This is a genomic window from Rhodococcus wratislaviensis, assembly GCF_041228765.1.
Lineage (GTDB): Bacteria > Actinomycetota > Actinomycetes > Mycobacteriales > Mycobacteriaceae > Rhodococcus_F > Rhodococcus_F wratislaviensis.
In genome coordinates this window covers 57672-115342 of the sequence record NZ_CP150489.1, presented here as the reverse complement: position 1 = coordinate 115342, position 57671 = coordinate 57672, and the positions used below count along the sequence as shown (strand labels likewise).

The following is a 57671-nucleotide window of genomic DNA, read 5'->3' as shown; positions in this document are numbered from 1 at the left end:
CGAGGCGCACGTCCTCGGCGAGATCGGCGGCGGCCTCCGGATCGCGCTGCAAACACTGGTGTACGGCCGCATCGGGATCGGCGCCGCGGGAGTCGGCATGGCGCAGGCCGCGTTCGACCAGCTGGCGAAACACCTGTCCGAACGCCACACCTTCGGCAAGCCGCTCGGCGCGCACCAGCACTGGCAGTTCGTCATCGCCGAGTACGCGACGCAGCTCGAGGTCGCGCGCAGCACCTACCTCAAGGCGGCCCTGCGACTCGACGCCGGGCACTCCTTCCCCGAGCCGGAGGCCGCCATGGCGAAGCTGCTGGGTACCCGACTGTCCGTGGACATCGCCCGGGACGCCGCCCAGGCGTTCGGCGCGATGGGATTCGTGGAGGAACGCGGCGCAGATGCGGTTACCTCCGTCGTCGCCACCATCTACCGCGACAGCAAGATCGGCGAGATCTACGAGGGCGCCAACGAGATCCAGAAATGGGTCATCGCCCGCACCGTCCTGGGCCGCGACATCGCCGGCTGACACCACTCGACCTGACAAGGAATACAACAATGTACGACGCAGACGTGATCGTCGTGGGCGCCGGCCTCGCCGGACTCAGTGCGGCCCGGAAGCTGCGCGCGGCCGGCCGGTCCGTGATCCTTCTGGAGGCGCGCGACCGCGTCGCGGGGCGCACCTACGGCGGCAGCCTCAGCAACGGCGTCTCCGTGGAACTCGGCGGCCAGTGGGTGGGGCCTACCCAGGACGCGGTGCTCGAACTCATCGACGAGCTCGGGCTGAAGACGTTCCGCTGCTACGCCGACGGCGACAACATCAACGTCATCGACGGTCGGGTGGTCCGGTGGACGGACGACCAGATGTTCGGCCTCTCCGGGGAGGCCGAGGCCGAGGCCGTCCGACTCTGGGAGGCCCTGCAGACGCTGTCGCAGACCGTCGACCTCGATGCCCCGTGGAACACCGACGGTGCCGCTGACCTCGACCGGCAGTCACTCGACAGCTGGCTGGTCGCCAACACCGCGAACGCGACCACCCGTGCCCTGTTCCGGCTCCTCGTCCCGGGCATCTTCTCCGCGGAGTCCCCCGAGCTGTCGCTGCTGCACTTTCTGTTCTACATCAAGTCCGGCACGAGCCTGGACACCCTCGTCTCGCAGACCGGGGGCGCACAGGAGTCCCGCGTGGTGGGTGGCACCCATCGGATCTCCGAGGCGATGGCCGCCGAACTGGGCGATGTCGTGCGCCTGAACACCGCGGTGCACACCGTTCGCCAGGACCACGCGTCGGTCACGGTCGAGTTCGACGGGGGCAGTCTCACCGCCCGCCACGCCATCGTCGCCATCCCCACCACCCTGGCCGGCCGCCTCCGGTACGTCCCGCCCATGCCGAACCAGCGCGATCAGCTCACACAGCAGATGCCGGCCGGATCGGTGATCAAGTTCCACGTCGCCTACGACACCCCGTTCTGGCGCGCGGAGGGCCTCAGCGGCTTCGCGGTCAGCCTCGAACACGAGTTCAACGTCGTGATGGACAACAGCCCCGACGACGCCTCATGCGGTGTCCTCGTCGGGTTCTTGGAGGGTGCCCACGCGCGTACCGCCTGCGAGCTGAGCCCCGAGGAACGCCGCGACATCGTGCTTTCGGCCCTCACCACCTACTTCGGCCCGAAGGCGGCGGAGCCCTTCGACGTGGTCGAGCAGGACTGGGCCGCTGAGGAGTTCACCCGCGGCTGCTACGGCGGACGACTCGGCGCCGGCGCCTGGACCCAGTTCGGCAAAGCGCTGGCCGCGCCGGTCGGGCGCATCCATTGGGCCGGCGCGGAGACCGCCACGATCTGGAACGGGTACATGGACGGCGCCATCCGCTCAGGACGCCGCGCCGCCGACGAGACGCTCGCCGAGACGCCCTGACCGGGCGCCGCGTCCCCACCTCGACAAAGGAATCAGCATGGACCACATCACCGGACCGTCGTACGACACCGTCTTTATCGGCGGGCGCTTCGTCCCCGCCCACGGAACCGACACCCTCACCATCGTCGACTCCACCACGGAACAGCCCGCCGGCAGCGTTCCCGCCGCGGACGCGGCCGACATCGATGCCGCTGTCGCCGCGGCCCGCGCCGCGTTCGACTCCCCCGACGGCTGGCGCGCCCTCACCGGTGCACAGCGCGCTGCGGCGATGAATCGCTTCGCCGACGAACTCGATGCCCGCAAGGAGGCGATCGCCGCGATCGTGTCCAGCCAGAACGGCATGCCCCTGGCGTTCTCCAGCCAGTACGAGGCCGGGTACCCCGGCGCCGTTCTGCGCTACTACGCGAGCCTCGCGACCTGCGTCGACGATCTGGAGCACCGCCCCGGGCTCATGGGGATGGGCGACACCCTGGTCCAGCGGAGCCCGATCGGCGTCGTCGCGGCGATCGTGCCCTGGAACTTCCCGCAGGCGATCGCCGCGTGGAAGCTCGGCCCCGCGCTAGCGGCCGGCTGCACCGTGGTGCTCAAGCCCTCCCCCCAGACCGCGCTGGACGCGTACCTTGTCGCCGAGGCCGCCCAGGCGGCGGACCTCCCGCCGGGAACGGTCAACATCGTGCCCGCGCTCGGGGACGCCACCGCCCGCCTCGTCGCGCACCCGGGCGTCGACAAGGTGACTTTCACCGGTTCGACGGAGGTCGGGCGGACCATCGGCGAGGTCTGCGGCCGCCTCCTACGACCCGTCACGCTCGAACTGGGAGGGAAATCGGCGGCGCTGTTCCTGGACGACGTGGACCTCGACCTCAGCGTGATCGGCGAGGCGCTCACGGGTGCGACGATGTTCAACAACGGCCAGACCTGCTGGCTCAACAGCCGCATCCTCGCGCCCCGGTCCCGCTACGACGAGGTGGTCGACACCATCGCCGCGCTGGCCGGCTCGTTGCCCGTCGGCGATCCGCTCGATCCCGGGACCGTCGTCGGCCCCATGGCCACGTCAGCGCATCGGGACCACGTCGAGCGGTACATCGCGCGGGGCAGGGCCGACGGTGCGCGGATCGTCGTCGGCGGTGGGCGTCCGGCCGGGCTCGACACCGGCTGGTTCGTCGAGCCGACCGTGCTCGCCGACGTCGACAACGGCTCGGCGATCGCCCAGGAGGAGATCTTCGGCCCGGTGCTGTCCGTCATCGCCTACGACGACGAGGACGACGCCGTGCGGATCGCCAACGACTCCCAGTACGGCCTGGGCGGCACCGTGTGGACCTCGAACCCCGAACGCGGGCAGGCGATCGCACAGCGCGTCCGCACCGGCACCGTCGGGATCAACCGGTACCTCCCCGACCTAGCCGCCCCGTTCGGCGGGGTCAAGGCCAGCGGCCTGGGCCGCGAACTCGGCCCCGAGGCCCTCGCCGGCCACCTCGAAGTGAAGTCCATCTACATCTAACTCCGTCTCTCCGAAAGGAACCGACCATGACGAACGTCGCCACCGGACTCCCGCACCTCCCGACCACCGAATCCCTCGCCGAGATCATGCAGGCGATCGACAGCACCGGAGGCGTCATCATCGACGGACTGCTGTCCGCCGACCAGGTCGCCCGGTTCAACCGCGAGATCGACCCCCACATCAACGAGGTGCACAGCGGGTCGAGCTCCAGCAACGCCGATGTTCAGGCCTTCCACGGCGCGCAGACCAAGCGGCTGACCAATCTCGTCACTCTCAGCGAGACCTTCCGAACCGAGATCATCGACAACGACGTCGTGCACGCCATCGCACGAGAAGCCCTGCGCGGCACCTACGACGACTACTGGATGGGAACAGCCCAGGTCATCGACATCGGCCCCGGCAACCGCGCACAGCCCCATCACCGCGACATGGAGAACTACCCGGCGTTCCTGGAACTGGGCCCGGACGGCCCCGAGGTGATCTGCAACTTCCTCATCGCGCTCACGGACTTCACCGAGGAGAACGGCGCCACCCGTGTCATCCCGGGCAGCCACAAGTGGTCCGACTTCGAGAATCGCGGCACCCCGGAGCAAACTGTGCCGGCGACCATGAAGACCGGCGATGCCCTCTTCTTCAGCGGCAAGCTCGCGCACGGCGGCGGCGCCAATACCACTGCCGCGGAACGGCGCCGAGGTGTGGCGTTCACGTTCAACGCCGGCTACCTCGTGCCGGAGGAGGCGTTCCCCTTCACTGTGGACCTCGCGCTCGCCCGGACGCTGACGCCCCGGGTCCAACAGCTGCTCGGCTTCCGGTCCTTCACGGACAACGCCCGCGGCAACCCTGGGCTCTGGCAGAACAACTACGACAACATCGCCGCATTCCTCGGACTGTGAAGTCCCCCAATAGAACTGGGCTGAACTCGCCGGTCGCCTCTTCTGCGCTGGCACAACGAAAGGAATTGCTATGAGCAACAACCAGTATGACGCCATCGTCATCGGTGCAGGATTCGCAGGAGTCAGCGCCGCGCGTGACCTCGCAGACAAGGGCGCCCGCGTGCTTCTCCTGGAAGCCCGCGACCGCCTCGGCGGACGCACCGAGAGCGAGACCATCACGCTCGGCGATCACACCTTCATCGCCGAGCGCGGCGGACAGTGGATCGATCTGGAGTACTCCCCAGCGATCGAACCCGATCTGGAGCGGTACTCCGTGGAACTCGCCAGCAGCCCGCACCCCGAGAACTACCACTCGTCGTACGCAGGTATCCGCCATTCGGGCCCGGAGCTGTGCTCCGCCGAGACGATCGGCGACGTCAAGCGGGCCTGCCGCCACGTGGTGGACACTGCTGGCGAGCGGCTCGCGTTCGGCGTGCCCCTCGACGCCCAGGACGTTTCCGACCTCGACGTCTCGTGGACCGACTACCTGCAGACCCTCGACACCTCCGATCATGCCCGTGCGTTCCTGAGCACCTACAGCAGCTGGTTCAGCGGCTCATTCCCGGACCAGGTGAGCGCACTGCACTGCCTCTACCTGTTGAACGGCGCCGACGTCGACACGATCAGCCAGGGCATGGAGTACGAGACGAAATTCGCCAAGGGCACCGGCCATTTTCTCGAGTCCATGGCCGCCGACATCAAGAAGTCCGGCACGGTGAAGCTGTCCACCCCGGTTGCCTCCGTTTCGCAGGACGACTCCGAGGTCCGCGTCACCACGGACGCCGGGGAACTGTTCACCGCTCCGACCGTGATCATGGCAGTCCCCATGGCCTCCTGGAACGACATCGAATTCGAGCCGCCGCTCAGTGCGGCCAAGCGCGAGGGCTCGGCCCTCAAGCAGGGATCACGGGGGGTGAAGTCCCACATCCTGGTGCGCAATGTCGCTCCCAACACGTGCGCCATCGGCGACGTCCGCACCAACGACGGTGTCTTCGCCGTCCTCAGCGAGGAGCATCTGGCCAACGGAGAACAGATCATGATTCTGTTCAGCTTGCACCACGACGACGATCCCGACCGGCCCCAGGCCACCTTCACCGACATCGAGGCAGCGCTGCACACCCTGCTTCCGGACGCGGAGCTGGTGGACTACGTCACCCGCGACTGGAGCACGGAGAAGTACAGCAGCTACGTCGACTTCGTTGCCTACGCACCTGGCTTTCCCAGCCGCGCGCACTCGCTCATCGGCGCGTCCGAGGGGCGTCTGCAGTTCTGTGGCGCCGATCTGTCACAGACCTTCTTCGCCCACATCGAGGGCGCCGTGGAGACCGGCAAGACCGCGGCCGTCAACGCACTGCAATTCATCCACCAGGACGCACTCGTTCCCGAGGGGGCCTGACGGTCCGACTCACACGCCGACCGCTGGGGTGATGCCCGAGCGGTCGGCGTGCGAGTCGGACTCGAGCGCGACGTACAGGAGTTCCCATGACCAGCTCGTCCGATCCAGCGGCGTCCCTCGCCCTGCCCCTGGCCCTGGCCCCCGACATAGCATCATCGCTCGACGAATCCGTTCTGCCCGAACTCACCGCCGTCGATGTCCTCATCGCCGTACTGAGTCGGGCGAGCGGCGAGGCCGACGACCGGGCGCCCTGGGCAGGGCGGTTCGGCGCAGTGATCCTCGACCTTGAGGAGCACCTCCGCCGAGAGGGCCGGAACGTTTCGTCCGCCGGGAACGGCACGTCATTGCTTCGATCCTCGGCGCACGAGGCCGTGCGCCGCGGCGATGACGCCGTCGCTCTCGCTCATCTGCTCCTCGCCGGCGCGCTCGACCGAGCTTCCTACACGACGGTTCTGCACGTCCATGAGATATCCCGCACGACCGTCAGCGCTCACCTCGACGCCGCGACAACGCCCCGCATCGCACGGAACCTACCGTGGGACCCGGTCGCTCTCGCCCCTGAGCTCGCCGAGTTCGGGCGCGACATGACGGCAGCCGCAGCCGCAAACGAGCTCGATCCCATCGCCTGCCGCGACGGTCACATCGTCCGATTGGTCCACATCCTGTCCCGCCGCACCAAGAACAACCCTGTTCTCGTCGGCGACCCCGGTGTCGGCAAGACGGCGATCGTTGAGGGGCTCGCCCAACGCATCGTCGCGGGCGACGTCCCGCGACTTCTGCGCCACCGTCGGATCATCGAGCTCGATATGGGACGCCTCATCGCCGGCGCGAAGTATCGAGGACAGTTCGAGGAGCGGCTACAGTCCGTTCTCTCCGCGGTTCGGAACTCAGGTTCCTCGATCATCCTGTTCATCGACGAGTTGCACACCATTGTCGGCGCCGGGGCTGCGGAGGGCTCGCTCGATGCCGGGAACATGCTCAAGCCCGCCCTCGCCCGCGGTCTGCTCCGCACCATCGGTGCAACGACCTCGCACGAGTACCGGGCGCACATCGCGAAGGACGGCGCATTGGAACGTCGATTCCAACCCGTCCACGTCGAGGCGCCGGATCGCGGGTCGGCACGGATCATGCTCGCGACCCTCCGTCCCCGCTACGAGGAGCACCACGATCTCACCATCCTCCCATCGACGCTCGACGCCGCAGTGGACCTCAGCGACCGCTACATCCCCGAAAGGCTCCTGCCCGACAAGGCCATCGACCTGCTCGACGAGGCTTGTGCGTCCCGACGCATCCGGATGGACAGAGCCGGGGTCGCGCACGATGCAGTCACCCCCGAAGACGTCGCAGTCGTCGTGGCCCAGTGGAGCGGGATTCCGGCGGCGAGACTCCGCACCGGCTGCGGCGATCCCCTCCGCGCGATCCACGCCCTGACGCGGCGTTGCGCGACGGCAATCCCGCTGATCAACCTCGCATCGCACACCCTACGAATCCGTTAGGACATCATGAGACTCTTCGCCCCCACCGTCGTCGCCCTCGGCGCGTGTGCCGCACTCGCCCTACCCGGCATCGCCGCGGCGGAACCGGCATCGCCACCACAACCGACACCGGCCAAGCCCGCCGCACGGCCTGCGACCGCACCCACCGCCACGCAGCAGGACCCGCTCACCGCCCTCGTCTGCACGCTCGTATCCGCCTATCCCGGTGGCCTTTCCGCCGTGGAGGCCGACCTGACCGCGTTCGGTGCGGTAGAGCACCGTGTGGTCTCGACGGTCGCGCTGCACGTACCCGGAGTCGAGCAGGCGTACACCGCGATCATGACGCCAATCAACGCGCACGTCACCGCGATCCTGGGCGGGTGTCGGCCGTGAGAATCACGGTCGTGGGTACAGGCCTCATGGGAAGCGCCGTAGCGCGGCACCTCCTCAAGCAGGGACACAAGGTGACGGTCTGGAACCGCACGTACGAACGGGCCCGTCACCTGGAACAGCACGGCGCGGTCGCGCACGAGAACCTGGGCGGCGCCCTCGACGATGCCGACGCCATCCTGACAGTACTGCTCGATTACGAGCAGACCACCGACCTGCTCGCACCGCATGCCGCCGCCATGAAGGGCCGGGCGCTCGTCAACATGTCCACCGGCCGGCCCAGTGAGGCCGAGAGCTTCGCGGGCCGCGCCGCGAACTGGGGCGCGAACTACCTCGACGTCGCGGTCGAGGCCTATCCGGAGGACATCGGCACCGCACACGCACTGCTCAACTGCAGCGGATCGGGCACCGCCTGGCACACGGTCGAACCCGTGATGCTCGCGCTGGGCGGCGGCGCCGTGTACGTCGGGGAAAAGCCGGGGACCGCCAACGCCCTCGACGCCGCGATGGCCGGGGCGTTCCACAACATCGCGCTCGGCGGATTCCTCGAGGCCATCGCGTTCGTCGCCCACACGGGAGCGGATCCGTCGGTCCTGCGCAGTTCTCTCGACTACTACGTGACCCTGCTAGGCGAAGTGCTGCGGGAGGCACTCGATGCCGTCGAGGCAGAGGACTTCACCACCGATCAAGTGACGCTGGACGTCTACCTGGCGGCGGTGAAGTCGTGGCGGGACAGCATGCTGGAGGGCGGCGCCCGCGCCGCGCTGATGACCGCCAACATGCACAACCTGGAGCTCGCTCAGGCGAACGGGCACGGTGCCGACTCGATCTACTCGCAGGTCACCGTGCTTTGAGCAGAGCACTATGCCGGTCACCGTCAAGCACTGCGGGTACCCAAAACAGGCCAGGCGGGCGTAGCGGCCACTAATCAGTAGTCGGAACTCGCGTGGCAACAACGGGTTCGGCCGGATCGACCGCACTACTTCCGCGCCGTGACCGCCTCCATCGCTGCCGCGCACTCGGGCGGTGAGCCCGACTCCTTTTTTGCAACTTATTGCATAATCGGCACGATCACAATACCCTCCTGCTAGCTACCCCGCGCGGCGCGATCAGCCGCAGGACACAGACTCTCGAAGGAGCCCCCAATGGCTTTGCCCGCTGCCCTTTCTGGCCGCTTCTCGTTACCCGTGCTCGGCTCGCCGCTGTTCATCGCGTCGGGCCCCGAGCTGGTAATCGCTCAATGCCAGGCCGGAGTGGTCGGTTCGTTCCCAGCTCTGAACGCTCGCCCCGCCTCGATGTTGACCGACTGGCTGGACCGAATCGCCGAAGAGAATGCGGCGTATGCGGCAGCGAACGCGGATGCCGTTGTGGCGCCCTTCGCTGTCAACCAGATCGTCCACCGCTCTAACGACCGTCTTGAGCGCGACATGGATGTCATCGTGCAGCACAAAGTTCCTATCGTGATCACCTCGCTTGGTGCGCGCCCGGAGATCAACGAGGCTGTCCACTCCTACGGCGGAATCGTTCTCCACGACGTCATCAACAATGAGTTCGCCCGCAAAGCGATTGAAAAAGGTGCCGATGGCATCATCGCCGTAGCCGCCGGGGCGGGGGGACATGCTGGCACCCAATCGCCCTTTGCGCTTGTGCAGGAGATTCGCGAGTGGTTTGAGGGACCGCTTATGCTGTCGGGCGCAATTGCCCATGGACGCTCCATTCTCGCCGCGCAAGCCGCCGGTGCGGACCTCGCATATATCGGCTCAGCCTTCCTTTCAACCAAAGAGTCCAACACCCTCTCTGACTACAAGCAGATGATCGTGGACTCCACAGCCAAAGACATCGTGTACAGCAACCTGTTCACTGGTGTGCATGGCAACTATCTGCGCGACAGTATTGTCGCCGCCGGGCTGGACCCGAACAACCTTCCCGAGTCCGACCCGTCGGCAATGAACTTCGGTTCCGGCGGAAACACGAGTGCAAAGGCATGGAAGGACATCTGGGGATCAGGACAAGGAATCGGCGCAATCAAGGAAACCCTCACAGTGGCCGATCTTGTTGCGCTCTTGAGGCGGCAGTACGACGATGCCGTCCAGGCGCTGGCAAACACAACTCCAGCCCCCGATCTGGTTGCCCAGCCCTCCTGATCTGGGCGACATCGCGATGGCGCCGGCGAAGTCGCGGACCTCGACCTAGAGGTAACCAACGGACACGACCTGGATTCTCACCTTCAAGGGGTCCGCATCACAGATAAGGAACTGGATGACTAGCAACCTCGTGATCGAGACCCTCTCCGCGGGTGGCATCACGACGATCCGACTGAATCGGCCCGACCAGCTGAACAGCCTGGACGTGGAGACCAAGACGCATCTGCTAACAGACCTACAGGCGGCTGGGGCGGACCCGGAGGTGCGCGCGGTGGTGATCACCGGAACCGGAGCAGGGTTCTGCGCCGGACAGGACCTGGGCGAGACTCACGCCGCACCGGGCGGAGTGCATCTGGGGGATCTAGTGCGCCAGCAATACAACCCGATCATGCGAACAGTCGCGACCATGCCGAAGCCGGTTCTGGCGGCAATCAATGGCACTACGGCAGGGGCCGGGTTGTCCCTGGCCTTGGCCTGCGATATCCGCATCGCCACTGAGTCCGCAAAATTCACCACGGCCTTCGCAGGGATCGGACTGTCCTGTGATACCGGAATCTCGTGGACTCTACCTCGCATCATCGGGCGAGCGGCGTCGCTCGATCTGCTCCTGCGCCCTAGGGTTATCGATTCGGCTGAGGCGTTGCGGCTCGGCCTTGTTCACACGGTGGTCAACGATGAATCGTTCACCGAGGCCGTGGGTAAGGCGGCGGCGGAACTGGCTGTCGGGCCGACGCTGGCGTTGGCCTCGATCAAGGCCGCGGTCAATCTATCTTCTACCGCGCCACTCGACGGAGCCCTCGAGTTCGAGGCCTCGCTGATGACCCTGACGGGGGAGTCCCGCGATCACAGAACGGCGGTCGAAGCCTTCCTCGACAAACGCAAACCGGTTTTCGAGGGCTTCTAGTGCCCAACCGCGGGGTCGGATTCGACGATGGGTGGCGGCCTCGCCGAGCATGGGGGACGTCGCCGGCGCTCTAGTGCGTCGGCATCCACTACCGGTTGAGGCGCCGTCGGCGCCGCTGTTCCTGCATTTGTCAGCCGCCGTCGTGGTTCGAACTGGATACAGCCGCCGCGGCCGAGTTAAGGGGCAACATCCCGCACCGTGTCCAACGCCACGGTGAGCCATTCGATCCAGAACGTTTCGAGACCCACCCCGGCACGAAGGACGAGATGCTGGAGTCTCGTCTCAGCAGTTGTGTAGTCGACGAAATCGCGTCGCTCGATCTCGAGGTATTCCTCTAGTTGTCGTTTATGCTGCGCAAGATGATGTTCGAGCTCGCCGGTGAGCCCGTCTACGCCCACAACCGCCGCGGCCCGTACACGCAGCAACATGGGATCGCGTGTCGGCTTCAGATCCTGTGCGGCCGAGACCCATCGTTTGAGTTCCTCGCGCCCTGGTCCCAGTACCTCGTAGGTCTTCCGTTGCCCTTGCGCGACTACTTCTTCGTCACGCGCACGGATCAGACCCGCCTGTTCGAGCTGCTTGAGTTCCCGATAGATCTGCTGGTGAGTGGCAGACCAGAAGTACCGGATCGATCGATCGAATCGCCGCGCCAGCTCGAGCCCGGACGACGGTTTCTCAATCAATGCAGTGAGGATGGCATGGGGCAGCGACATCGCACACCTTCCTCTCACAAGTTAATCTCGCAGCTAACGCAACGACGCCGCTCTGACGCACCACCTTATACATAAGGTTGCATAAGGTGGCGCAGGCGGCCAAAGGCACGTGATTGGGCCCAGCGAGCGGGATTCCATTTCAATCGACAGGCCCGCGATGAAGTGACGGCCGTTGTTGACAAACACTTTTCGTCGGCGAATGCGGATTCCCAGTCATCCTCCCGGCTTGACCTGGCGATTTGCTAGGGCGCAGCGCAGCAGAATGACTGTGATGCACGTCTATGCCGCGGCGGTCCGGGGCCTGGCTCACAGTCCCGCTTGGGTATGCACACTGCCGAGCGGATTCTTGGTCTTCCCATGGGCGGGCAGCAGACTGTCCTGATCACCGCGCAGGCCGCCGGTGCGTAGGCCTGTTGCGTAGCGGTTGATCGCTATCGTCGGACGTTCAGGGCATGCGGCGTGGGTGACCCTCTCAGAGCTCACGCCGCAGGAGCTGTGGGAGCGGGGACGCGGAGTGTGAAATTCCGTGCCGATCACGTTGCCGCCTCGACGATCGTTCTCATCGTGTCCGACAAGACGATCGTCCTGGTCGGATCGATCACCGGAATGACCTTGCACAGCGGCGGTCTGGCACTCCTCGGAGAGCAGCTGACCGACCACCCCTGACCGGCAGACCCGACCCACTGCACACACCGAATCCCCTTGCCCATGGCGTCATCGAGGAGGCAGTTGACCGGCTTGGATTTCGGACGGCGTAGGAGTGTGTCGACACGGCCCTGGGCCCGACGTCGGGAGCAACCGGACGACTGCCCCAAGTGAGTCGAAAGACCGTGTCCTACGCGAGGAGCCGTGGTGTCGGTCGGTCGGCGGGGTCGACACCACGGCACCAGCGGTTCGCCGGGACGTGATTCCTCACGGGGCGTGTGGTTCGCCGGGTTTCATCGGAGGTTCTTGCGGAGAATCTTGCCGGAAGCGGACTTGGGGATCTGCTCGATGAACTCGACAGCGCGGACTTTCTTGTGCGGGGCGACCTGGTCGGCGACGAACTCGATCACCTCATCGGCGGTGAGGGCAGTGGCGGGCTGGCGCACGACGAAGGCCTTCGGGATCTCCTCGCCGGTCTCCTGCTCGACGATGCCGATGACTGCGGTGTCGGCGATCTTCGGGTGGGTCAGCAGGAGCGCTTCGAGCTCGGCGGGCGGCACCTGGTAGCCCTTGTACTTGATGAGCTCCTTGATTCGGTCGACGATGTAGACCACACCCTCGGAGTCGACTTGGGCCATATCTCCGGTGTGCAGGAAGCCGTCGTCGTCGATGGTGTCGCGGGTGGCTCGCTCGTTGTCGAGGTACCCGAGCATCACGTTGGGGCCTTTGATCCACAGCTCGCCCGGGTCCGAGAGGCCCTCGCTGGGGAACGGCACCTCCGCTCCGGTTGCCGGGTCGACGATCTTGTTCTCGGTATTCGGGATCGCCCATCCGGTTGACGACAGCGGCGGGTCTTCACGTCCCAGTGCGGTGCGGGTATCGAACGGGATGAGGTGGCTGACCGGCGAGAGTTCGCTCATGCCGTAGCCCTGCAGCATGTGCAGGTTCAGCCGCTCGGCGACGGCCTTGCCGAGCTCGTCGTCGAGCGGTGCAGCGCCCGACAACATCGTGTGTAGCGAGGATAGGTCGTAGTGGTCGACGATCGGGTGCTTGGCCAACGCCACCGCGACCGGCGGCGCGATGTAGGCGTAAGTGACCTTGTAGTTCTGGATGTTTTCCAGGAACTCGACGAGGTCGAACCTGGGCATGATCACCAGCCGCGCACGGTTGTACAGCGCCGCGTTGAGCAGCACGGTCATGCCGTAGATGTGGAAGAACGGCAGCACCGCGATCACCACGTCGTCGGGGGTCATGCCCTGGATCGGTGTGATCTGGGCGACGTTGGCGACCAGGTTGCGATGGCTCAGGGCCACGCCCTTGGGATTGCCGGTGGTGCCCGAGCTGTAGGGCAGCGCGGCCACATGGGTTGCCGGGTCGATGCCGATCTGCGGCGCCGGCAGCTGCGCGCCGAGCAGGTCGACCGCGTTCGGGTGGCCCGAGTTCTCCTGCCCCTCGCCGTCGAGGACGATCAGGTTCTCGTCGGGGATACCGGCCTGCCTGGCCGCGGCGGCGGCCTGCTCGGCCATCAGCGAGATGGTCACGAGCATCGTCGCCTTCGAGTCGGTCAGCTGCTTGGCGATCTCCGGCGCGGTGAACAAGGCGTTGATGGTCGTCGCGGTGCCACCGGCGCGCAGGATGCCGTGGAAGACCGTGGCGAACGCCGGGATGTTCGGTGCGAGGACGCCGACCACGTCGCCTACCTCGATGCCGCGCGCGGCGAACGCACCGGCCGCGGCGTCGATCTGCCCGATTAGTTGCCGATAAGTGGTCTGCGCACCCGACCTCGGGTCGACGAGCGCGATCCGATCGAGATCCGCCTCGGCGATCGAGCCGAACAGGAAGTCGTAGACGCTCAGTTCCGGGATCTCGACGTCGGGAAAGGGACTTGTGAAGCTCATGACACCTCCAGGTGCAGGTTCGGGTCAGTTATCCGGTGATGTCTCGACCGAGAATAAGTCGGGCGCGGACCCATGTTGAATTTCGTTGGCGTCTTTGGCGCCTTCGTAGATTTAGCCGGTCCATCTGACGTGTGACCGCGGGTGTGGGGAGCCCTGTTACGGGGCTGTTCGTTGACATAGTGGGCGTTCCTTGGTGCAGGTGGGAGCAGCGAGGTGACCGCGCGGCATACCGAGGCCGGGGTGCCACGCGGTGCGGAATCAGGTGAGAAGTGGGGTGCGGGTCTCAGCGTTGCCGGCGAGTGTTCAGGGTGCGCTGCAGGCGGTACTTGGCCAGGGTGACGACTACCTTCGGGGCGACGGTGAGCAGCCGCAGTGTCGCGACTGGCGATGAGCTGGCGCGGACATCGAGATAGGAATGCATCTGGTGGTGCACGATCAGTCCGTCGCGATAGGTCCAAATCTCTGTTCCGACTTGACGATCGGCATCGGCGAATCCGCCTGTCCAGGTGATCACGACGGTGTCCGAACCGGCGCACACCACGGTCTTGCGGACCCGGAGCCGAAGCGCGGTGCACACCGTGAACAGTTCCGTGGCTGCGTCCCGGATGGCCGCGATGCCCTCGTGTCTGTCGTGGGCGCCGTCCATGATCCAGTCGGCGACGGCATCGGGGGCGTACAACGCGAGCAATTCCTCGAGAAGGCCCTCGTTGGTGATCCGCTCTACCTGAGCGGCGAAGTCGGTGGGGTCGCCGGTGATGTGCTGCGGGGAAGATGCGGTGGGGGTGTTCACGAGCGTATCCGTCCTGGTTCGGCAGGGTGCGCGCCACCGGTGTGCAGGTGGACGTCGGGTGCGGGTGGAGGTGACGGCAGGTGGTCAGCTACCGGGGTGCTGTGGCGGCAGGGTGCCGATGACTTGACGGGCTGCTCGCTCACCGGATTCGATGGCACCTTCGATGTATCCGGCGTGCTCACTTGCGGTTTCGGTGCCGGCCCAGTACAGGGTGCTGTCGGTCGGGTCCGAGGGCAGCGGGAAGAACCCGCCGGTGTGGGCGACGGTGGGCAGGGCGGAGTATCCGCCGCCGACGTGTTCGTCGAGCTGCCAGGACTTCTCGTGCCAACTCCTCGGCTCGAGGATCGAGGGTGAGCCGACGGCGGTGGCGAGTGCGCCGATGACCGCCTGTCGACGAGCGGATTCGTCGAGGAGATCGAGCGTGCGGGCTTCTCGGCCGCCGATGAGCACGCACAGGTGGCCGGGACCGTCCGGTGGGGAGGTGTCGAAGACTGCGCCGCCGGGGCTGTCCAGCAGTACGAACTCGGCATCGACCGTCGCACGCCAGAACGGCTGGTCGTAGACGGCGATGGCCTTGTACACCGACCCCATGCACGTCTCGTCGACCAGACGGGCGCGGGCGGGCGGAAGAGGTGGATCGAAGGTGATGGTGGCCAGCATGGGGGGTGGTAGGCAGATGATCACCTTGGACGCCCGGACGACGGTGGATGGTGACTGCACCACCACACCCCGATCGCCGCGATGGATCGCCGTCACCGGGCTGTTGGTCAGCACCCGTGAACCCAGTCCTGCGGCCAGCTTGTCGGTGAGCGTGCCCGCACCCTCGACGATCAACCTGTCCTGAGCGCCGCCTTTCGTCGACAGCATCGTCGACAGGCCTCCTTGGTAGCGCACCATGGCCGCGAACGCGCTCATCGTGAAACGGTCGAGGTCGGCGGTGGTCGAGACCTCGACGAACACCTCGAGCAGGCGGCGCGCCGTGGCCGAGGGCACCTTGTGCAGCCAGTCCGCCACTGTCGTCGACTTCCACCGCTCCGGGACCCGGAGCTTCGCGCGGAGCTCCACGGCGAGCAGTGCGGCACCGGCCGCGGCGGTCGCCGCGCTGAGCACCGGAACCGGGTGGCCGTCGTGGACGATCCCGGGTCGTTTGGGGGTGTGCATCGCGAACACCGTGGCTCCCAGCTCAGCGGCGAGCGCCGAGAACCGGTGATGGCTGTGGCCGACCCACTGACCGCCCAGATCGAGCCGCGAACCCAACGCGGATGTCTCGGCCATCATCCGGCCGCCGACTCGATCTGCGGACTCGAGCACGCGCACGTCGATGCCCTGCCGATGCAGGGCTCGTGCGGCAATCAGACCCGCCATACCGGCGCCGACGATCGCGACGGTCGTGTTGTGTTCGGTGGTGCGCTGCGGGGTGTGTTGCGCCATGGGACTACTCCGAGGTTTGCCGATCGAGCGACGCGAACGAGGGCAGCCGGTCGGAACAGATCCGGACTACTTCGCTGCGGCCGATCGAAGTCGTGCGCTCGACGCCGTCGAGCGCTTTGTCAGTCTGTCCGAGACTCGCGCCGATCGTGACCGGGATTCCCCTCGATCACAAACCAAGTCGGACAGCTGTACGAGTTACGTTAGAGAGTGATTCGCGCGACCGCAAGGAATTCGGCATATTCGGGTGGCGGCGGCGATCAGGCGGGCTCCGATCGAAGCGCTTTCGTGCGCGCGACCGGCTGAGGGTCGGCGTAGAGCACCAGCATGTTGAGGACATGATCGAGATCGCGGCGTGCACGGTCGGTGTCGGGCTTGGCGATGTACTGCAGAATCAGTCCGTCGAGTTGGGCCAGCGCGATGCGGCCGAGGGTGTCGAAGCCGACGGCGCAGCGTTCGCCCGCCGCCTGCGCGGCCTGCTCGCAAAAGTCCGTGACCAGGGCGCTGTACCGCTCGTACTGCATCTGCACGAGGTCGCCGTCGGTGTCGCTGCGCAGCGAGTAGGTCAGCAGCTCGTATTGCATGATCTGCAGCCCGATTCTGTTCGAGACCAGTTTGTTCCAGAAGTTGCCCACGCCGTGGCGCAGCGCGTGTTCGACGCCCTTGTCGACCGTGAGTTCGGCGCGCAGCGCCTCGGCGATCTCGTCGATGACCGTGGTGATGACCGCACGAAGCAGTCGGTCCTTGCTGGGGAAGATGTAGTGCAGCGTGCCCAGGGGAATGCCGGCCCGCGTGGCGACGGCCCGAAGCGTGGTTCCGGGGACGCCGTTGTCGCTGAACTCGGCGATCGCCGCCGCGACGATCTGTTCCTCGCGTTCTGCCGCCTTGACGTACGCCATCGCTTCCTCCTGATTTCACCGCCGACCTGATGTCACCCGCCGACTCGATTTCACTCTTGCACAGTATGACGCGGTGACCTAGATTACTGTCGGACAACCGACCGGCTTTTATGGAGGAACCGAGATGGCGGATTTCGATGTGGTCGTGGTCGGCGCCGGTCTCGCCGGACTCACGGCCGCGAGGGCTCTGACCGCCGCCGGACGCCGCGTGCGGGTACTGGAAGCCCGCGACCGGGTCGCGGGGCGCAACCTCGGCGGACACCTGGCAGGCGGCGTCCCGGTGGAGATGGGGGGACAGTGGATCGGCCGGACCCAGACCGAGGTGCTCGAGCTGGTCCGCGAACTCGGACTCGAGACGTTCCCGACCTACGACGAGGGTGCCGCAGTCACCCTCTACAAGGGAACGGCCACCCGGTACTCCGACGAGACCTTCGGCCTCTCCGATGACGCCGCCGGAGAAGTCGGCCGGCTCCAGCACGAGCTCGAGGCATTCGCCGGCACGGTGTCGCTGTCCTCACCCTGGGCCTCGCCCGATGCCGCCGAGCTGGACCGACGGACGCTCGACGAATGGCTGCGCGCCCACACCGAGAACCCCGAGGCGCTGGCATTCTGGGACGCGGTCGTGCCCGCCCTGTTCTCCGCCCAACCGGCCGAGATGTCGCTGCACTTCCTCTTCTACATCAAGTCCGGCGGCATGATCAACAGCCTCCTCGACACCACCGGCGGCGCCCAGGAGCTGCGCGTCGTCGGCGGCACGCACCAGATCTCCGAGCGGCTCGCCGCCGACCTCGGCGACGAGGTGATCCGGCTGAACAGTCCGGTGCACACCATCACCCACCACGACCACGAGGGCGTTCGGGTCGATTTCGACGGCGGGAGCGTCACCGCTGCGCGGGCCATCGTGGCGATCCCCCCGACCTTGGCCGGACGTTTGCGCTACCGGCCCGCGCTTCCGGGTTCCCGCGACGGCCTGACCCGGCAGATCCCGATGGGATCGGTGATCAAGGTTCAGATCGCCTACCCGACGCCGTTCTGGCGGGAATCGGGACTCAACGGGTTTGCCTTCTGCCTGGACGACGAACTCAGTGTCACCCTGGACAATTTGCCCACCGATGGCTCGTGCGGTGTCCTCGTCGGCTTCTTCGAAGACGCCCACGCCCGAAGCGCTGCGCGCTGGACCCACGCCGAGCGTCGAGCCTCCGTCGTGGCGACGGTGGTGAAGCTCTTCGGGCCCGACGCCGGCGAACCCATCGACTACCTCGAACAGGACTGGATGGCCGAGGAGTACACCCGGCTGCTACGGCGGCCGACTCGGGGCCGGTGTCTGGACCCAGTACGGCGCCGCCCTGTACGCACCCGTCGGACCACTGCACTGGGCCGGGTCGGAAACCTCCGACGTCGGGAACGGATACATGGACGGAGCAGTCCGCTCCGGCCGCCGAGCCGCCACCGAAATACTCGCACAACTGGATTCGTGAGGCACGACCAATGACCACCACCGAACACACCGCACCCCTCGACACCCTCGTCGAACAACTCCAACATGGCGAAAAAGTGTGGGCGACACTGTCACCGCGTGACCGCATCGACCTGCTCGGCGCGCTCACCGACGCTGTCCACCGACACGCTCAGGAATGGATCGACGTCGCCTGCCGCATCAAACAACTACCGTCCCACTCGCCGCTCGTCGGAGAAGAGTGGCTCAGCGGCCCCTACGCACTGCTCGGCGGCGTCGCCGCCCTGTCTGCCTCGCTCACCGCCCTCGAGGAGGGCGGCAGCCCCCTCGACGGCTACCACCTCACCACCGCCCCAGACGACCGGATCGCGGTCCGGGTCCTGCCCCACACTCTGTTCGACCGTCTCCTGCTCAACGGCTTCACCGCCGAGGTGTGGTCGCGACCGGGCGTGTCGATGGACGAGTTCCGCCAGGGCGCCGGGCTCGCCCAGAGAACCCCGGCCTGGACTGGCGGTATCGGAGTCGTCCTCGGCGCCGGAAACATCTTCTCGATCGCCCCCTTGGACGCGCTCTACCAACTGTTCGCCCACAACCGGGTGGTCCTGCTCAAACTGAACCCGGTCACCGACCCCCTGCTCCCCGTGCTGGAAAGGGTCTTCGCCCGATTCATCGAGCTCGGCCTGGTGAAGATCGTCACCGGCGGCGTCGAGGTCGGCGCGGCCGCGGTCACCCATCCCGCGGTGACACACGTGCACATCACCGGCAGCATCACCTCCCACGACGCCATCGTGTTCGGTCCCGGCGACGAGGGCCAAGCCCGGAAGGTTCGCGGCGAACGCCTCCTCGACAAACCGATCACCAGTGAACTCGGGGGTGTGTCCCCGACCATCGTCGTCCCCGGACGATGGTCCACCCGCGACCTCGCCTACCAAGCCGAACACATCGTCACCCAGAAGCTGCACAACAACGGATACAACTGTGTCGCCTCCCAGGTGCTGATCATCAGCGACGACTGGACGCAGAAAGAGGAGTTCCTCACCGCAGTGCGTGCCGCCTACGCCAAGGCCGTCACCCGCCCGGCCTACTATCCCGGTAGCGATGACCGGACCACAGCGGCGCTCGACGATCACCCCACCGCCGAACGCAGCGGCGACGGCGACCGGATCCTCGTCGAACTGGACTCGACAACCCACGACGCCGCGTTCGACGAAGAATACTTCGCACCCGTACTCGTGATCACCAGCCTGCCCGGCGACTGCCGCCAATTCCTCAACAGAGCAGTTGATTTCGCCAACCAGCGACTGACCGGCACCCTAGGCGCCAACATCATCGCGCACCCACACACGATCCGTCACCTCGGCGACAGCTTCACCCACGCACTCACCAACCTGCGCTACGGCACCATCGCCATAAACGCATGGACCGGCGTCGGATACCTGACCGCCCGAGCCACCTGGGGAGCATTCCCGGGCCACAGCCCCGACGACGCCCAGAGCGGCATCGGCATAGTCCACAACGGACTCCTCCTCGACCACACAGAACGCACCATCGTCCGCGGACCTTTCCGACCCTTCCCCCGCTCCATCCTCACCGGCCAACCCACCATCTCGCCACGACCGCCATGGTTCGTCACCAACCGCACCGCCGCCACCACCGCACGACGACTCACCGCCTTCACCGCACATCCCGCGTGGAGAAAACTGCCAGGAATCATCACATCGGCACTTCGGGGATAAGAGTTCTTCTCGCCGGAAGCCGGTAGAGCCGGCGGAGCTCGACGACCACGCCGTAGCAGCCGAGAAACTCGGCTTCGCCGGGGTGATGGCCGGACCGCTCGTCCGCTCATCTTGTCGAGCCGGGCACCTCCACGAGCGCGCAAAGAAGGACGGAAGACAATATTGGAGAACGGAGAACGAACAGATGGTTGACATGCACCCCGATGCGGTACTCGCAACCGGGCACCCGAGGAGCGGAGAACCAACCTCCACTGGTGGAACCTGCGTTCAATCGGTCCAATACCCGATCCCATCCAGCGTCGACGATATCCGGATACTCGGGCATGCCCTGCGCTGGCTTCCCTAGGGCGGATCGACCGACGATGTACTGGTCGAATTCGGACTGACACCCAACGGCTACTTCACCCGGCTCGCACGGATACTCAACAGCCCGGCCGCACGCCACCTGGATCCCGAACGTCACTCAGCGCTACAAGTCTTTGCCACCGGGGGCTCGACTTTGACGCCGCCATCGCCTATGCACTGGGCGACCAGCGCCCCCACCCGACAACAACCGCGGGTTCATCGACCCGACTGGCCAAACGCGAGCGTGAGGTCGCAGAACTGATCGCCAAGGGACTGACCAACAAGGAGATCGCCGCCCGCCTGACGATCTCGCCCCGCACCGCACAGGGACACGTCGAACACCTCCTGAACAAGCTGGGATTCACCTCCCGAGCGCAGATCGCGGCGTGGATCACGCAAGCACAGAACACAATCTTCTAAGAGCGCGTCCGACGACTCCGGGCCTACAGGACACCTGCTGCATCGAGTCAGAACAGCATCGCTCCGTGTCGCATGATTTGTGCGCACTCGGCCAGGTCAATTCAGTGATCGTACCCGTCGCCAGCTTCGGACTCCTTCTCTGTCAGTCACTTTCGTTCCGGGTCAAGGATGGTGAGCAGCTCGGCGAGGAGTTTGTCGGCTTCGCCTTCGATGCCGTCGAGGATGTCGGTGACGTTTTCGAGGTGGGTGTGGGCGTTTCGGCGAGCGGCGATGCCGCGGTCGTAATAACCCTGGTCAAGTTCGACGTCGACCACTACCGGGACCGGCGCCTTCTCGTGTGACAGCGTCGTGGGCCGCCTTGCCGGAGGCCGCTTGTGTTCCGGCGCCTGCCCGGCCAGGTGCTCCCGGGCCAGGGCGGCGACGGAGTGCCCGGTGAGCGGGGTCGGATCGAAGGGGGTATGTCCCCATCGATCGATGGGTGTGAGCAGCGGTTGGTCGTCGCGGCGCGCACTGTCCGCGAACGCCGACAGGCTCGCGTCTTTGTCGAGGCGGCCGGCGAGGAGTTGGGTGCTCGGATAGCGGTCCAGAAAGCCGAGCACCTCCGCCCAGTTCCGATACACAACAACAGGTTCGACACCGGATGAGGCGGTGACATGCACCCAGCCCTCCCCCACCTTGACGACCAGTGCGTCGCGCTCGGCGGTGACATCGGTGCAGCGGAGCCGGGCGATCTCCTCGAACCCCAGACCAGCGGCGGCCAACGTGAGGAGGAGGGCGTCGCGGCGGCCGAACAACCCGCCCGGCCACCCGGTGACCGGAAGCCGTGGCACCACCTGCGCCACCCGCTCCCCGACCCGGGCCAGCCGGACGGCGCGCGCGGTGCTGAGTAGCTGTCGGATCGTCTCCGCGCGTCCCGGCGCCGGCGACCCGGCGCTGGTGTGGACGACATTGATCGCGGTCACGCGACGACGCTGCGTCCCGTCGGCGGCCGGGTGGTCGGCGAGGAACTCCGCCAGCGCGGACGGGTGCGCGGGTAGTGCCCGGTGGTCGCAGGCTGCGCACCAGTCGGCGAACAGTTCCCAGTCGTGCCGGTACCGGCGGGGCACCACCAGTCGTGGGCTGTCACCCACTCCTGCCGTGATCGTGGCGGCGTCGACGTACATGCTCAAAGGCCGATCTCGGTGACGGCGTTCCCGACCAGGGGGGCGTGTTCGCGGGCGTAGAGCTCCACCGTGGCGGGGTTGGTGTGGCCGGTCTGTCGCATGATCGCGTGCGCGTCGGCGCCGTTGCGGAAGGCCTGGGTGACGAACCCGGCACGCAGCGAGTGCCCACCGAGCTGCGCGACCACATTGTCGTCGTAACCGGCCGCGGCGGCGCGGCGGCGGATCGCCGCGTGCACCGACGCCCCCGAGAGCGCGGTGTCGGAGAGGTTGCCGTTCTTGGCGATCGCCCGGAACAACGGTGCCCGGGCGCGCATGCGCGGCAACGCCGATCGGCAGACATGGTTCTCGAAGGGTGGTCGGTGCGCAGCAGCCGGATCACCCCGGGGCGGCCGGCGGTATCGTATGCGGCGACGACCTGCGCCCACCGCACGTACGCGCACGGTGGGCAGCTGTGATGGTGGGTGGTGAACGGCAGCGCCCGCACCGTGCCGGTGCCTTCTTGGTCGGTCTTGGACCGCCGCAACCGCACGTGCACCCCGTCGAGGCGGTGCACGGTCACGTCCCCGCAGTGCAGGGCGACGAGGTCGCTGCGCCGGAACGCGCCGGCGAATCCCATCAACAGCAGCGCGCTGTCGCGGCGTTCGTGGACCTCGGTGGCCCAGCCGGTAACAGCTTGTCGGGCGGATCGGACGATGGTGACGATGTCGTCGACCAGCAACGGAGCCCGGGGATTGCGGGGCCGGTCGCCGTTGGTGGCGTAGGTGCGGCGAATACCGGACAGGGTGGCGGCCACCAGGGTCTCGGTGCACGGGTTTCGCAGGTGCGCGGTGCGGTGGTAGTGCCCGATCACCGACACCCACCGGTTCAGCGTCGACGGGGAGTACGCCTTCTCCCCGGCGTCGGTGAGGGTGTCGGCGGCGTCGACCAGATACGCGGCCACGGTCGCCGGATGCGCCGGCAACGACGGGTGGCCGTGGGTGTGGCACCAGCTGCGGAAGCGGCGCCAGTCCGAGGCGTAGACACGGCGGGTGCCCGCCGATTGTGATGCCTCGAGCGCCCCGGCGATCTGCGCCACCGACTGTTCCGACAGTTCCGGAACCGCACCCCACGAACGATCGGGACTCGACCCTGCGGGTGTGCTGGCGGTTACCTCGATCGTCACACCGGGAATCTACCCACGGTCACCGACACCACCAATGACGCGCCGGTCAGTGCCGAGAGCCGGACCGCTCGTCGGTCTGCATCGCCAACACGGCAGCGAAGGCGGTGATCAGCAAACCCAGGAGAAGCAGCACATTCATCCTGTCCCCCTTGTGGTGTCAGCGCGGGCCCGTCGTGCTCACCGGTCGGCGGTCGTCGGCGAACATGGCCTCGATCCTCGCTTTGATCTCCGCGGTGCTCATGCCGCCGCTGCTGCGCCGCACCGGCGGCCGCGAGGGGATCGAAGACGCCGGAATCATCGAGGCTGTGGTCATGCGCGCCCTGCCTTCCAATCGTGTCCGCGGACTCGGCACACCCGGTTGGTGTGCCACGTCGTCACAGTGGTGTGACCCGCTTCACATTTTCTGTAGTGAAGGTTGTACATCACCGACACTGTCGACGCCAACCCACCTGTCGCAGCACAGTTGACGCCCGCTGCGCCTCCGAGTCGCGGCGCGGCGGGAGGCCGTCTGCGGCCGCGGACCACGGCAACTCCCCGGCTACCGCGATGCGCTAGAAATTAGGACGTGAACTCAGAGCAGGTATTCGGTGGGGAACCGCAGCGGGTAGGTAGTTTCCGGTTCTTGCTGGACGGGCAGCGGTGGGAATGCTCCGATGCCGTCGCCCGGATGCACGGCTACCAGCCCGGCGAGATCGTCCCGACCACCGACCTGCTGCTCGCCCACAAGCACCCCGAGGACCATCCGCACGTCGCGCGGGTCCTGGACCGGATGATCAGCGCCGCCGAACCGTTCAGCAGCAAACACCGCATCATCGACACCGCCGGCGAGATTCACCAGGTCGTCGTGGTCGGGGACCGCCTGTGCGACGACACCGGCGCGGTGATCGGGACGACCGGGTTCTACATCGACCTCTCCGACTCCTACCGTGACGAGGTGAACGAGTCGGTCGACGAGGCGGTCGCCGAACTCCAGGAGTCGCGGGCGGTGATCGAGCAGGCCAAGGGTGCGTTGATGCTGGTCTACGGCATTCCCGCTGACCGGGCGTTCGACGTCCTCATCTGGCGCTCGCAGGAGACCAACACCCGGCTACGCATCCTCGCCGAACTGATCGTCGCCGGCTTCGGTCAGTGCGAGACCGGGGTGGGTCTGCGCACGCAGTTCGATCGCCTGCTGCTCACCGCCCACGAGGCGCCCGGCGCCCGGTGTAGACCGCGGTCCCGCGGACGGCGTCGTTAAACCGCAGAACGGGAACGAGACTGGGACATCCGCTTCGACACACCGGAGATCACGCACCGTGGTGTGTCAGCCGCCAGCCGCGGTGGGCGGCAATGAAGCCGGAAATCGCTCCGAGAACCGCGCTGACTATCAGGCCGGCCGCGAGAAACGGGATGGGATTCACCGATTCCATGCGCCCGGTGGTCTCGTCGGAGCCGAGCGGTTCGTAGCTGGCGGTGTAGACGTGCACCGGGTATGACAGCCACCAGGCGAACAGGCTGGTACACACCAGGCCCGCGCCGAGTCCGAGGGCCGTTCCGATCAGTATCAGTGTCCGCACAAGATCAACTTCGCGATCACCGACTGTGCTGTTACCGAACGCCGCCCGATGCCGGCACATCACGGATACCTCCGCCCCACCTGCACGACATCCGTGTTCGAGGCGCTGCGCGATGCTCTGCAGAGCAAAAAGTACGCTCACCTGCGCTTTTAAGAGAGACGTTGCGTAAATGTTTTTTTACAGCAGTGATCCCGCATGAACCATGAGTGATAGCGGTTGCGAAGTCGTATAGACACACGGTTGCATTACGTTGCCGCTCCGGCGGCCATAGTTGCCCGGGCTGAGCCGGAACTTTTAATGCCGGCGAAGACGCCGATCGAGCTGGTCACACCACTAGCCGCATCGGTTTGTCCGGCTGTGTAAGTTTGGCCTAGTGCCGACATCTAAAACTCGCAAGAAGAAGTCCGGCCCACGTCGCGGCCCGACGCCACCGCGGCAGATAGTCTCGATGACGAGGGATACGCCACCGGTCAGGACTCTCCCGGATCGCATACCTTCACTGGCCGATCTGGACCCGAACTATCCGGTGTGTATCACCGTCCACGGGGAGCCGCGTCTGTTTTCGTTCCCGGTTTACTACCTGGCTGGGCAGTGCATCGGACGAACAGCTCAAGGACGCAGGTGCCGTAACGCGGTGTGGGATAAGGGGCAAGTCGCGCCATACGTGCCTACAACTGTCTCCGGCAGAAATGTGGCCTATTACGGTCCGCTGCCTGAGGATGTCGGCGAGCAGTATCTGGCACAACGGTGTCGCGTGCACTATCGGCTGGATGCGGCGGCCTTCTGCGATCCCGAGTGGGAACCGTTCGATGTCGAGCGTCACGTTGCTCACTACACGACACCCGCCGACTACTTCTGAGTGAGTTCACCTAGCCGAGCCGATGCCCATCGTTTGGCTTCGTCTAGGAGGTTGTCGCCTGCCATGAGCATGGGACCGGTCTGACTTGATTTCTGCCACCCTCATGGGACCACTCGGATTGCCAGTCATGGGACCACCCGGCGCGTCGCGCCGAAGTCCCGCCGGATCGCTCGTTTGATCGTCGTGTCGGTTTCCCCGGTCACGAAGGCGGACGGGCATGGCTTTTCGGGAGGTCAACGTGAACGAAGTCAAGGAAGTGCTCCGGGTCTGGCTCGGGGTGCCCGGGTCGCGGCCACCGGGGCTGCGCACGATCGCGGCGCACTGCGGGGTGGACCGCAAGACCGCCCGGCGGTATGTCGAGGCCGCCCAGGCCGCGGGGCTGCAGCGCACCGACGGGGTCGAGGCGCTCGACGACGGGCTGATCGGTGCGGTGATCGAGGCGGTGCGCCCGGCCCGACCGAGCGGGCACGGGTCCGCCTGGGATCGGCTGTTGGGGTTCGAGGACCAGATCACCGCGTGGGTGGCCGGCGACGGGAACCATCCGCCGCTGACGATCACCAAGATCGACACGCTGCTGGCCCGTCAGGGCTGTGTGGTGCCGTATCGGACGTTGCACCGATTCGCCACCGAGCGGTGCGGTTTCGGCCGCAGGGACACCACCGTCCGGGTCGTCGATGGCGATCCCGGCAGCGAATGCCAGATCGACTTCGGCTACCTCGGCTATCTGACCGACCCGGAGACCGGTCGGCGCCGCAAGGTGCACGCACTGATCTTCACCGCCGTGTATTCGCGGCACATGTTCGTGTGGCTGACGTACTCGCAGACCCTGGCGGCGGTGATCGCCGGCTGCGAAGCGGCGTGGACCTTCTTCGGCGGTGTCTTCAAGGTCCTGATCCCGGACAATCTGAAGGCGGTGGTCACCGAGGCGGACGCGGTCAATCCGCGGCTGTCGCAGGGCTGGCTGGACTACGCCCAGCACACCGGGTTCGTGACGGACCCGGCCCGGATCCGGTCCCCGAAAGACAAACCTAGGGTCGAAAGAGCCGTTCAATATGTACGCGGGAACTACTGGGCCGGTGAGGAATTCGCTGATCTAGCGGAGGCGCAACGGCGGGCCGAAGCGTGGTGCCGTGACACCGCCGGGATGCGGACTCACGGCACCACCGCCGCCCGCCCGCTCGAGGTGTTCGACGCGGACGAGGCGCCGATGCTGCTGCCCGTCCCGCCAACTTATGACGTGCCGATCTTCAAACAGATCAAGGTGCACCGCGACTTTCATGCCGAGGTCGCCAAGGCGTTGTATTCGATCCCGGGACAGTGGATCGGCTCGATCCTCGAGGTGCGGGCGGACAGTGCGCTGGTGAAGTTCTACGCCCGCGGAACCCTGGTGAAGGTGCACCCGCGCCAGCCCGCCGGTGGGCGCAGCACCGACCCGGAGGACCTGCCCACCGAGAAGGTCGGGTATGCGATGCGGGACCTGGACCGGTTGATCGGCACCTGCGCCGGGCACGGCCGCGGCGTCGGGATCTACGCAGAAAGGCTGCTCGACGATCCGCTGCCCTGGATCCGGATGCGGGCGGTCTACCGGCTGCTCGGACTGGTCCGCCGCTACGGGCCCGGCCCGGTCGAAGCTGCGTGCAGCACGGCGCTGGATCTGGATGTGGTGTCGGTGAGCAAGATCGCCTCGATGCTCGAACGCGCCACCGAGACCACCACGCCGCTGCTGCCGGCCGCCGGGTCGGCGGCCCCGTCCCGCTTCACCCGCGACCCCGCCGAGTTCGCCACCGACCGGACCGGCCCCGCCACTTCTGGGACCACTGTCGCCACTGCAGGGACCGGCGTTGCCACCGAAAGGACCACCCCTGCCACTGCCGGGACCGGCGTCGCCACCGAGAGGACCGGGCATCTGACGGTGATCGCCGGCGGCAACACCGACCCGAAGGAGCCACGATGACCACCCCACCCGCACCCATTTCCGGCCCGGTCGATCCGATCGGCGCCGACCTGATCACCCTTCTCAAGGCCCTCAAACTCGGCGCCCTCAAGGACACCCTGCCCGAGCGACTCGCCCTGGCCCGCCAGCACCAACTCAGCCACGTCGCATTCCTGGAACTGCTCCTCGCCGACGAGGTGTCACGGCGGGAATCACGCTCGGCGGCTTTGCGGTCGGCGAAAGCCGGTCTGGATCAGTCGATGCGAATCGACACCTGGAACGCGCTCGACGACCTCCGCTACGACCGATCCCTGCTCTCAGATCTGGTCTCGCTGCGGTTCGCCGAGGCCGGCCACTCGGTTCTGGTTCTGGGACCGGTCGGGGTCGGCAAGACGCACCTGGCGACCGCTCTCGGGCACGTCGCGATCCGGCGCCGGATGACGGTGCTCTGCGCCCGCGCCGACAAGCTGTTCGCCCGTCTGCGCGCCGCCCGGCTCGACAACTCGGTCGAGGCGGAGATGCGGCGCATCGCCACCGTCGATCTCCTGGTCCTCGACGATTTTGCGCTTCGCCCCCTGGACGCCACCGAGACCAACGACTTCTACGAGTTGGTCGTGGAGCGCCATCGTCGCAAGGCGACGATCGTCTCCTCAAATAGGTCCCCTGATGAGTGGCTGTCGATGACCACCGATGCCCTGCTCGCGCAGTCGGCGATCGACCGGCTCACCTCCGCGGCGCACACCCTCGTCATCGAGGGCCCGTCCTACCGGCAACGCACCCGCCCCGGGCGTGGTGCCATTGACAGTTCAGAAGGCGAGGTCGATGCTCGATGACACCTTCGGGTGGTCCCATGCTCGTGGCAACGAGGTGGTCCCATCAACCTGGCAAGCGACAGAGGTGTGCGGCGAGGCCTTCGCGGCCAGGCCAGGGGGACGTGGAGGTGGTGAGGTGGCGGGTGTTCGTCCGGCGGATGGAGTCGCGGTGGCGTCGGCGGGAGGGGGCGCCGGCGGCCAGCCATCGGTCGATGTCGGTTTGGGGGGCGTCCCAGTTCTGCTATTCGAACCCCCGCCGGCCTCAACCAACGCAGTGCGGCTGAGCTCATCGGGGTGTCAGCATCCGTGCTGCAAGAGGCAGTGAAAGGTCGGCGAGAGCCGTCGAACGACTGGCTACACGCGATGGGCAGGGCGTACGGCATCAGTGTCGAGGGCGTCGCGAGCGCCTGGGATCGCACTTGGTCGGCGCGTGACAGGCACCATGAGATCGGGGAGACGTGCGACAACGACTACATCGCGGCTTATTGCGGCCGACACCGGCCTGACGAGCTGGTGGCGCCGATTCAAGAAAACAGGCCGCTACACACCAATCCGCGGGATCCCGTAGATCAGGACGGTGACGGATCATCACTGGTCTGGGCAGTGAGTGGCGACCCGTTGCTCGTCGCGACAGTCACAGTAGATCACGGAACCGACAGCAACCGATCAGGATTCCGCCGGAACGAAGACTTCACCGCACACTGAACCGGTTTTCCCACACTGACGGCGGTGCGCAGGAGTCGGCGTCCTTGGTCGTTCGGATCGGCGTGGGCGAACGGGACCACAGTCGGTGAGCCTCTGTCTGGTGAACTACCGAAGCGAGTGCGCGCGGCCGATTGGTAGGCACATGCGCTTGATGTCGCGTCCTGGGAGTGCCTGTGTCGTTGGTGTGGAGGGGATCGAGCCGCCGGGCCCGGGGCAGATTCTCATTCTGGATAGTTCTTTGTCCGGACCGCAATAACGATCAGTGTTCGTTTCATCCGTTGTTCATCGCGGTGAACATGACATACCTGAAACCGGTTTCAAGGACGCGCAGGTGATGCGCCTACAGGCGCGTCGCCGACGCGCCAGGTGGAGATTAGTTATCGTCGAAGTGCTGTAGAACCAAAAAGGGGGTACGGCGACTATGACATCTTCGAAAGCGACCGATATGTCGACGCTGCTGATGATCGACTCGCAGCATGCACGGGACCGGGACGACGCCTTCTCCGTCGTCCCGCGGGCCGACGGCCGCGGGTGGGCGGTCGAGGTTCATATCGCTGGAGTGGCCGATGTCGTCGGGCTTGGGTCGGTCGCCGACGAGCAGGCGTTCCTGCGGGCGGAGACGCGGTACCTGCGCAGCCGCACCATTCCGATGCTCGGCGAGACGGCGGAACAGGCCGCCACCCTGACCGCCGAAGCCGTGCGGACCAGCCTGCGGGTCTCCGGCACTATCACCACCGACGGGCAGTTGGTCGACGTCACCGTCGGGCGTGGACAGGTCGCGTCGGGTCGGTGTGTGGCGGTCGATCACGCCGAGGTGCCCGCCATCATGACCGACCCGGCACATCCGCTGCACCCCCAGTTGGCCGCGGCGGATGCTGCCGCCCAGGTCTTGCTGACCGCTAGGCGTAACGGCGGTGCCCTCGCGTTCTACGACCTCACCCGCGGCTGGGCAGCGAATGAGGACGGGGCCATCGTGGCGATCGCCGCCGAACTGCGGACCGTCGCCTACGTCATCGTGCAGGAGCTGATGATCGCGACCAACGAGGCAGTGGCGTTGTGGTGTGTGGAGCGGGGGTTGCCGATCCTGTTCCGCAATCACCGGCCCAACCCGGTCGCCGGAAGCACCGACGAGCTGATGCATGAGATCGCCGCCGCGGCCGGGGACCCGGACCTGTTCGCGAAACTACGCGGCCGCCTGCTGTCGACGCTGCGGGCCGCGACCTACGATCCGACGGTCCACGGCCACTACGGATTACGGCTCAGCGCCTACACCCATGTCACCTCCCCGCTGCGTCGGGTGGCCGACCTGATCAACCAGCGGATCATCTTCGCTTACCTCGACCACTCCCCCACCCCCTACACCCCGGATCAGTTGGCTGCCCTCGGCGCCGATTTGAACCGGCGCAACCGCGCCGCCCGGGAAGCGAAGAAGAATCACTTCAAACACGCCGACCAACGCATCGTCGCCGAACAGGCGGCCACCGCCGATCTCACCGCCCTCGACAGTCGACGATTCCACAAGGTCCTCAAAGCCGAAGCCACTGGACCACTTCGGGCCGAACTCGCCGCCGAGCTCGCCCGCCGTGTCGACGCCGACCTGCTGACCGCCCCGGACGTCGCGGTCCTGATCGACGCCGCCAAGCCCAGCTGGCTTCCCCTTCAACTCCGCGTCCTGGACACCCTCGCTGATACCCATCCGGAGATGGGTCCGAGCGTGGTGTCGGTGTGGCGGCAAGCCCACCCCGACCAACCGCTCACCGACGTGGAGATCCGGCGCAACGGTGCCGACCACAACCCACTGTTCGCCGCCCGCGCTACCCACCTGAACATTCGCGGGCCGTGGGCCACGGCGGCCGCGAAGAAACCGGCCGAACAGGCAGCCCTCTGGGCCGGACTGCGCGCGCAGCTGACCGGCACCGACCACCCCGAACCGGAACCCGAATGGCCTGCGGCACCGCAGAACCCGCAACCCCCTGCCCCGCCCGCGTCCGAGGATCCCGGTCCGGTCATCCCCCGGCCGCCGCACGATACGACCACGCTGACCGTACTGAACCTGGACGGGGCGAAAAAATCCAAGGCCCTGTCCAACCCCATCGCCTGGCTGATGAGCCTCGCCCAGAACAACCATCAGGCCTCACCCGAATGGGAGATCCGCACCGACGGACCCGCGCACGCACCCCGCTTCACCGCCACTGTGCACCTCGCCGGCCACACCGCCACCGCCGACGCGACCGCGAAAACCGCGGCGAAGACCGCATCCGCAGCCGAGCTCGTCGAGGCACTCTTCGCCCGGCAGTAATGGCGCCGCGCGGTCTTGTGGATACCGCGGCAACACCAGTCGGGCGCCGGGGCAGCTGAACCGCTGCCGGTCACTCTCCAGCGAACAGCCCCTGAGGCGCGCCGACCGAAACGGCGACGGCACTCTCGTGGCGGCCCGGACAAGAACGCCGTCGATCGATCCGAGCATCGACATCCCGACGCTCTTCGGTCCGAGTACAGAATGACGCAGGGACCCCATACCGCGGTTCGGGCGAGAGCGGGTCGGGTCTGCGATCGAGGCCAGCATGGATGCCAGATGTCCGACCGAGGCGTCAGGGGAGTGTCCGCACCGCGGCATTGCGGTGTCGACGGCGACTGACCGGCATCGCCGACATCGGCGCTACCGGCCTGATCGAGTGTCTTTGAACCTGCTTCGGTGCCGCTTTTCACCCCTCGCTCCCCACCCATTGACAACTTATTTATCCCTCTTGAACTGCAACTGTATTGCCACTCCCCCACTCCCCACCTGAATCGACGAGCCGTGAAAATATGTGTCGCGGTTCGGCGACGAATACGGGCCGGGAACCGGTGGCTGGAGAGTATGGCCCGGCTCGGCACAGGGAGAACTGAGTGTCTGGCGGCGGCCCCGTGCAGGACCACGTGGGCCACTTCGAACGTGTAGGAGCTCGAACGCCGGCACCGAGAGTGCATCTTCTACAGCTCAGTCCCACACGCTCGATGTCACACCTCGAGCGAATTCCGAGATCCCGACCCGCGCCCCGTCTCCACCGAAGAACGACGGGAGCCGCGGACCTTGCTGGGAGGGCGGCCGCCGACACTGCTGCAAAGAAGCTAACAGTGATCATCCCGCTACTCTTTCCGCGTATGGGGACCACCTTCCACGGGCCGAGCCCCTGGCCGCACATCACCCGCGCCATCCGCACGCGCGGACCTCGGCACGCCGCGATCGCCTACCTCGGCCAGGACGCCCCGACCTGCTGCCGCTGCGCGCCGGAGACGTCCTCGTCGTGAACGCCTCGAGGGCCGCGGTGCGCACGCACGCCACCTCCCCGGCCGCGCTCGCGCACTACGTGGCCGCCGGGGTGCGGGTGCTGTCGTCACCTAACCTGCACGCTGGAGAGCTTGCCGGCGCTGACCCGTTGGACGGTGGCCGGGCTGATGCGCACCCATGCGTGGTGATCGGTGAGGAAGGTGCGCACGGCCTCGCGGGGCGGCAGGTTTGCCGGCGAGGATGGCCCCGTCCTCGGCTCCAATCTGGACAAACCGACTGTCGCACCCGCCCGGGACGAAATGGCGGAGTGAGCTATGAAAACGATTCTTCGGCTACCGCAGTTCTGTCAGCTTCGACCTCGACAGCGCGAGTGCTGCAGCGCCCCCGAGTAGGAGAATGACCGCCGGACCGCCCACCGCCAATCTCGCCGTGAACGACCCTTCCAGGTCCAGCACGAAGAGCGCCGTGATGCCCACGACGATGAGCACCAACGCCGCCTTGACCAGGACGCGCGCCGAAGTCATGAAGAACCGCAGGGCCGGAATGTTGATCCGTCCCATAGGGTCATGGTCGTACATGGAAGCCCCACCTTTTGTCGTTGTGTGTCAACGCATCCTATTAACAACAGTGGCGTGCCGCCACAACCGGCGCAGGCGGGTCGCAGACGGGGCAACCCAAAATCGTCAGCGGCCGTGGTGGACGAGTTGCACCGTGGCCGCACCCAAGTCGACGAATGCGTCGCCGTTCGCCGTTCGCCGTTCGCCGGGCGTGGACCTGGGCTCCAGCGACTACAGCATCGGCTCCAACGCAGAGTGGGCGAATGGAGACTGAGCCGCCGTCGCCGAGACCGCACTTCGACGGCGGATCCGAGGCGCGTGTCCGCTCGGGGAGGGATGTGCCTGCACGGTCACAGGTCAGTGGGCGTCGTGGAAGGCTTGCTCGTTCTCTGCGGGGATGCGGCCGCGGGAGGACAGCTTGTGCCCCTGCTCGAGCGCCCAGGCACGGATCCTCTTCGCCTCGCCCGACGAGCGCCGCGCCGCGACCGGGGTGGCCGACCGGTCCGAGCGGTGTTTGCGGCCCCCACCCGGGTGGAGTGGGCGATGTAGTACTCGAACGTCTCGCGAAGCTCCTTCGCGTGCTCATCCTTCAGGTCGATCACATCTCGACCCCGTCGACGGCATAGCTGATGCTTTCGCCGTCCTCACCGAACACGGTGCCGTCGACCAGCTCCACCACGACCTTGTGTCGCCACAGATCCACTCCTCACGTTCGTCGGTACGGACCAGACGGCAGTACTGGAAGTACCAGGTAGCCCCGGCGAGTTCGGCAGGGTGGGAACGGACCTGATTCGCCGCCCTTCGCCACCACCTTCGGGTCCGAGGCCCGTCGGTGACGGTGTCCGACCACGCTCGGCCAGCCGAATGTTCAGCGGCTGTGGGTGATTCCGAGTTGCCGGAACCTACCGGTACGCCGAACCGCACAGGGGGTCTGACGCTCAGCCGATGCGGGCAGTCGCGCACATCGGGCACCGGGTGGTCTCGCCGACGACCCACCCGTTGATCCGGGCGAACGCCACGGCCGCTGTTTGTCCGGCGACCGCGGTCTCGAATCGGTGCTCACACAGATCGCACCGCACCGCCCACCCGTTGTGTCCACTGGATTGGATTATCTGCGCAGTCATGTCACCCTCACGTCGAACACCGAATCCAAACTGTGGCAACAGAATCGCATACCCGACCGACGAAGTAGCCCCCGGAGTCCGAACCCGACAGATTCGTGACACCCAGCATTGGCGGACCATGACCTCGAGTCGGCGCCACCAAGCCCACTTTGTGAGGGTGGCCGTGCCGGACGAGGCACCATCGCCGGCGCGACCACCTCAGTCGACGCACTTTGCTCGCTACGCTAGCTATCAAAGCTTCCTCGCAGCTTTGCCCTGTCGGGCGGGGCGCCATGACAGCACATGGCTATGCGCACCCTGCCGGCGGCAACCCAGCCGGTCTCGGCACTTACGACACCGTGATGGATTTGCCCTCACCTCTCCCCTGCCACACCGTCGACCCATCGGGATTCGGTGCACCGCCACACACTGGTGACGCAGCCGCCTCATACCGGTAGCGGCGACGCGGGTCGGTCCCCGGCGCGAAGGGGGACATGTCGTCGGTGCAGTTCATTGGCCTGCAACCGGCTATTCGCACCGATACCGTTGCCAGGTATGGGGACCACCTTCCACGGACCGAGTCCGTGGCCGCACATCACCCGCGCGATCCGCACCCGCGGTCCCCGGCATGCTGCGATCGCGCACCTCGGCCAGGACGCGCCCACCCTGCTGCCGCTGCGCGCCGGGGACACCCTCGTCGTCAACGCCTCCCGCGCCGCGGTACGCGCACACGCGACCTCCCCGGTCGCGCTCGCCTACTACCTGGACGCCGGAGTTCGGGTGCTGTCGTCACCGAACCTGCACGCCAATGTCATCGCCACCGGCCGGCGGACGGTCATCGGCTCCGCCAACGCCTCCCACAGCTCCACCCTCGCCGACGAGGCCGCCGTCATCACCGACGACCCCCAGGTTGTCGCCGCCGCCCGCACGTTCATCGACGGCATCGAAGAGATCACCGAGGTCGATCAGGCGTTCCTCGACAACGCGATCGCGCAGTGGCAGATCGGTCGGGCGGTACCACTGCCCGGGGTCACGAGCCGCGGGCGCGCCGACCCCGGGTTCCTGCCCGCAAAGATCCCCCGGATGTTTCTTCGACACACCGTCGACTACACGCCCGGTCCTACCGAGCGGCACACGTGGGCAACGCAGGCCCCGCCGGCATCGCGGCCCTGCCGGGCCGGCAGCGAAGTACCATCTCGAATGGTTTCACCACGACAAGTCCGACACCCGCCTCGAGCGCGGTGACGTGTTGGTCTTCTCACCGCCGACAACGACTGGATTCACGCACCCGCGGTGGTGGATTCCGAGGCGATCGCGATCCCCCACACCTCCGGGGCCATCGGACACCTGCTACGTAGCCGGGTGGACCTCTCCCCCATCGCGGTGCCGGACGCCGAACGGGCACTCGCTGACCTCGGGCACCCCAATCCCCGCCTCCGGGCCGACCATCGGATCGCCTCCGCCGGACTGCGGACCGCTCTGCTCCAACTCTGGAACCTCTGAACCGTCCAGAGATTGATCCGCCTTCACCAGTGGGAACGACACGTCCCCCACGTGCTCGGCCAGCCGCCTCATCACGGACAACACAGGCCACACCGGCAATGCTGGCAGGTCGCTCCCTCGGATTGCGGGTTTACCGATCCTGCCCGATGGCCCGCCGCCGGCATTGGCTGACCCGAGGGTGGGGTTACACCAGGGCCAGAACGCGTGAACGCGCTTCCAGGTAGCGGGCGAGGAGATCGAGCATCTCGGCGTCCGGGTGCGCGAGTTCGGGAAGGTCCTTCGCGCCGATGATCGTCTGATCGACCGCGGCGACCTGCCGACGGCACTCGCCGAGCGCCTCCGGTGTGACGGCGGCGGCGTCGAGCCGGTCGGTGAGGTACCGAATCGACTGCTCCAGACCCAGATTCAGACCCGGGTTGCGGGTGCCGTTGCCGGCCCTGCGGGTTTCGACCATCTGCCACCACTGGTCCAGCTCGGCCAGCACCGCGGGGTCGGCGACCGCGATCCGTAAGGCCCGGTCGATCGACTGCGGGTCGGTGATGTCGACCTGGTCCACACCTGCTGCGCGGGTGAGGATCTGGCCGAGCTGGTGGTTGACGAGACCGTCCCCGCGGCTCCACCAGTACGACACCATCACATGCGCCTTGCTCGCCGCGGCCAGCTCCCCCACAACATTTCCCTTCAATGCAGTCGACAATGTTCGAGTTCATCCTCACAGCCCGGCAACCCCTTCGGAGTTCCGGATCACGGCTGGGGGTCGGTGGGTCAGGCTGTGCGGCGGGCGGTGTGGGCCGCTGCGCACATCGGGCACCAGGTGCGCTCGCCGACGATCCACCCGTTCGACTCGGCAAAAGCTACTGCCTGGGCTCGACTGGCGACCGCGGCGGCGAAGGTGTGCTCACACTGATCGCACCGCACCGTCCAGCCCCGCCGGCCCGTGGATCGCACCAATGTATGAACAGTCATGTTGTCCCCCGACGTCGACTCTCTGCTGCCCCCAGCATGACACAACCCGCGGCGGTGTGTGGACCCAGCAAGCGGCGTGGCCGTCACATACTCGTCCCGGTCGTCTCCGGTCTCGTTCGCATCCCTGCCCGGAGGAGGAAGGTCGTGAGTGTCCTACTGCGGCGGGGTGCGCCGCGGTCGGTGCGCCGCGAACACCGCCACGGTTCCGATGACGGTGATGTCGACAGTCTCGAATGCTGCCGACAGCGCGGTGCGCAGGCCATCGAGGTCGTCGGCCCGGTTGTCGAAGGCCTTGATCGGCCCGTTGTAGAGGGCGCAGAGGGTGCGGCCGAAGAAGTTGTGCTCCACACCGGTGCCGAGGATGGTGGAGCCAAAGAACACCCCGTCGTCGGCGACGACCCGGGCGATGTGCCCGAACGCTGCCCCCTTCTGCGCCCAGGTTCCGGGAACACAGTGGAACACGAAGTTCGCTGCGACGGAATCGAATACCCCCACGGCGGGGTCGATGGGGGCGAGGATGCTTCCGGTGTGAACCTCGGGGGTGATGTTCCGGTCAGCGAGCCGACCGGTGGTCATCGCCATCGTGTGGGCATTCAGGTCCATCAGCGTGATCTGCGGCGCCGCGGTCGGGTAGGTGGCCTGGTGGAGGTACCAGCCGGTGCCGGGGCCGATGTCGAGGTGCCGGCCACCCAGGTGGGTGTTGTAGTGGGCCAGGAGCCGTTCGCGGGGGCAACGCCAGGCGTAGGTGTTGCTCCACTTCAGGACGAAGGTGTCGTACGCCGCGAGGACGGCGCGGCTGTACTTGTTGGCTCCGTCCTCTTCCGCCTGAGTGACCTCACCGGCTGTCATGTGCGTGCTCCCCCTGATCGTTGATCTGTCATGGATATGCGAAGCCGATCCCCCGCAGGCCGTGGACGATCCTAACGGTCACAGAACCTTCCGTCGCGGGGCACCACATTCACGCACTGCATTCCCTCATCTGAGAAGTACGCACACGGCACCGGGATTCGTTGGGTATCATGATATTCCGTCGGCATGTCGACTCTCCGGTGTCCCGGGAACGAGGGTGATTATCCGGCGCGGCGCCGGCGTGATGTGCGCAGGTCGGTGCGCGCGCCCTGGCCGGGCCTGTTGTGGGCCCACTCGGTGATCTCCGAGCGCTTGAACAGCGGGGTGCGGCCGATCCACTCCACCGGTGCCGGCGCTTGCCCACGGGAGACGTAGCCGCGGAACGTCGAGGCGGACAGCTCGTTACCGGTTTCGTCCTTGATCAACTCGAGGGCCTGAGCGGTGGTCAGTCGATGTGGGTTGGCCATCGGTGAGCCCCTTTCTGTTCATCGCCTTTGTCGGCGATGCCGGCGGGGTGTCCGGTTGCGGTCGGTGCCGCCCCACGATACAGCGATACGTTGCAAGGTTCGAGCCACGCGAACAGGTTTTGCGGAGCACGTTCCGGCGGAACGTGCTCCGGGGGCCAGGCGCGTCACGTATTCGAGGAAGCGAAACGCTCAGCGGCCGAGCGCCGCGCGGCGGAATAGGGCGAAGAGCTGGGGAGATGACATGTCCCCGACCTCTCGCGCCTCTCCTCCGGGCTGCCGGCGAAGGCTTCTCCTGTGCCACACCGCGGCCCCGACCGCGGTGGCCGAGGCCTCCACGGCAGCCGCGCAGGGGCGCTTCAGCTCGGCTCCCGAACGTAGGCCGGCCGCCGGCTGTCGGGTCCCCTTGTAGAAGGGCGTCCTGGACGCACCCACACCGATTACCTCGGCGGCGACGATGCCCGCCCAGGCGCCACAACGGCCGAGGTGCGTGACCATCGCTCGGAGATGATGATGCGCGCTTAAGGCCGGTCGGGGCACATCTCCCCCCGGGCGCGGATCGGCCCGGCGCCGTGCGCGCTTCACGTCAGAGTTTTCGGGCGGAAATCTCCACCCCTGCCTTGCGCAGCCTGTCGACGAGCGCGTCGCCGAGCGCGGTGGCCGGGGTGAGGACACCGGCCTCGTCGGGGAGCCGGTCGCGGTCGAGTACCAGGCTCAGGGCGGACTCCCCCAGCAGGACCGCGGTGGCCCGGTAGCCGGGATCGCCCTGCGCCGCCACCCGGGACGCGTACCGGGCGCCGGTCGTGGTGGTGGTGTAGATGTCCATCGCGAAGTAACCATTTTTCTGCGTCTTCTCGCTGGGGCCCTCGCCGGGTGCGGGCAGGATCCGGTCGAGGACGTACCGGGCGGGCGGAACGCTGAGCCCGAGCACGAGGCCGCCGAGGATCGCCGCGACACCGGCCGCGTAGAGCCGGGACAGGCGCGAGTCACCGACGCTCATCACCTCCCGGTACCTGAACGTCCGGCCGTACACCCAACCTCGGAGCGCGTTGCTGCGCCGCACGATGCGGGTGTTGTACGCGCCCATCACGAACGGCGCCTTCCACCCGCGGACCCGCGGGGCGATCTCGGTGCCGTCGACCATGGGGACGTCGGATTGCCGGCCGAGGTCGGGTTCGGTCGTCCGGTCGGGGCTGAGCGAGTACGGGGAGGCGGCGAGCCGGCGCAGGGCCGCATCGCCCCGGGAGAGGTCGATCTGGGTGCGCAGCGAGTCGATCGTCCCGCCGGAGACGCCGCCGCTCAGCGACGCGACCAGGGTGGTGTCGGTCAGTTCCCCGGCACCGTCGGCCTGGACCTTCTCGTGCAGGACGTGCACGCCCAGGTCGGAAGGAATCGAGTCGTAGCCGCAGGAGTGCACGATCTTCACACCATTGGCGCGGGCCTTGTCGTGGTGGGCGTCGATGCTCTCGCGGACGAACAACACCTCCCCGGTCAGGTCCACATAGTCGGTGCCGGCCGCGACGGCGGCGGCGACGAGTTCGGTGCCGTACTTCGCGTACGGTCCCACCGTGGTCGCGACAACCCGTGTGCGGGAAGCCAGCCCGGCGAGCGCGACGGGGTCGTCGGCATCGGCGAGGACGATCGGCCAATCGGCCGCGCGGGGCCCGAGCGCCGCCCGGGTGGCCTCGAGTTTCGCCTGGGACCGTCCGGCGAGTCCGATCCGCACACCGCCGGGGGCGGTGCGTGCCAGGTAGTCGGCGAGCAACCGTCCGACGAACCCGGTGGCACCGTAGATGACGAGATCGAGTTCACGTCCGCTGTCAGTCATGCGCGGAAGCCTACAAGCGACGCGGATCAGACAGAAGAGGTAGATGTAACCCTACGTAACCGTATGCCGGGGTGGTGGGGCAGATCCCCTCGAACCCGAATTGATGGGGACGTGTCATATTCCCAGTTCACGACCCGTTCCGGGCGCAGGCGGCGACGGCGCCTTCTCGATGAGTTTGCCCTTTCCGCACGGGTGTGTGGCCCGGCATCGGGGGGTGATACCGGGCCACAGGGGGGTGTTCTGCGAACAAAATCTGCTGGCCCCAGCGGGTGGCCGTTGGTTATCTACCCCTCGCGCTCATGTGCGCCGGTCAGAGGTCTGCTTGGCGTCAGTGCTTGTCAGCGCTGTTGGAGGTTTCAGGTCGATCACCCGCGGCGGACCGGTGTTCCGATAGGGCAGGTCGGTCCGTGACACCTGGGGGCGGACGTGAGTGATGCCCGCGCCGCTGGGAGATCAGCGTGGTGGACACCGATGCTGCAACCGTCCCGGCCGCCGCTCGCGGACGTGTCCGCGTGCCCCGGTGGGTGATGGCGTCGGGTCGGCCGGTCGGGGCCGTCGCATCGAATCGGGCGACATCGACAGCCGGGCGGCGTGAGTTTCAGTGGCGGCGCGTCGGGGTTCACGACCTCGGGGCCGTGACCGCGTGTGCGGTGACGGCCCCGAGGCGGAATATCGAGTGTCAGTGGCCGGTCGGGAGGGTTAGATGACGGCTCGTTCGACGAGGGGGGTGTTGTCGGCGATCCGCTGGTAGGTCAGCGGTGTGAGGTCGAGGGTGCGGAACTGTCCGTAGGTGATCAGTTCGGCGACACCGCGGCCGCAGGCCGGTGCCTGCTGGCTGCCGTGCCCGGAGAACCCGGCGCACATGACCAGGTTCGCGACCTCGGTGTGGGGGCCGAGGATCGCGTTGTGGTCGAAGGTGTTGAACTCGTAGTGGCCGATCCAGGAGTCGGTCACCTTCAGGGTGCCGAGTTCGGGCAGGCGGCGGGTGAGCACGGGAAAGATCTTGTCCTCCCAGATGCGATCCTCGTAACCGAAGTCGTCGACGTCCACGGCCGGGTCACCGACCAGGGGTGGGCAGCCGACGAGATAATCGCTGTCGCCGTAGGAGCGCATGTGCACCCCGGTGGGGTCGATGGTCAGGGGCAGATCCTGATCGAGCGGGGTTTCCGCCGAGAAGATGTAGGTGTAGCGACGGCGGGCCTCGATGGGCAGGTCCGCGCCGGCCAGACGGGCGATCGCACCGGCCCGGGTGCCGGCGGCGTTGACGACGGTGCCGGCGGCGATGCGCTCCCCGGTGGCCAGGGTGATGGTTTCGATGCGCTCCCCGGCGCGGGCCATGGCGACGACGTCGTTCTCGATGTAGTCGACGCCGTTTTCGCGGGCCTTGCGGCGCAGCCATTCGACCATGACAGGGGCGTCGAAGGCACCCTCGTCGACGGTGTTGAGGCTGCCGGCCACGATGTCGTCGAGGTGGAAGAACGGGTACTTGCCGGCGATCTGCTCCCGGGAAAGGATTTCGGTGCCGGCGCCGCAGGACGCCTGCAGCCGCTGGTCCTGCCGCAGGGTGTCGGCGAACTGCTCGGTGTCGGCGAGGTAGAGGTATCCAAAGTTGCGGATCGGCAGGTGCGGGATGGCGGGGTCGCCGCCCAGGTTTTCCCGGAAGTTCTTGACGAATTCTGCGGCGTACTGGGCGATCTCGACGTTGATCCGGGTGGCGAACTGCTGGCGCATGCAGTTGTTGCTGGCCGCGGTGGCTGACCGGGTCAGCGCCGCGTCGCGTTCGACGACCAGGATGGAGCCGGTGAAGTCGGGGTTGGTGCTCAGGTACCAGGCGATCGCGGAACCGCTGGTGGCGCCGCCGACGATGACGACGTCGTAGGAGCCGTGGGCGGGCTGTGTCCGGATGGGGGCAGTAGTCATGAGGTGAGTTGCTTTCCTTGCGGGCAGTGGTCAGGGGCGGAGTTCGCGCCAGCGGTCTCGGATTCGGTCGCGGCCTCGAACTCGGATCGTGGTTCAGCCGAGTTCGAAGACCTGGCCGGTCTGGGCGCCTTCGATCGAGCGGACGTAGGCCTGCGCGACGTCACCGAGGTCCACGGACGGGAAACCCGGGAAGTAGTCGCCGTAGGCGGTAAGGGCCTCGGTGAAGACGGTGGGGCTGACGGCGTTGATGCGCTGCGGAGCGATTTCGATGGCGGCGGCGCGCACGAACGCCTCGAGCGCCCCGTTGGCCAGTGAGGCGGCGGTGCCGGTGGGGATGGGGGTGCGGGCGAGGATCCCGGTGATCAGGGTGAACGACCCGGTCGGTGCGATCCGGTCGATGCCCTGGCGGACCAGCTCGATCTGGCTGCGGACCTTGCCGGTGTAGGCGGCGGTGTAGTCGTCGGCGGTCATCTCCTGGATGGTCTTGTAGGGAACGGTGCCGGCGGCGCTGGCGACGGCGTCGACGGTGCCGACGCTGTCGTAGAGGGCTGTGACCGACGCCGGGTCGGTGAGGTCGACGCGGACGTCCCCGGCGTTGCGGCTGGCGGTGATCACCTTGTGGCCGCGGTCGGTGAGGGCGGTGTGGAGGGCGGAGCCGAGGGTACCGGTGGAACCGATGAGGAGAATGTTCATGAACCTGAAGTTATCGACGCCGCGAAGCGAAGAGAAATACTTTCCGACGACCGGTTATGCTTGATTGTTATGAATATCGAGTTGCGGCACCTGCGTGCTCTCGCCGCGATCGGGGACGAGGGAAGTATCACCGCGGCGGCCGCCGCGCTGCACATCGCGCAGCCGGCCCTCTCACGCACTCTCAGTCAGCTCGAGGACCGGATCGGCACCGAGTTGGTCGAACGCACCACCCGCAGTCTGACGCTCACCGACGCCGGCAGACTGCTCTGGGAGCGATCGCACCGCATCCTGCAGAGCGTGGAGGACGCCATCGCCGAGGCGACGTCCGGGCCCGCTCCGCTGCGGGTGGGGTATGCGTGGTCGGCGCTGGGCCGGCACACGGTGACGTTGCTGCGGACCTGGAAGGACGCCCATCCCGCGACCACCCTCGTGGTCCGGCAGGTCGACAACCCCGACCTGGCCCTGCGCAAGGGCGAGATCGACGTCGCGTTCTTCCGGTCCGTTCCCGGGCCGGACACCTTCGAGCATGTCCTGCTCGGGTACGAGGACCGCATCGTGGCGATGGCCGAGGACGATCCACTGACGCGGACGGACGCGGTGACGCTCGGCGAGCTGTCCGCACGCCGTATCGCGTTGTGCGCCACCGCAGGAACCGCGGACCTCGACCTCTGGCCGGACGAGCAACGACCCACGGCAACGGTGGTGGTGGCGAATGTGGACGAGTGGCTGACCGCGATCGCCACCGGGGAAGCGATCGGGCTGACCAGCGACGCCACCGAATACAGCCATCCACATCCCGGGGTGAGCTACACGCCGCTGCCCGATATCGCCCCGGTGCCGGTGTATCTGGCATGGCCCCGGCGCGACCCTCACCCGATGACCGACCGCTTCATCGCCCACGCCGGCCGGTTCCTGAAGAAGGTGCAGAATAGACCCGCCGCTGCGGCGGACAGCACGTGAAGCCGTCGACGCGGATCGTCATTGTTTCCCTGCTGTGGATTGTTTCTTGCTGTGAATTGGGACGGCTTCGTCCGCGCTGTGTCGTGCGATGTCCTCGGTGTGCGCGCGCCGGGAGGCGGTGAGGTCTTCGCGAAGTTCTGTGATGAGGATGTCTTGTTGTTGCACCCGCTGTTGTAGCGAGGTGTTTTCGCCGGCACGCCGGTCGTGGTCGGTTTGCAGGCGTTGGTGATCGCTGGGATTGACGGACCGGGTGTCATGCCACCGGCGGTCGAGCAGTCCGGCCGGTCCCGGATGGGTCCGGGATCGCGCCGCACTCCCGGCGTCGTGACCCGGAAAGACCGTCGGAGCTGGTCAGATGGGCGCACAATCGGCCCTATGCGGCTGATCGCGCCGATGCTGGCCATCCCGGGTGAACCACCGGAAAACACCGACGACTGGGCGGCGGAAATGAAGTACGACGGCTTCCGCCTATTAGCTGCGGTCGGCGGCGGCGAGCGGCCGGTGTTGTGGACCCGCAACCTCAACGTCGTCACCTCCTCGTACCCGGAGGTGGTCGCGGTGCTGTCCGAGAAGTTCGGCGGGCGTGGCCGTATCGTCTTTGACGGTGAGATCGTGGCTCTTGCCCAGGGGCGGCCGTCGTTCGCCCGCTTGCAGAAGCGGGCGAACGCCTTGCGCCCGACGACGGCCCTGCGCCGGCAGGTGCCGGTCACGTATCTGCCGTTCGACGTTCTTGCTGCCGACGGGGAGGATCTGATGGCGGCCCCGTATCTGGAGCGCCGTGCCGCCCTGAGCGACCTCGGGCACGAGCTGCACGGCGCGGGCCTGCCCGTCCAGTTCTTGCCGCACTGGATAGGCGTCGATGGTCCTGTCATTCTGGATGCCGCCCGAAATTCCATGATGGAAGGCGCGATTTTCAAGCGGGTGCCTCGCTTTACCTGCCCGGTCAGCGCACCCGGTCGTGGCGGAAAGTGTTGTTGCGCAGCAGAAGTTCTGCCCTTGTGGTCGGCTGGGTCCCGGGTGGCGGTGTTCAGCGCAACATGGTCGGCGCTCTCGTCCTCGGCGCCTACGACGACGACGCGGTTCTCCGCTATGTGGGTGCGGTGTCGACCGGATTCACCATGGCGGTGCGCCACCAGCTCAGGGAGAAGCTGGCCCTCCTCGAACGCCGTACCAGTCCGCTCGGAGCAGAGTCCGAGGTCGCGGCCGCACAGGAGCACGGGATCGTGCGCTAGGTCGATCCGGTGGACGTCGCGTATCGCGAATATCTTCCGGGCGGGCTTCGGCATCCCGGTTTCAAAGGGCAGCGAGGAGATCTGGATCCGGGGTCGATCACCCGGGACTTGCTGTGACGGAGCGTATCCGATCAAGGGAAGCCGCTGTCGCCTTCCCCGGTGACAGCGGCTCCTCATCCCCCTTCACCCGGGAACGCTACGCACTGTAGGTCTTACCCGGTCGGGGGGACGGTGACGCCATATCGCCTCTCGGCAAGTGGTCGCTCGCAGCGACTCTTCTGGTGTGGTACCCGGGGTATGAGCGCCACCGTCGACCTCTTCAACAGCGGACGATCTGCTGGTATTCCGAAGGCTGGTGTCCCGGCGAGGGGTGGCGATCCTGCACGGGTCACACGTGGTCAGTGGGCGTCGTGGAAGGCCTGCGCGATCTCTGCGGGGATGCGGCCGCGGGAGGAGAGCTGGTGGCCCTGCTCGATCGCCCAGGCGCGGATCTTTTTCGTTTCGCCCGATGCCCGTTTCGGAGCAGTGGGGTTGACCTGCCGGTCCGCGCGGTGTTTGCGGCCGCCGACCCGGGTGGAGTGGGCGATGTAGTACTCGAAGGTCTCCCGGAGTTCCTTCGCGTGCTCGTCCTTCAGGTCGATCACGTACTCGACGCCGTCGACGGCATAGTGGATGCTCTCACCGTCGTCGCCGAAGACGGTGCCGTCGATGTCGTCGGCCAGCTCTACTACGACCTTGCGTGCCACAATTTCCACTCCTCGAGTTCTTCGGTACGGACCAGACGACACTACTGGCAGTACCGGAAGAAAAGAGTGTTCTGCCGCCGGTGGGCTCTCGGTCTACCTACCGTGAAGTGGCACGGGGTCCGCGACACTCGTGGACTCACCGGAGGAGGAGCGATGACTGCGAAGTTCGAGCTGTTCAAGGACACCGCCGGACAGTTTCGGTTTCACTTGAAGGCTGCGAACGGCGAAATCATCGCGGCCAGTCAGGGTTACACATCGAAGGCGGCGGCCCAGAACGGGATTGAGTCGATCAAATCCAATGCGGCAACCGCCCCGACCGACGACCTGACCTGACACCCGCTCCATGTCGGGGCCGTAACGTCGCGAGAACAAGACGCGGCAGGAGTGTCAGTCGGCCGGAGCACCGACGGGGAGCTGGCTGGCCGCAGCCATGATTTCCTCGGCGTAGCGGGGCTCGAAGGTGGGTGTCAGGCCCGCTGCGGCCCAGTAGTCCTTTTCGGGGTGGGCGGAGCCGATGAGGCCGCCGGCGATGCAGGCGATGGAGTCCGAGTCGCCGTTGCTCGTCGATGCCCAGGCGAGCGCCTCCGGCCCGGTCAAGGCGGCGGTGCCAGCATCGTCGGAGGTGGTGGCGAGGTCGGCGACCAGCAGGGCCAGGGCGACCGCACTGGCCGACTCCCACCCCTCACCGATACCGGCACAGGGGTCCCCGAAGTCGGCCGGCGGCAGAGGGCACAGCTGTTCGAGTCGGCCCGCGGCGGCGGTGAGGATATCCGCGGTTCCGTCGTTCAGCCCTTCTACCAGGTATGACGACACGTCCCCGGTGATCGGGGCGAGGACATCCCGCAGGTAGGGATCCGCGGTCCAGGCGCTGGTGCCATTGTGGATCTGCGCAGCCGCTGTCTGGGTGTGCTCGAGGAACCGGCCGCGGTACTCGGGCGCGTGGCGGATGGCGTCGGCGAGCAGCAATGCGGGCACCACGGCTCGCGGGTGTTTGTGGGTGATCACGGCCTGCAGTGCGGTCAGGCCCAACCAGTACGGGTCGGGGGCGAAGGCGGTGGGGACCAGGCGCATCACGGCCCCGCAGCCGGCGGATTCGACGGCGCCGGCGGTGTCGTACCAGCGGGCACCGGCACGCAAGTTCCTCAGGGAATTCATGCAGGTGCGGCCCGGCGCCCGGGTGTTGTCGGGGTCGACCTGCCACAGCAGGAACTGCCGGGTGATCGCGTCGGTGACGGCTTCGATGTCGTCGAAGTCGGTGACCTCGGCCAGAGCCCAATGAAGGGCAAGGGTCATCTGAGTGTCGTCGGAGATCACCCACCAGCCAGCGGGTGGGGCGACCGGGTAGGCCGGCATCTGGGCGTAGCTGGTGAATTCGACCTGGTAGCCCCAGGCATCGCCGGCAGCCAAGCCGGTCAGGGCGTTTCCGTAGCGGACGAGTAGTGCGGTGTCGCTGCCGGCGGTGGGTGCGGTCATGGGGTCTCCCCACGGGAGAGGGCGACGGCCGCGGAGCGGATGGTGACGATGTCCATCAGGTCGAGGTCGGCGACGCGGCCGAGGTAGTCGGCGATGGCGTCGGGGGTCATGCCTTCGTCGAGGTGCCGGCGGATCTCGTCGAGTTGCTCGTCGGTGAGTGCGGCCATGGTGATTGGTCCTTCCCTCGTCGCCCCTTCTTCGGGAGGGGACGTGTCATTTTAACTGGTAGAGAATGGGTTACGCGGCCTTGGTCGCGCTGCCGCCGGTGCCGTCGTCGGCTTCGGCGACGAGGTCTTCGGCGACCATGTAGACGGTCGGTCGGCCGCCGATGCCGTGGTGGTCGACCTTCACACAGCGCAGGTGGGTGCCCATCGGGAGGACGACCTCGTCTTCGGAGGAGTAGCTCGAGATCGATTTGACCGGAAGCCCGTCCCTAGTGCGGACGACCATCATGTACGGCGGGTGGCCGGCGAAGTTGTGTGCCGTGCCGTGGTTGGTGGAGAAGCTGGTGACCTTGCCGATCTCCATGCGGGAACCGACGGTGAATGCCGAGTCGATGTATTCCTCGGTGCTGCCCGTCCACCCGCTCGGGACCTGGGTGCCGCGGACCAGGGTCATCGGTTGTGTGTTCGGGTTGTGGCCGCGGAACTTGTCGAATGCGGAGTCCAGCTGGGACACCACGGTCTTGATGTGCCCGGACGGGTTCGCGTCGCGGCCGGTGATGGCGGCGTTGATCGAGCGGTAGCTGCCGCCGGTGTAGGTGGTCAGTGCGCTGCGTTCCTTGTAGCTGAGCATCTTCTGCACGAACTGCGCGTTGGAGGTGGTCAGCGCGCCGATGTTCGAGGTCTGCACGTGCCCGCCGGGTGCGGTCGTAAATCCCCAGGCCTTCAGGTCGCCTGCCCGCTGGGCGATCACCGGGTAGTCGTCGGCGGTTTCCTTGCCGTAGGCGCGGATTCCGCTGCGCCACAAGCTGGCGTGCTTGTCGGCGCCGAGGCTCTGCGGTGGGATGTCGTGGTCGAAGTGCGGGATGGTGCCGCCGCCGACCGTGGGGGTTCCCAGTGCGCGCCGGTGCGCCTTGGCGTAGGCGGCGTCAGCCTCGGCCTTGGTGGCGCCGCCGGCCAGTGCTGTCGCCCGGGCCTGCTCGCCGGCCTCGACCGCCGACCGTTGGCGCAGTACCCGCCGGTGCCGCTTGATGCCGTCGTGGATGTCCGCGTGGGCGGGGCCGCCGCCGACCGAGTCGGTCAGTTTGTCCCGCGCCTCGGCCATCTCCTCGTCGATCGTCGCCTGTTGAGCGGACGGTGTGGAGGCGTAGCCGTCGACGGCTCGGCGGGCCACGACGAGGGCGATGTCCCCCTTCATGGCGTGGGCTTGTTTCTGCATCTCGGTGGCCTGCGCGGGCAACGGATCGGGCCCGGTCATGAGGGGGATACGGTTGGCCTTGGCCAGGGCGTCGTTCTTGCCGTGCGCCTGGGCAACCGGATGGTAGGCGTCGCCGTTGCGTTGCAAGATGACGAAGTCCGAGGCGCCGCGCCGGTAGATGGCGGTGCCGCCGTCGAGGATGCGCCCCTCGACTTCGGTGACACCGGATCCGGTTTCCATCGCGATGGTGCCCGCGCTGTAGACGGTGGTGTCGCGGGGAGTCGACGCCAGGGCGGGCTGGCCGCCCTCGGTGAGCGCCTGCGCCGCTTCAGCTGCGGAGCGGCGGTTGAGCGCGCGGGTGATCGTGTCGACCTCGTCATCCGAGAGCGACGCGTAGTAGGCGTCGCGTTCGGCGTCGGTGGTCATGTCGTCGCGCATCCCGAACTTCGCTGCGGCCAGATCTTCCCGGGCCTCGACCTGTCGGCGCTTGGCGTCGAGATATGCCTGTTTGGCGTCGTCGAGGTCCTTCTGCTTCGCTGCGATGTCGAACGATGAACCGGTGCCGTCCTCGACAGCCTTCTTTGCCTTCCTCAGTCGGGCCCGAATCCGGTTGACCGCCTTGCGGGCTTCCTCAGCCTCCGCGTCTGCGTCGGCGACGCGTTGCTCGGCTTCATCGAGAGCGGCCTGCGCCGAAGTAATCTGCGAGCTGGCCAGCTTCACGCGCTCGGCCTCAGCATGGGCGATCAGCAGCTTCGCCGACGGGGGCTTGGCGTGGGTGCTCGGCATCGGGGTGTCCCCCAGCACCGAGGGGTCGATTCCCAACGCGGCCATCAGCTCCGGCAGGACGCTCGGTGGTGCCGATTGCACCGCGGCCGCGGTCAGAGCCATGCCTTGCTGTTTCAGGTGGTCGACCACCTTTTTCCGGGCTTCGCGGCCCAGTCGTCTGTTCGCGTTGGCTTTTGCGGCGGCCTTGTAGCTTCCGCAGCCGGGGCAGCGGCGCCCATTTCCGTGGGCTTTCGAGCGGCACATCGGGGCATCTTTCTGGGCAGACGGCACGTCCCCACACGCGGGTCGGCCGCCGATCACATGGCGGGCGAGTCGGTTACATCGCCGTGCTGCCGGGTGCACGCGCGTAATGAGTACGTTGTCGTGGGGCATGTCGTTCACACCCCCGCCCCGGTCCGCTTCGCGCCAGCCTGCCTCGGGCAGCAGATGTCCGAGAATCATCTCGCCGCCCGCCAGGCCCATACTTTACAAGTTCACGGCTGTATGTTGCAAGCGAGATCCTTACGTGAGACGTGTCATTCGTCCAGGTGGCAACCCCATTGTGGTCGGCGATGCCAGGGTGGTGGCCGGCGCCCCCGAAGCAACCGAGGGCACCGGGCGCGAGGGCGAGCGGGGGTCGGAGCGTGGTGCTGTGGCGGCTCACTGCCGCTGACCTCGTGCTGCTCGCACTGCTTGGCCCCGGAGTCGTTGCCGGTCGATCTGCCCGCTGGTCAGCGCGTCTGGGCGGTGACCGATATGGAACAGTCCCGTGGTGTGCGGGCAGACGAAGACGGCGAGTCCCTTCTCGCCGGGGTGCCGTTTGCGGACCGCTTTGGCGTCGGCGCGGCTGTGATAGCCGCGGTGATGACACAGGTGGCAGAAGGTCCAGCGGGCGGCCGGGTTGTAGGCGCGGGAGGTCATACGGACCGTTCGATCTGAAGATTGAGCCAATCGGACAGCCAGGTGATCGCGTTGCGGCCGACGTTGTCGACGACGAGCGCGTTGTAGTTGGTGTGGGCGCCGGAGGTGAAGAAACTCGCGGCCTTCAGGCCTTCGCCGACCAGGGCGGTCAGGTCCTCGGCACCCTGTGATTGGGCCATGGTCGTCAGTGAGCCGGTCAGCGCCGGAAGATCAACATTCTCCGTTTGGGTACTGATGCTGGTCGCCGCTGTGTTCGAGGCTTTGCCGAGTAGTTCCGGTGGGGTCTTGGAGGCTTTGCCGGAGAGCATGTTCACCGCCACCGAGGCCAGGTCGAGGCCGACGGGCAGCAGGCCGGCCATCGCGGCGCCCGCTCCGAGGGGGTCGGGTGCCTTCCCCGGGGGTGGCAGCAGTTTCTCCACCGCGGTCCAGGCGATTTCCTGGATCTGCCCGATGAGGGTGGCCAGCCGGATGACGTCGACGCCTCCCAGGATGGACGCCACGAGTGCGGCGATCTGGGTGTACCCGGTGGGGTCCGGGATGACCGAGAGCACCTGCGAAACCCAGCGAAGATCCACGGCCGCGGCCATCTTCACCAACGGCGAGAACTGGTTGTTCAGCTCCCCCGCCACCTGGTGCGCACCGCGGGCGTCGAGGGCGGCGACCTTCCGCGGCAACACCGTGAGGTTGCGGAGAACGCCCGGCATGTCGAGAGCGGTCACCCCGGTGGCGACATTGAGAACCTGACCCACCACCGTGGCCGGCTTCAGCACCGACAGCACAGTCGACGCGCCCTGCAGCGCATCGGCTGGAGTGGAGGTCAGCGGGGCGAGGTGATCACCGAGGGTGGTGGCCGCGGCCGACAACTGCGCCGCATCCCCTGACGTGGCGGCCACGGTCGAAGTCCCCGCATCGGTCAGCTTCCGTGCGGTGTCGGCGATCGTCGTCACGGTGGTCAGTGCGGCAGACAGATCCGATGCCCCGGCCTTCGAAAGGACCTCGGAGGCGCCATGTTCGGGGCTACCTACTGGGGCTGCGGACAGCTGGGCGGTGGCGGCGTGCGCGGTCCCGGAGTCGATCAGGTCGGCGATCGGGGCGAGCGTGGTGGCGAGGGACGATGCCGTCGCCGCCACGCCGCCGATGTCGATGTTCGGGGCGGAGAGCTGCTGGGAGAGGGTGGCGACGTTGCGGCCTAAGGCGGGCAGGTCGGCGCCGGAGAAGTCGGAGGTCAGGGCGGTGGCCAGCCGGGCGTTGCCGCCGTCGGTGCTGGTGTCGCCATTGTTGCTGGTGTTGCCGTTCGTGCCGGGGGTCTTGGACAGGATCGACCCGAGCGAGCCCAGGAGTGGGTTGTCGCCCTTGCGGATCGAGCAGTACAGGTCCCCGGGATCGCAGATCGAGGCGACCCGGCCGGAGAGCGTGCCCATCCCGTGGGGGCGTGGGTCGGCGATGCCGTGGCCGGAGGTGCGAGGACCCACAGTCGCGGAGCCTTTGGTGCCGGCGCCGGGGTCGGCGAGCAGGCCGACGGCAAGGACACGGTCGGCGGGCATCGGTCCGTTGTCGTTGCCGATCCGAGAGGCAAGATCGCCGGCGGCGTCGGCGCCCTGTGAGTAGCCGGTAATCGTGAACTTCGTGTTCGTGCACTTGCGGGAGACGTCGGTGAGGACCGCCGTCGCCCTGGTGACGGCGTCAACCTTGCTGTCGGCGTAGGTGTGTCCGTTGTCGAACGCGCGGGCCATGTACGGGAGGGTATAGACCTGCGCCCGGTTACCGTGGGCGACGGTGATGGCGTCGGCGACCGGTGCGAGGATCCCCACCGCTTGGTGGGGGTCGGCGTTCTCTGATGTCTCCCAGGTACCGGGGATGAGCAGGTTGAACGTCGCCGCACAACTGGTGGGGTCGGCGTGCGCGATAGCCGGGGCGGTCACCGCGACACTGCCGGCGACGGTCGCGCACACAACGAGAGCGACCACGTTGCGGGCTCTCGAACGTCTTGCGGGCATGGGCACCTCATCTGTAGCCGCGAGCTATGAAGCTCACCCCTCGATGCGGCCCCGGGATGCCACACGCAGCCTCCGAAGAACACACACCGATGAGGTGAGGTGCATACGGTGACCGAATCCGGCAGCGGAATTCAACGGGGTACGTGGATAACTTCTGCTGCCCCGCCACCATTCGCGGTCGCCTGCCACCCGGCCACCGCCGCGTACCCCCGTAGCGTTGCGAGAACCGCTAGCTGCAATAGCAGGGCTTCCGCGATCGGACTGCGGACACGACACGTCCCCCCGAATTTCCTAGGCCTGTGATGCCTGCGATCAGATCCAGTCGATGTGGACGGAGTCGATGTGGTCGAAGTGAAATCCGAACTGGTCGCTGTACTTGTCGAAGCCCTTGTTCTCGGGGTAGTCGAGGGTGGCGTGCCTTTCGAGCAAGGCGACGACCCGGGCGTGATCGTCGTTGGCCAGTGCGGCGGCCAGTTCGCGGGACTCCTCACTGGTGAACGGTGTGTCCGAGTTCGCGAAATCCAGGGTCCGGACCCGGTAGTCGTAGCCCTCGTCGGCGCCGTTGCGGACCATGACACCACCCTTGACCCGGATGACCGCTTTTTTGGGGGTTCCGTCCGGGCGTAACACGCCGGCGCGTTTCATGATGTCCTGCGCCTTGACGTTTTTGAGTTTCTTGCTGGCGTCGGCGCGCAGCTCGTTGGTTTCCCCGGAGCGGTATCGGGAGACGGCGGAGCGGGACCGCCCGATCTTCGCGGCCACGGCATCGACGCCGCCGAGACGTTCGATCGCCGCACGGCGTTGCGCACGCTCGAGAACATCGGCATGCGGGATGCGGCCTTGCTGCGCCCACCGGCGCAACGTACGAGCCGACGGCGGGGTGCGGCCGGCATCGATCGCCGCCTGCCGCAGGCCCTCGTTGCCGAGTTCCGTGCGCAGTTGCTTGACGGAGACTTTGCTGGTCAGCCCCGCCAGTCCCCCACTTTTGACCTGCTTCGACTTCTCGACACCGCTGGTCGCGGCGTTGGCGACCGAGACCTTGAGGCCGTCGAGGCCGACCGCCTCCTGCGCGGGCTTCTTGGTGCGCGGCTTCGGGAGATGCAGTGCCATCAGTCGTCTTCTTCCTCGGCGAACGCCGCCTTGATCGCAAGGTTCACGTCGTGAACGTCCTGCGCCGAAGTGAAGGCGGACAGGAGTGTGTCGGCGAGGACCACGTCCTTCTCCACCGACATCTTCCCCAGCGCCTCGCTTGCGTCGGCAATGTCCTCGCCATCGGCGAGGAAGTACACCCAGGAGTCGGTGACGGTACGGACCGGCCAGCGGCCGTGCTCGCGGGCAATCCGCATCGCCACCCGGCGGCCGCGCCACCGGCAGTGCGCGATAATCGCCGCACGCCAGAGCGGTTGGTGGTGATGTTGCATCTGCTTCGCAGTCCACATGTCCGGGTTGACCATTCGCCCGATGTAACCCTTGTAGCAGGTGCCGAGGAACCGCTTCGTCGCTTCGTCGTCGGTGTCCACCGCGGCCTTCCGGGCCTCGCGCAGGATTTTGGCCCACTTGTCGAGGGCGCGGCCCTGTTGTGGGTAGACCCAGGCCTCGGTGATGTCCAGGTCGTCGAGTTCGGCGCCGATTCCTCCGTCTGCCACTGGTGAGCACAGTCCGTCGAGGCTGACCGTGGTCACCCAAGTCTGGACCGGTTGGTCCGCGAGCATGTGGGGGTGCGGCAACGGGAGTTTCTCGGGCAGCGAAAGTGCCTGCCCGGGAGGCAGGGTGATCCGCCACAGCCCGAAGGGTGCACCCTTCTCCGTCACCGCCGCGGCCGCGGCAGTGTCACCAGTCAGGTGTTTGGGCTGCCCGTAGCCGAATTCGAGCATGCCGGCGGATGCGAGGTAGGCGGCGCGTTGATCGATCGAGACCAACCGGTGGGCGTTGTCGAGGTCATCGGCCTCCGGGACGCGGGTCCAACCGACAGCGGGTTCGAGGTCTCCACGTGGCGGGCCGTCCAGCGGTGGGACCGAGCCGGGTGTGGTGACGACGATGCCTTTGCCGCTGCGGATGCGTTCACGCTTGATCTTGTCGACGAGAGCGGCGCCGGTGCGCGCGGGCGTTGGTCCCGGGAGCACCCCGAGGTGCTTGGCGCACCAGGCCAACCGGCGACCGAGTTCCCGTGCGGCGGGTAGGTCGTCGTCCGGGAGATACGTTCCGGCCGTCGGTGCGCCGAGGATACCCATGTCGCCGACCCGGTTGTGCCAACCGAAGTCCTTGTTCCAGTAGGTCCACACGTACGGTTCTATTACCACATCGACCATCGAGGTGAAGTTCCCGATCGAGCGGGACAGGTGCACCACGTGCCCGGGGTCGCCGCGCAGTTCCCAGCCCGCGTTCAGCAGTGGGGTGAGGGTGGCGTGGAGGACGGCGGTCAGTTCTTGGGCGGCGCGGTTGCGGAGGGCTTCCATGTCGTCGACGTCGTCTTCGCTGCCTGGGTCGATGATCCACCCGAGCAGCTCGCACGCGGCCTGTCCGACGATCCAGATCTGTGCGGGGGCGCCCAACGGTGTCAGCGAGGCCCAGCGGATCAGTTTGTCCAGCTTCTCGACCGAGTCGACCGGCCCGGTCAACTCCCGCCCGGACGGCGTGTACGTGCCCGCAGCGGTCACGATCAACGCATGACCATCGGCCTCGTCTCCGGCCGGAAGCGCCTCCCACACCGGCGGATCCGCCGCGGCGCTGCCAGCCTCGTCGTCATCCCCCTCGTCGCCGTCCACCGCTTCGTTGTCCACCGCTTCGTTGTCGTCCACCTCGAGAGACGGCGGAGCCGGGGCGTCGTCGGCGTAGTCGGCGTCCGACTGCTCGGACGATTCGGGGTGTGCGGCAACGGCTGGCTCGGAGTCCGCCTGATCGGCTGCGACGAAGACACCAGCTTCGACGGAGGCAGAGTCGTCGTCGGGGACAGCAGCATCATCGGTGGAGGCGGGAGACGTCGTCAGGGTCGCCTCGGGCAGTGCGAACAGAGGCATCTGCTCCCACGGACCGCTCATGACTCCTGCTCGGCGATCCGGCCGTCATGATCTGCCGGAGGGACGCTGTAGCGGTCGAAGAACTCCTGCAGGGCCACGTCCACCACGTTGGTCACCGTGGATTGGCGATCGTTCACCAGCCAGGTCAACCGGGCCTCCGTCGAGGCCAGCACCCGGGTATTGAGCGGAACCTTCGTTGGTCCCTTCCGCGGTTCCAACTTCGCCGTCAATTCCGGACTCGGCGTTCCCGCATCGGAGGAACCTTTCGCGCCGGGAGCGCGCGTCCCCGACCCCGCGGCGCCATCTCGGGCTCTGGTCGGGCGGCGGCGGGCGCCGCCGTCGGAATGTCCTACCTTCGCCATACCCACCCACTCGTATTCCGCGTGTGCCGCCGTGTGCTTGCGCGGACATCACCCTACCCACTACGGGCCTTATTGCAGGTATCTTCGCGGGCATGTTTGCGTGCAGATTTGTGCCCGAGATGTGACGGGGTGCTACGGGCGCAGGCAGTGACGCCGCCGGTGGTGACATCGCCGGAGACACTGCCCGGGTACGTCAGTCCAGGAAGCCGTCACGACTAGACACTCTCGGATTCGTCATTCCACCGGCGTGATCGGCACCCCGGGCGTGATGAACAGGTAGTGCCGGGCGCCGTCGTGGGTGAGGGACATAGCCACCCCCGTGGTGTGTCCCTCGGCGAACCGTGCGAGCAGCATGCAGGTGGCTCGAATCCGGTGCGGCTGATGCCGTAGGTGACGCCGCCCAGAGATGAGGCCGGGCACCCTACCCTCCTTCGCTGGCGGTGGATCGTCGCCGAAATCTCGCTTACACCCGGTCCTCCGGGCGGACGGACACACCGCCGCGGTCCGAAGGTACGCCTGCGGGCGGGGTTACCAGCGATGGACGACGCTCGGGTCCGGCTCGTCACTGCCCCGGATCGCGACCGGAGTCGCCGGCGTAATCAGCAGGCGAACCGTCGAGTTCTGGCTGACGAAACCGACGAATCCGCCGTTGCCGTTGTCTGCGAAGAGGCCCGGATAGCTTCCTCGAGGCCGTGCGCGGCGGCCGCATCGGCGAGCGGATAACGGACCCCGTCGTAGATCGCTTCGTAACTCATCATCCTTCTCCCGCTGGTCTCGTGGTGCCCACAAGCGTAGAAGCGTCGGGCCGACGGTCGTGGCCGATGCCGATGCCGATGCATTTTCCGCAACAAAGTGATCCGACCGGATCGCCGCACCTCGGGCGCGGTCAGCCCGCCGCACGCGCCACCGTCGACCCGCGCCGGGAGCGACGGACCGACGGCGTCCCCCTTTAGCTTCTTTAGCGTTGCCAGGGACCGGCACCACACGCAAGGCGGCCCGGTTACCGTCTGTCGGTATGGGGACCACCTTCCACGGGCCGAGCCCGTGGCCACACATCACCCGCGCCATCCGCACCCGGGGCGCCCGGTACGCCGCGATCGGCTACCTCGGCCAGGACGCACCCGAACTGCTCCCGCTGCGCGCCGGGGACCTGTTGGTCGTCAACGCCTCCAAGGCCGCGGTCCGGGCGCACGCCACCTCCCCCGCCGCCCTCGCGTACTACGTGAACAAGGGGGTGCGGGTGCTGTCGTCGCCGACCCTGCACGCGAAGGTGATCGCCACCAGTCGGCGAGCGGTGATCGGGTCGGCGAACGCGTCCGAAAACTCCACCCTCGCCGACGACGCCGTGGTCATCACCGACGACCCCGACATCATCGCCTCGGTGCGGACATTCATCGACAGCCTCGACGAGCTCACCGAGGTCGATGAGGTGTTCCTCGACGATGCGATCCGGGAGTGGGAGATCGGCCGCGCCGTCCCCCTGCCCGGGGTCACCGGCCGCGTCCGCACCGGGACGGACTTTCTGCCGACGCCGGTCACCCGGATGTTCGTCAAACACGCCGTCGACTATCAACCCACCCGCACCGAAGAACATGTGCTCGAGCAGCACCGGTCGCGGCAGCGGACCACGGCAGGGCCGGCGGCGAAGTACCAGCTCGAATCGCTGCGCCTCGACAAACCCAGCAGTGTGAAGCGCGGCGACGTGATCATCTTCGTCTCCGCCGACGACGCATGGATTTACCCACCCGCCGTCGTGGTATCCGACCCCATGAAGATCCCGCGAACCGGCGGGGCGGTGCTGTACTTCCTCCGCACCCGCACCGACCCGCCACCCCTGCCCCTCACCGACGCCGAGAAGGCACTCACCGACCTCGGACACCCCGGCTCACGGCTGCGGACCGACCACTACGTCCGCTCACCCAGCCTCCGGACCGCGCTGCTGGGACTGTGGGACCTCTGAGCAGCCGCGCCACCAATTTGAGCGGCGCACACCACCACCGAGCCGCCTCGAATGCGTCGAGGTCTGCGTGGACCTCGCTGGCGTTCTCGTCCTCGAGATCGATCCCGTACTCGGGCATTGTCGAGCGGGTAGCTGATGCTGTCGCCCTCATCGCCGAACACGGTCTCCGTCGATGCCATCGACCAGTTCCGCCGCAGTCCGCTCGCCACGAGAATGACTGCCGGGGTGTTCGATAGACACGAACCACACAACGGGTGCCGTGCGTTGCACAACACGCAACCCCCACTGCGACGCTAGCTAGCGTAGCGAAGTTAGCTATCCTCGCTTTGCGGTTACCGTCGCGGAGCTTTCGGCGCACGATCGATAACGCCGCGCACCGGTCCGGGTGTTGCAGCCCAATCGATCTGAGCCTTGGCGCAGCCACCACCGCACGTGATGGCGATCCGCGGCTGGCCATCCGGTCGCCGACGAAGAAATAGACAACCGACCCAGACTCGGGCACATACGTCACCGTGATGAAATTATGCCTGCTCTCCCCCTGCCAGAAGAGCCGCACCAGACGGG

The 57671-nt window shown here is 67.0% G+C and carries 47 protein-coding genes and 9 pseudogenes (1 of these 56 only partly in view); 28 read left to right on the top strand and 28 right to left on the bottom strand.

Translation table 11 applies throughout. From position 1 onward, the window contains the following. The 10 genes from WKC72_RS39445 to WKC72_RS39400 all read left to right on the top strand — a co-directional run. Positions 1–520, top strand: the final stretch of a protein-coding gene (locus tag WKC72_RS39445) for an acyl-CoA dehydrogenase family protein (protein ID WP_370185263.1). Its footprint begins 728 nt before the window's first position; only the last 520 of its 1248 coding nucleotides appear in the window; the start codon falls outside the window, past its left edge; its stop codon occupies positions 518–520. A gap of 29 nt (positions 521–549) precedes the next feature. After that, a complete protein-coding gene (locus WKC72_RS39440) occupies positions 550–1902 on the top strand; it encodes a flavin monoamine oxidase family protein (RefSeq protein WP_370185261.1) in 1353 nt (450 codons plus the stop codon). Between the two features lie 37 nt (positions 1903–1939). Continuing rightward, complete coding sequence (locus WKC72_RS39435) at positions 1940–3400, top strand: aldehyde dehydrogenase (protein ID WP_370185259.1); 1461 nt, start codon at positions 1940–1942, stop codon at positions 3398–3400. Between the two features lie 26 nt (positions 3401–3426). Then, a complete protein-coding gene (locus tag WKC72_RS39430; RefSeq protein WP_370185258.1) occupies positions 3427–4293 on the top strand; it encodes a phytanoyl-CoA dioxygenase family protein in 867 nt (288 codons plus the stop codon). A gap of 70 nt (positions 4294–4363) precedes the next feature. Then, a complete protein-coding gene (locus WKC72_RS39425) occupies positions 4364–5728 on the top strand; it encodes a flavin monoamine oxidase family protein (RefSeq protein ID WP_370185256.1) in 1365 nt (454 codons plus the stop codon). Positions 5729–5814: 86 nt separating this feature from the next. Then, a complete protein-coding gene (locus WKC72_RS39420; protein WP_370185254.1) occupies positions 5815–7224 on the top strand; it encodes an AAA family ATPase in 1410 nt (469 codons plus the stop codon). 6 nt (positions 7225–7230) lie between these two features. Further along, a complete protein-coding gene (locus WKC72_RS39415; protein WP_370185253.1) occupies positions 7231–7596 on the top strand; it encodes a hypothetical protein in 366 nt (121 codons plus the stop codon). An 11-nt stretch (positions 7597–7607) separates the two neighbouring features. Beyond that, on the top strand, positions 7608–8447 hold the full coding sequence (locus WKC72_RS39410) for an NAD(P)-dependent oxidoreductase (protein ID WP_370185251.1): 840 nt from the start codon (positions 7608–7610) through the stop codon (positions 8445–8447). A 291-nt stretch (positions 8448–8738) separates the two neighbouring features. Further along, on the top strand, positions 8739–9737 hold the full coding sequence (locus tag WKC72_RS39405; protein ID WP_370185249.1) for an NAD(P)H-dependent flavin oxidoreductase: 999 nt from the start codon (positions 8739–8741) through the stop codon (positions 9735–9737). A 115-nt stretch (positions 9738–9852) separates the two neighbouring features. Then, the gene (locus WKC72_RS39400) at positions 9853–10641 is read left to right on the top strand and encodes an enoyl-CoA hydratase-related protein (protein WP_370185247.1); all 789 of its coding nucleotides are present in this window, start codon (positions 9853–9855) and stop codon (positions 10639–10641) included. Positions 10642–10817: 176 nt separating this feature from the next. Here the strand turns inward: WKC72_RS39400 and WKC72_RS39395 are convergent, their stop codons facing one another. Next, positions 10818–11354, bottom strand: coding sequence for a PadR family transcriptional regulator (locus tag WKC72_RS39395; protein ID WP_370185244.1), 537 nt, complete (start codon positions 11352–11354; stop codon positions 10818–10820). A gap of 475 nt (positions 11355–11829) precedes the next feature. On the opposite strand from WKC72_RS39395, the pseudogene WKC72_RS39390 reads away from it, so the two are divergent. Continuing rightward, positions 11830–12112 (top strand): annotated as a pseudogene (locus WKC72_RS39390) (hypothetical protein); the annotation flags it as partial. A 180-nt stretch (positions 12113–12292) separates the two neighbouring features. Here WKC72_RS39390 and WKC72_RS39385 read toward each other — a convergent pair. From WKC72_RS39385 to WKC72_RS39370, 4 genes are all read right to left on the bottom strand, one after another. Further along, positions 12293–13897 (bottom strand): AMP-binding protein, encoded by a 1605-nt coding sequence (locus WKC72_RS39385; protein ID WP_370185242.1) that lies wholly within the window; start codon positions 13895–13897, stop codon positions 12293–12295. Positions 13898–14180: 283 nt separating this feature from the next. Then, complete coding sequence (locus WKC72_RS39380; protein WP_370185240.1) at positions 14181–14687, bottom strand: nuclear transport factor 2 family protein; 507 nt, start codon at positions 14685–14687, stop codon at positions 14181–14183. 84 nt (positions 14688–14771) lie between these two features. Then, on the bottom strand, positions 14772–16118 hold the full coding sequence (locus tag WKC72_RS39375) for a flavin monoamine oxidase family protein (protein ID WP_370185238.1): 1347 nt from the start codon (positions 16116–16118) through the stop codon (positions 14772–14774). Between the two features lie 257 nt (positions 16119–16375). After that, positions 16376–17014, bottom strand: a complete 639-nt coding sequence (locus WKC72_RS39370; RefSeq protein ID WP_370185237.1) for a TetR/AcrR family transcriptional regulator — start codon at positions 17012–17014, stop codon at positions 16376–16378. A gap of 124 nt (positions 17015–17138) precedes the next feature. Between WKC72_RS39370 and WKC72_RS39365 the strand changes: the two are divergent. From WKC72_RS39365 to WKC72_RS39345, 5 genes and pseudogenes are all read left to right on the top strand, one after another. Next, positions 17139–18290, top strand: a pseudogene (locus tag WKC72_RS39365) (flavin monoamine oxidase family protein); the annotation flags it as partial. A 70-nt stretch (positions 18291–18360) separates the two neighbouring features. Continuing rightward, positions 18361–18492, top strand: a complete 132-nt coding sequence (locus WKC72_RS39360) for an FAD-dependent oxidoreductase (RefSeq protein WP_370185528.1) — start codon at positions 18361–18363, stop codon at positions 18490–18492. A gap of 10 nt (positions 18493–18502) precedes the next feature. After that, positions 18503–20206: an aldehyde dehydrogenase family protein gene (locus tag WKC72_RS39355; protein ID WP_370185235.1), complete on the top strand. Its 1704-nt coding sequence runs from the start codon at positions 18503–18505 to the stop codon at positions 20204–20206. Further along, a pseudogene (locus WKC72_RS39350) lies at positions 20205–20348 on the top strand (lipoyl synthase); the annotation flags it as partial. The gene WKC72_RS39355 and the pseudogene WKC72_RS39350, both read left to right, overlap by 2 nt. 350 nt (positions 20349–20698) lie before the next feature. After that, positions 20699–20971 (top strand): annotated as a pseudogene (locus WKC72_RS39345) (response regulator transcription factor); the annotation flags it as partial. 146 nt (positions 20972–21117) lie between these two features. On the opposite strand, the gene WKC72_RS39340 reads toward WKC72_RS39345, so the two are convergent. From WKC72_RS39340 to WKC72_RS39330, 3 genes and pseudogenes are all read right to left on the bottom strand, one after another. Further along, a complete protein-coding gene (locus WKC72_RS39340) occupies positions 21118–22134 on the bottom strand; it encodes a hypothetical protein (RefSeq protein ID WP_370185233.1) in 1017 nt (338 codons plus the stop codon). Between the two features lie 2 nt (positions 22135–22136). Next, positions 22137–23290: pseudogene (locus tag WKC72_RS39335) on the bottom strand (site-specific integrase). 163 nt (positions 23291–23453) lie between these two features. Then, positions 23454–23609 carry a hypothetical protein gene (locus WKC72_RS39330; RefSeq protein WP_370185231.1) on the bottom strand — a complete coding sequence of 52 codons (156 nt, stop codon included), beginning with the start codon at positions 23607–23609 and terminating at the stop codon, positions 23454–23456. A 252-nt stretch (positions 23610–23861) separates the two neighbouring features. Between WKC72_RS39330 and WKC72_RS39325 the strand changes: the two genes are divergently transcribed. Continuing rightward, entirely contained in the window at positions 23862–24533 is a 672-nt protein-coding gene (locus WKC72_RS39325; RefSeq protein ID WP_370185230.1) for a PAS and ANTAR domain-containing protein, read from the top strand. Between the two features lie 49 nt (positions 24534–24582). Here the strand turns inward: WKC72_RS39325 and WKC72_RS39320 are convergent, their stop codons facing one another. Beyond that, complete coding sequence (locus WKC72_RS39320; RefSeq protein WP_370185228.1) at positions 24583–24852, bottom strand: hypothetical protein; 270 nt, start codon at positions 24850–24852, stop codon at positions 24583–24585. Between the two features lie 691 nt (positions 24853–25543). Here WKC72_RS39320 and WKC72_RS39315 point away from each other — a divergent pair. The 6 genes and pseudogenes from WKC72_RS39315 to WKC72_RS39290 all read left to right on the top strand — a co-directional run. Beyond that, positions 25544–25711: a hypothetical protein gene (locus tag WKC72_RS39315; RefSeq protein ID WP_370185226.1), complete on the top strand. Its 168-nt coding sequence runs from the start codon at positions 25544–25546 to the stop codon at positions 25709–25711. 217 nt (positions 25712–25928) lie between these two features. Next, positions 25929–27665, top strand: a complete 1737-nt coding sequence (istA, locus tag WKC72_RS39310; protein ID WP_370181744.1) for an IS21 family transposase — start codon at positions 25929–25931, stop codon at positions 27663–27665. After that, positions 27662–28477, top strand: a complete 816-nt coding sequence (locus WKC72_RS39305) for an ATP-binding protein (protein ID WP_370180542.1) — start codon at positions 27662–27664, stop codon at positions 28475–28477. The genes istA and WKC72_RS39305 overlap by 4 nt, the downstream gene beginning before the upstream one ends. A gap of 183 nt (positions 28478–28660) precedes the next feature. Next, positions 28661–29161, top strand: a complete 501-nt coding sequence (locus WKC72_RS39300) for a helix-turn-helix domain-containing protein (protein WP_370185527.1) — start codon at positions 28661–28663, stop codon at positions 29159–29161. A 421-nt stretch (positions 29162–29582) separates the two neighbouring features. Further along, positions 29583–31460 (top strand): RNB domain-containing ribonuclease, encoded by a 1878-nt coding sequence (locus WKC72_RS39295; protein ID WP_370185224.1) that lies wholly within the window; start codon positions 29583–29585, stop codon positions 31458–31460. A gap of 845 nt (positions 31461–32305) precedes the next feature. Continuing rightward, positions 32306–32568: pseudogene (locus WKC72_RS39290) on the top strand (hypothetical protein); the annotation flags it as partial. A 196-nt stretch (positions 32569–32764) separates the two neighbouring features. On the opposite strand, the gene WKC72_RS39285 reads toward WKC72_RS39290, so the two are convergent. The 3 genes and pseudogenes from WKC72_RS39285 to WKC72_RS39275 all read right to left on the bottom strand — a co-directional run bounded on the left by WKC72_RS39285 (position 32765) and on the right by WKC72_RS39275 (position 34113). Further along, the gene (locus tag WKC72_RS39285; RefSeq protein WP_370185222.1) at positions 32765–33010 is read right to left on the bottom strand and encodes a hypothetical protein; all 246 of its coding nucleotides are present in this window, start codon (positions 33008–33010) and stop codon (positions 32765–32767) included. A gap of 336 nt (positions 33011–33346) precedes the next feature. Continuing rightward, positions 33347–33686, bottom strand: a pseudogene (locus WKC72_RS39280) (Lsr2 family protein). 241 nt (positions 33687–33927) lie between these two features. Then, positions 33928–34113 (bottom strand): hypothetical protein, encoded by a 186-nt coding sequence (locus WKC72_RS39275; RefSeq protein WP_370185220.1) that lies wholly within the window; start codon positions 34111–34113, stop codon positions 33928–33930. A gap of 534 nt (positions 34114–34647) precedes the next feature. Here WKC72_RS39275 and WKC72_RS39270 point away from each other — a divergent pair. After that, positions 34648–35595 (top strand): annotated as a pseudogene (locus tag WKC72_RS39270) (phosphatidylserine/phosphatidylglycerophosphate/cardiolipin synthase family protein). 184 nt (positions 35596–35779) lie between these two features. Here the strand turns inward: WKC72_RS39270 and WKC72_RS39265 are convergent. The 6 genes from WKC72_RS39265 to WKC72_RS39240 all read right to left on the bottom strand — a co-directional run bounded on the left by WKC72_RS39265 (position 35780) and on the right by WKC72_RS39240 (position 42315). Next, on the bottom strand, positions 35780–36265 hold the full coding sequence (locus WKC72_RS39265) for a hypothetical protein (RefSeq protein WP_370185218.1): 486 nt from the start codon (positions 36263–36265) through the stop codon (positions 35780–35782). A 449-nt stretch (positions 36266–36714) separates the two neighbouring features. Then, entirely contained in the window at positions 36715–37410 is a 696-nt protein-coding gene (locus WKC72_RS39260) for a class I SAM-dependent methyltransferase (RefSeq protein ID WP_370185216.1), read from the bottom strand. Between the two features lie 221 nt (positions 37411–37631). Beyond that, positions 37632–37877, bottom strand: a complete 246-nt coding sequence (locus WKC72_RS39255) for a helix-turn-helix transcriptional regulator (protein ID WP_370185214.1) — start codon at positions 37875–37877, stop codon at positions 37632–37634. Between the two features lie 583 nt (positions 37878–38460). Beyond that, complete coding sequence (locus WKC72_RS39250; RefSeq protein ID WP_370185213.1) at positions 38461–39702, bottom strand: trans-acting enoyl reductase family protein; 1242 nt, start codon at positions 39700–39702, stop codon at positions 38461–38463. A 699-nt stretch (positions 39703–40401) separates the two neighbouring features. Then, positions 40402–41622 (bottom strand): NAD(P)/FAD-dependent oxidoreductase, encoded by a 1221-nt coding sequence (locus tag WKC72_RS39245; protein WP_370185211.1) that lies wholly within the window; start codon positions 41620–41622, stop codon positions 40402–40404. A gap of 93 nt (positions 41623–41715) precedes the next feature. Continuing rightward, positions 41716–42315 (bottom strand): short chain dehydrogenase, encoded by a 600-nt coding sequence (locus WKC72_RS39240; protein ID WP_370185209.1) that lies wholly within the window; start codon positions 42313–42315, stop codon positions 41716–41718. 69 nt (positions 42316–42384) lie between these two features. Between WKC72_RS39240 and WKC72_RS39235 the strand changes: the two genes are divergently transcribed. Then, positions 42385–43275 carry a LysR family transcriptional regulator gene (locus tag WKC72_RS39235; RefSeq protein WP_370185208.1) on the top strand — a complete coding sequence of 297 codons (891 nt, stop codon included), beginning with the start codon at positions 42385–42387 and terminating at the stop codon, positions 43273–43275. Between the two features lie 375 nt (positions 43276–43650). Continuing rightward, positions 43651–44624: pseudogene (locus tag WKC72_RS39230) on the top strand (DNA ligase). A 281-nt stretch (positions 44625–44905) separates the two neighbouring features. Here the strand turns inward: WKC72_RS39230 and WKC72_RS39225 are convergent. Further along, positions 44906–45253 carry an Lsr2 family protein gene (locus tag WKC72_RS39225; RefSeq protein ID WP_370185206.1) on the bottom strand — a complete coding sequence of 116 codons (348 nt, stop codon included), beginning with the start codon at positions 45251–45253 and terminating at the stop codon, positions 44906–44908. Positions 45254–45406: 153 nt separating this feature from the next. Between WKC72_RS39225 and WKC72_RS39220 the strand changes: the two genes are divergently transcribed. Continuing rightward, complete coding sequence (locus tag WKC72_RS39220; protein WP_005256424.1) at positions 45407–45586, top strand: YegP family protein; 180 nt, start codon at positions 45407–45409, stop codon at positions 45584–45586. Between the two features lie 54 nt (positions 45587–45640). On the opposite strand, the gene WKC72_RS39215 is transcribed toward WKC72_RS39220, so the two are convergent. The 9 genes from WKC72_RS39215 to WKC72_RS39175 form a co-directional block, all read right to left on the bottom strand. Further along, positions 45641–46726, bottom strand: a complete 1086-nt coding sequence (locus WKC72_RS39215) for an ADP-ribosylglycohydrolase family protein (RefSeq protein ID WP_370185204.1) — start codon at positions 46724–46726, stop codon at positions 45641–45643. Then, complete coding sequence (locus WKC72_RS39210) at positions 46723–46893, bottom strand: hypothetical protein (RefSeq protein ID WP_005263108.1); 171 nt, start codon at positions 46891–46893, stop codon at positions 46723–46725. The genes WKC72_RS39215 and WKC72_RS39210 overlap by 4 nt, the downstream gene beginning before the upstream one ends. A 70-nt stretch (positions 46894–46963) precedes the next feature. Then, positions 46964–48973: an ADP-ribosyltransferase gene (locus tag WKC72_RS39205; protein ID WP_370185201.1), complete on the bottom strand. Its 2010-nt coding sequence runs from the start codon at positions 48971–48973 to the stop codon at positions 46964–46966. A gap of 537 nt (positions 48974–49510) precedes the next feature. Then, positions 49511–49771, bottom strand: a complete 261-nt coding sequence (locus WKC72_RS39200) for a hypothetical protein (RefSeq protein ID WP_370185199.1) — start codon at positions 49769–49771, stop codon at positions 49511–49513. Continuing rightward, the gene (locus tag WKC72_RS39195; protein ID WP_370185197.1) at positions 49768–51768 is read right to left on the bottom strand and encodes a cutinase family protein; all 2001 of its coding nucleotides are present in this window, start codon (positions 51766–51768) and stop codon (positions 49768–49770) included. Before WKC72_RS39195 ends, WKC72_RS39200 begins: the two co-directional genes overlap by 4 nt. A 312-nt stretch (positions 51769–52080) precedes the next feature. Next, positions 52081–52878 carry a hypothetical protein gene (locus WKC72_RS39190; protein ID WP_370185196.1) on the bottom strand — a complete coding sequence of 266 codons (798 nt, stop codon included), beginning with the start codon at positions 52876–52878 and terminating at the stop codon, positions 52081–52083. Continuing rightward, a complete protein-coding gene (locus WKC72_RS39185; protein WP_370185195.1) occupies positions 52878–54806 on the bottom strand; it encodes a hypothetical protein in 1929 nt (642 codons plus the stop codon). The genes WKC72_RS39190 and WKC72_RS39185 overlap by 1 nt, the downstream gene beginning before the upstream one ends. Next, positions 54803–54958: a hypothetical protein gene (locus tag WKC72_RS39180; protein ID WP_370185194.1), complete on the bottom strand. Its 156-nt coding sequence runs from the start codon at positions 54956–54958 to the stop codon at positions 54803–54805. The genes WKC72_RS39185 and WKC72_RS39180 overlap by 4 nt, the downstream gene beginning before the upstream one ends. Before the next feature lie 423 nt (positions 54959–55381). Further along, a complete protein-coding gene (locus WKC72_RS39175) occupies positions 55382–55567 on the bottom strand; it encodes a hypothetical protein (protein ID WP_370185193.1) in 186 nt (61 codons plus the stop codon). A 595-nt stretch (positions 55568–56162) separates the two neighbouring features. On the opposite strand from WKC72_RS39175, the gene WKC72_RS39170 reads away from it, so the two are divergent. Continuing rightward, a complete protein-coding gene (locus WKC72_RS39170) occupies positions 56163–57107 on the top strand; it encodes a phospholipase D family protein (RefSeq protein WP_370185191.1) in 945 nt (314 codons plus the stop codon). The last annotated feature ends 564 nt before the right edge of the window (positions 57108–57671 follow it).

What these genes read in the sequence shown, in the direction of transcription:
- WKC72_RS39440 (WP_370185261.1), top strand. Translation starts at nt 550, where the DNA reads ATGTACGACGCAGACGTGATCGTCGTGGGCGCCGGCCTCGCCGGACTC.
- WKC72_RS39435 (WP_370185259.1), top strand. Translation starts at nt 1,940, where the DNA reads ATGGACCACATCACCGGACCGTCGTACGACACCGTCTTTATCGGCGGG.
- WKC72_RS39430 (WP_370185258.1), top strand. Translation starts at nt 3,427, where the DNA reads ATGACGAACGTCGCCACCGGACTCCCGCACCTCCCGACCACCGAATCC.
- WKC72_RS39425 (WP_370185256.1), top strand. Translation starts at nt 4,364, where the DNA reads ATGAGCAACAACCAGTATGACGCCATCGTCATCGGTGCAGGATTCGCA.
- WKC72_RS39420 (WP_370185254.1), top strand. Translation starts at nt 5,815, where the DNA reads ATGACCAGCTCGTCCGATCCAGCGGCGTCCCTCGCCCTGCCCCTGGCC.
- WKC72_RS39415 (WP_370185253.1), top strand. Translation starts at nt 7,231, where the DNA reads ATGAGACTCTTCGCCCCCACCGTCGTCGCCCTCGGCGCGTGTGCCGCA.
- WKC72_RS39405 (WP_370185249.1), top strand. Translation starts at nt 8,739, where the DNA reads ATGGCTTTGCCCGCTGCCCTTTCTGGCCGCTTCTCGTTACCCGTGCTC.
- WKC72_RS39400 (WP_370185247.1), top strand. Translation starts at nt 9,853, where the DNA reads ATGACTAGCAACCTCGTGATCGAGACCCTCTCCGCGGGTGGCATCACG.
- WKC72_RS39395 (WP_370185244.1), bottom strand. Translation starts at nt 11,354, where the DNA reads ATGTCGCTGCCCCATGCCATCCTCACTGCATTGATTGAGAAACCGTCG.
- WKC72_RS39385 (WP_370185242.1), bottom strand. Translation starts at nt 13,897, where the DNA reads ATGAGCTTCACAAGTCCCTTTCCCGACGTCGAGATCCCGGAACTGAGC.
- WKC72_RS39375 (WP_370185238.1), bottom strand. Translation starts at nt 16,118, where the DNA reads ATGGCGCAACACACCCCGCAGCGCACCACCGAACACAACACGACCGTC.
- WKC72_RS39370 (WP_370185237.1), bottom strand. Translation starts at nt 17,014, where the DNA reads ATGGCGTACGTCAAGGCGGCAGAACGCGAGGAACAGATCGTCGCGGCG.
- WKC72_RS39355 (WP_370185235.1), top strand. Translation starts at nt 18,503, where the DNA reads ATGACCACCACCGAACACACCGCACCCCTCGACACCCTCGTCGAACAA.
- WKC72_RS39340 (WP_370185233.1), bottom strand. Translation starts at nt 22,134, where the DNA reads ATGTACGTCGACGCCGCCACGATCACGGCAGGAGTGGGTGACAGCCCA.
- WKC72_RS39330 (WP_370185231.1), bottom strand. Translation starts at nt 23,609, where the DNA reads ATGACCACAGCCTCGATGATTCCGGCGTCTTCGATCCCCTCGCGGCCG.
- istA (WP_370181744.1), top strand. Translation starts at nt 25,929, where the DNA reads ATGGCTTTTCGGGAGGTCAACGTGAACGAAGTCAAGGAAGTGCTCCGG.
- WKC72_RS39305 (WP_370180542.1), top strand. Translation starts at nt 27,662, where the DNA reads ATGACCACCCCACCCGCACCCATTTCCGGCCCGGTCGATCCGATCGGC.
- WKC72_RS39295 (WP_370185224.1), top strand. Translation starts at nt 29,583, where the DNA reads ATGACATCTTCGAAAGCGACCGATATGTCGACGCTGCTGATGATCGAC.
- WKC72_RS39285 (WP_370185222.1), bottom strand. Translation starts at nt 33,010, where the DNA reads ATGTACGACCATGACCCTATGGGACGGATCAACATTCCGGCCCTGCGG.
- WKC72_RS39275 (WP_370185220.1), bottom strand. Translation starts at nt 34,113, where the DNA reads ATGACTGCGCAGATAATCCAATCCAGTGGACACAACGGGTGGGCGGTG.
- WKC72_RS39260 (WP_370185216.1), bottom strand. Translation starts at nt 37,410, where the DNA reads ATGACAGCCGGTGAGGTCACTCAGGCGGAAGAGGACGGAGCCAACAAG.
- WKC72_RS39255 (WP_370185214.1), bottom strand. Translation starts at nt 37,877, where the DNA reads ATGGCCAACCCACATCGACTGACCACCGCTCAGGCCCTCGAGTTGATC.
- WKC72_RS39250 (WP_370185213.1), bottom strand. Translation starts at nt 39,702, where the DNA reads ATGACTGACAGCGGACGTGAACTCGATCTCGTCATCTACGGTGCCACC.
- WKC72_RS39245 (WP_370185211.1), bottom strand. Translation starts at nt 41,622, where the DNA reads ATGACTACTGCCCCCATCCGGACACAGCCCGCCCACGGCTCCTACGAC.
- WKC72_RS39240 (WP_370185209.1), bottom strand. Translation starts at nt 42,315, where the DNA reads ATGAACATTCTCCTCATCGGTTCCACCGGTACCCTCGGCTCCGCCCTC.
- WKC72_RS39235 (WP_370185208.1), top strand. Translation starts at nt 42,385, where the DNA reads ATGAATATCGAGTTGCGGCACCTGCGTGCTCTCGCCGCGATCGGGGAC.
- WKC72_RS39220 (WP_005256424.1), top strand. Translation starts at nt 45,407, where the DNA reads ATGACTGCGAAGTTCGAGCTGTTCAAGGACACCGCCGGACAGTTTCGG.
- WKC72_RS39215 (WP_370185204.1), bottom strand. Translation starts at nt 46,726, where the DNA reads ATGACCGCACCCACCGCCGGCAGCGACACCGCACTACTCGTCCGCTAC.
- WKC72_RS39210 (WP_005263108.1), bottom strand. Translation starts at nt 46,893, where the DNA reads ATGGCCGCACTCACCGACGAGCAACTCGACGAGATCCGCCGGCACCTC.
- WKC72_RS39205 (WP_370185201.1), bottom strand. Translation starts at nt 48,973, where the DNA reads ATGGCTCTGACCGCGGCCGCGGTGCAATCGGCACCACCGAGCGTCCTG.
- WKC72_RS39200 (WP_370185199.1), bottom strand. Translation starts at nt 49,771, where the DNA reads ATGACCTCCCGCGCCTACAACCCGGCCGCCCGCTGGACCTTCTGCCAC.
- WKC72_RS39195 (WP_370185197.1), bottom strand. Translation starts at nt 51,768, where the DNA reads ATGCCCGCAAGACGTTCGAGAGCCCGCAACGTGGTCGCTCTCGTTGTG.
- WKC72_RS39190 (WP_370185196.1), bottom strand. Translation starts at nt 52,878, where the DNA reads ATGGCACTGCATCTCCCGAAGCCGCGCACCAAGAAGCCCGCGCAGGAG.
- WKC72_RS39185 (WP_370185195.1), bottom strand. Translation starts at nt 54,806, where the DNA reads ATGAGCGGTCCGTGGGAGCAGATGCCTCTGTTCGCACTGCCCGAGGCG.
- WKC72_RS39170 (WP_370185191.1), top strand. Translation starts at nt 56,163, where the DNA reads ATGGGGACCACCTTCCACGGGCCGAGCCCGTGGCCACACATCACCCGC.